Source organism: Mesorhizobium sp. P170090 (assembly GCF_057786115.1).
In genome coordinates this window covers 6,037,652-6,094,042 of the sequence record NZ_JBYNWH010000001.1, presented here as the reverse complement: position 1 = coordinate 6,094,042, position 56,391 = coordinate 6,037,652, and the positions used below count along the sequence as shown (strand labels likewise).

The 56,391-nt window shown below is 62.9% G+C and carries 54 protein-coding genes and 1 tRNA gene (1 of these 55 running past the window's edge); 31 read left to right on the top strand and 24 right to left on the bottom strand.

The annotated features are described in order from the left end of the window. The 4 genes in view from AC3EML_RS29395 to AC3EML_RS29380 are tightly spaced (at most 52 nt apart) and all read left to right on the top strand, a layout consistent with a single transcriptional unit that may run on beyond the window. Positions 1 to 147 carry the 3' end of a sarcosine oxidase subunit delta gene (locus AC3EML_RS29395; RefSeq protein WP_023683197.1) on the top strand. Its footprint begins 165 nt before the window's first position, so the window shows 147 of its 312 coding nt (coding positions 166–312); its start codon lies beyond the left edge, outside the window; it ends in the stop codon at positions 145 to 147. After that, entirely contained in the window at positions 144 to 3,137 is a 2,994-nt protein-coding gene (locus tag AC3EML_RS29390; protein ID WP_352521442.1) for a sarcosine oxidase subunit alpha, read from the top strand. Before AC3EML_RS29395 ends, AC3EML_RS29390 begins: the two co-directional genes overlap by 4 nt. After that, positions 3,130 to 3,714 (top strand): sarcosine oxidase subunit gamma, encoded by a 585-nt coding sequence (locus AC3EML_RS29385; RefSeq protein ID WP_352521441.1) that lies wholly within the window; start codon positions 3,130 to 3,132, stop codon positions 3,712 to 3,714. Before AC3EML_RS29390 ends, AC3EML_RS29385 begins: the two co-directional genes overlap by 8 nt. Positions 3,715 to 3,766: 52 nt before the next feature. Beyond that, positions 3,767 to 3,997, top strand: coding sequence for a hypothetical protein (locus tag AC3EML_RS29380; protein ID WP_023691851.1), 231 nt, complete (start codon positions 3,767 to 3,769; stop codon positions 3,995 to 3,997). Positions 3,998 to 4,136: 139 nt separating this feature from the next. On the opposite strand, the gene AC3EML_RS29375 is transcribed toward AC3EML_RS29380, so the two are convergent. Both AC3EML_RS29375 and AC3EML_RS29370 read right to left on the bottom strand, forming a co-directional pair. Further along, entirely contained in the window at positions 4,137 to 4,370 is a 234-nt protein-coding gene (locus tag AC3EML_RS29375) for a DUF680 domain-containing protein (RefSeq protein ID WP_023671148.1), read from the bottom strand. A gap of 186 nt (positions 4,371 to 4,556) precedes the next feature. After that, entirely contained in the window at positions 4,557 to 5,201 is a 645-nt protein-coding gene (locus tag AC3EML_RS29370) for a TetR/AcrR family transcriptional regulator (protein ID WP_352521440.1), read from the bottom strand. A gap of 328 nt (positions 5,202 to 5,529) precedes the next feature. Between AC3EML_RS29370 and AC3EML_RS29365 the strand changes: the two genes are divergently transcribed. After that, positions 5,530 to 6,150 carry a hypothetical protein gene (locus tag AC3EML_RS29365; protein ID WP_023710915.1) on the top strand — a complete coding sequence of 207 codons (621 nt, stop codon included), beginning with the start codon at positions 5,530 to 5,532 and terminating at the stop codon, positions 6,148 to 6,150. Positions 6,151 to 6,400: 250 nt separating this feature from the next. Here the strand turns inward: AC3EML_RS29365 and AC3EML_RS29360 are convergent, their stop codons facing one another. The 3 genes from AC3EML_RS29360 to AC3EML_RS29350 are packed head-to-tail and all read right to left on the bottom strand — an operon-like array spanning position 6,401 to position 8,759. Further along, positions 6,401 to 7,435: a phosphotransferase gene (locus AC3EML_RS29360; protein WP_352521439.1), complete on the bottom strand. Its 1,035-nt coding sequence runs from the start codon at positions 7,433 to 7,435 to the stop codon at positions 6,401 to 6,403. Beyond that, entirely contained in the window at positions 7,432 to 7,947 is a 516-nt protein-coding gene (locus tag AC3EML_RS29355; protein WP_280790513.1) for a MaoC family dehydratase, read from the bottom strand. The genes AC3EML_RS29360 and AC3EML_RS29355 overlap by 4 nt, the downstream gene beginning before the upstream one ends. Then, entirely contained in the window at positions 7,944 to 8,759 is an 816-nt protein-coding gene (locus tag AC3EML_RS29350) for an SDR family oxidoreductase (protein WP_352521438.1), read from the bottom strand. The genes AC3EML_RS29355 and AC3EML_RS29350 overlap by 4 nt, the downstream gene beginning before the upstream one ends. Before the next feature lie 127 nt (positions 8,760 to 8,886). Between AC3EML_RS29350 and AC3EML_RS29345 the strand changes: the two genes are divergently transcribed. The 4 genes from AC3EML_RS29345 to AC3EML_RS29330 are packed head-to-tail and all read left to right on the top strand — an operon-like array spanning position 8,887 to position 11,904. Then, complete coding sequence (locus AC3EML_RS29345) at positions 8,887 to 10,128, top strand: acyl-CoA dehydrogenase family protein (RefSeq protein ID WP_352521437.1); 1,242 nt, start codon at positions 8,887 to 8,889, stop codon at positions 10,126 to 10,128. Continuing rightward, positions 10,031 to 10,333: a zinc-binding dehydrogenase gene (locus AC3EML_RS29340; RefSeq protein WP_352521471.1), complete on the top strand. Its 303-nt coding sequence runs from the start codon at positions 10,031 to 10,033 to the stop codon at positions 10,331 to 10,333. Before AC3EML_RS29345 ends, AC3EML_RS29340 begins: the two co-directional genes overlap by 98 nt. Before the next feature lie 11 nt (positions 10,334 to 10,344). Then, on the top strand, positions 10,345 to 11,382 hold the full coding sequence (locus AC3EML_RS29335) for a zinc-binding dehydrogenase (protein ID WP_352521436.1): 1,038 nt from the start codon (positions 10,345 to 10,347) through the stop codon (positions 11,380 to 11,382). A gap of 24 nt (positions 11,383 to 11,406) precedes the next feature. Beyond that, a complete protein-coding gene (locus tag AC3EML_RS29330) occupies positions 11,407 to 11,904 on the top strand; it encodes a hypothetical protein (protein WP_023740933.1) in 498 nt (165 codons plus the stop codon). Positions 11,905 to 11,974: 70 nt separating this feature from the next. Here AC3EML_RS29330 and AC3EML_RS29325 read toward each other — a convergent pair whose 3' ends face one another. The 3 genes from AC3EML_RS29325 to AC3EML_RS29315 form a co-directional block, all read right to left on the bottom strand. Beyond that, positions 11,975 to 15,106 (bottom strand): efflux RND transporter permease subunit, encoded by a 3,132-nt coding sequence (locus AC3EML_RS29325; RefSeq protein ID WP_352521435.1) that lies wholly within the window; start codon positions 15,104 to 15,106, stop codon positions 11,975 to 11,977. Next, positions 15,103 to 16,266, bottom strand: coding sequence for an efflux RND transporter periplasmic adaptor subunit (locus AC3EML_RS29320; RefSeq protein ID WP_023686447.1), 1,164 nt, complete (start codon positions 16,264 to 16,266; stop codon positions 15,103 to 15,105). Before AC3EML_RS29320 ends, AC3EML_RS29325 begins: the two co-directional genes overlap by 4 nt. Before the next feature lie 171 nt (positions 16,267 to 16,437). Continuing rightward, on the bottom strand, positions 16,438 to 17,265 hold the full coding sequence (locus AC3EML_RS29315) for a MurR/RpiR family transcriptional regulator (RefSeq protein ID WP_023686446.1): 828 nt from the start codon (positions 17,263 to 17,265) through the stop codon (positions 16,438 to 16,440). Positions 17,266 to 17,412: 147 nt separating this feature from the next. On the opposite strand from AC3EML_RS29315, the gene AC3EML_RS29310 reads away from it, so the two are divergent. From AC3EML_RS29310 to AC3EML_RS29245, 14 genes are all read left to right on the top strand, one after another. After that, positions 17,413 to 18,231: an N-formylglutamate amidohydrolase gene (locus tag AC3EML_RS29310; protein ID WP_352521434.1), complete on the top strand. Its 819-nt coding sequence runs from the start codon at positions 17,413 to 17,415 to the stop codon at positions 18,229 to 18,231. 23 nt (positions 18,232 to 18,254) lie between these two features. Continuing rightward, positions 18,255 to 19,862 carry an amino acid permease gene (locus tag AC3EML_RS29305; protein WP_023825178.1) on the top strand — a complete coding sequence of 536 codons (1,608 nt, stop codon included), beginning with the start codon at positions 18,255 to 18,257 and terminating at the stop codon, positions 19,860 to 19,862. 91 nt (positions 19,863 to 19,953) lie between these two features. Next, complete coding sequence (locus tag AC3EML_RS29300; RefSeq protein WP_023671164.1) at positions 19,954 to 21,324, top strand: glutamine synthetase family protein; 1,371 nt, start codon at positions 19,954 to 19,956, stop codon at positions 21,322 to 21,324. An 89-nt stretch (positions 21,325 to 21,413) separates the two neighbouring features. After that, positions 21,414 to 21,869: a DUF7662 domain-containing protein gene (locus AC3EML_RS29295; RefSeq protein WP_023686443.1), complete on the top strand. Its 456-nt coding sequence runs from the start codon at positions 21,414 to 21,416 to the stop codon at positions 21,867 to 21,869. Then, complete coding sequence (locus AC3EML_RS29290; protein WP_488505372.1) at positions 21,866 to 22,285, top strand: type II toxin-antitoxin system VapC family toxin; 420 nt, start codon at positions 21,866 to 21,868, stop codon at positions 22,283 to 22,285. The genes AC3EML_RS29295 and AC3EML_RS29290 overlap by 4 nt, the downstream gene beginning before the upstream one ends. 13 nt (positions 22,286 to 22,298) lie before the next feature. Then, the gene (locus AC3EML_RS29285; RefSeq protein WP_352521432.1) at positions 22,299 to 23,684 is read left to right on the top strand and encodes an aldehyde dehydrogenase family protein; all 1,386 of its coding nucleotides are present in this window, start codon (positions 22,299 to 22,301) and stop codon (positions 23,682 to 23,684) included. Between the two features lie 18 nt (positions 23,685 to 23,702). After that, positions 23,703 to 24,875: an iron-containing alcohol dehydrogenase gene (locus AC3EML_RS29280; protein WP_023683212.1), complete on the top strand. Its 1,173-nt coding sequence runs from the start codon at positions 23,703 to 23,705 to the stop codon at positions 24,873 to 24,875. Between the two features lie 239 nt (positions 24,876 to 25,114). Continuing rightward, positions 25,115 to 26,221, top strand: coding sequence for an ABC transporter substrate-binding protein (locus tag AC3EML_RS29275; protein WP_023671169.1), 1,107 nt, complete (start codon positions 25,115 to 25,117; stop codon positions 26,219 to 26,221). A gap of 63 nt (positions 26,222 to 26,284) precedes the next feature. After that, positions 26,285 to 27,199: an ABC transporter permease gene (locus AC3EML_RS29270; RefSeq protein WP_023825180.1), complete on the top strand. Its 915-nt coding sequence runs from the start codon at positions 26,285 to 26,287 to the stop codon at positions 27,197 to 27,199. Then, positions 27,196 to 27,987, top strand: coding sequence for an ABC transporter permease (locus AC3EML_RS29265; RefSeq protein WP_023671171.1), 792 nt, complete (start codon positions 27,196 to 27,198; stop codon positions 27,985 to 27,987). Before AC3EML_RS29270 ends, AC3EML_RS29265 begins: the two co-directional genes overlap by 4 nt. A gap of 30 nt (positions 27,988 to 28,017) precedes the next feature. Next, on the top strand, positions 28,018 to 29,082 hold the full coding sequence (locus AC3EML_RS29260) for an ABC transporter ATP-binding protein (RefSeq protein ID WP_023686439.1): 1,065 nt from the start codon (positions 28,018 to 28,020) through the stop codon (positions 29,080 to 29,082). A 148-nt stretch (positions 29,083 to 29,230) separates the two neighbouring features. Next, on the top strand, positions 29,231 to 30,784 hold the full coding sequence (locus tag AC3EML_RS29255) for a cation:proton antiporter (RefSeq protein ID WP_352521431.1): 1,554 nt from the start codon (positions 29,231 to 29,233) through the stop codon (positions 30,782 to 30,784). Positions 30,785 to 30,872: 88 nt separating this feature from the next. Further along, entirely contained in the window at positions 30,873 to 31,781 is a 909-nt protein-coding gene (locus tag AC3EML_RS29250; protein ID WP_023725204.1) for an endonuclease/exonuclease/phosphatase family protein, read from the top strand. A gap of 7 nt (positions 31,782 to 31,788) precedes the next feature. Beyond that, entirely contained in the window at positions 31,789 to 32,634 is an 846-nt protein-coding gene (locus AC3EML_RS29245) for an EamA family transporter (RefSeq protein WP_023683217.1), read from the top strand. A gap of 12 nt (positions 32,635 to 32,646) precedes the next feature. Here the strand turns inward: AC3EML_RS29245 and AC3EML_RS29240 are convergent, their stop codons facing one another. From AC3EML_RS29240 to AC3EML_RS29175, 14 genes are all read right to left on the bottom strand, one after another. Beyond that, entirely contained in the window at positions 32,647 to 33,864 is a 1,218-nt protein-coding gene (locus tag AC3EML_RS29240) for an MFS transporter (protein WP_352521430.1), read from the bottom strand. 89 nt (positions 33,865 to 33,953) lie between these two features. Next, positions 33,954 to 34,271 (bottom strand): Dabb family protein, encoded by a 318-nt coding sequence (locus tag AC3EML_RS29235; protein WP_023683219.1) that lies wholly within the window; start codon positions 34,269 to 34,271, stop codon positions 33,954 to 33,956. A gap of 20 nt (positions 34,272 to 34,291) precedes the next feature. Continuing rightward, complete coding sequence (locus tag AC3EML_RS29230) at positions 34,292 to 35,920, bottom strand: GMC family oxidoreductase (RefSeq protein WP_023691834.1); 1,629 nt, start codon at positions 35,918 to 35,920, stop codon at positions 34,292 to 34,294. A 12-nt stretch (positions 35,921 to 35,932) separates the two neighbouring features. Then, positions 35,933 to 36,694 (bottom strand): 3-ketoacyl-ACP reductase, encoded by a 762-nt coding sequence (locus AC3EML_RS29225; RefSeq protein WP_352521429.1) that lies wholly within the window; start codon positions 36,692 to 36,694, stop codon positions 35,933 to 35,935. Continuing rightward, positions 36,691 to 38,193, bottom strand: coding sequence for a GMC oxidoreductase (locus tag AC3EML_RS29220; protein WP_352521428.1), 1,503 nt, complete (start codon positions 38,191 to 38,193; stop codon positions 36,691 to 36,693). The genes AC3EML_RS29225 and AC3EML_RS29220 overlap by 4 nt, the downstream gene beginning before the upstream one ends. A 5-nt stretch (positions 38,194 to 38,198) precedes the next feature. Beyond that, on the bottom strand, positions 38,199 to 39,314 hold the full coding sequence (locus AC3EML_RS29215; RefSeq protein ID WP_023671180.1) for an ABC transporter ATP-binding protein: 1,116 nt from the start codon (positions 39,312 to 39,314) through the stop codon (positions 38,199 to 38,201). A 20-nt stretch (positions 39,315 to 39,334) separates the two neighbouring features. Beyond that, positions 39,335 to 40,294: a carbohydrate ABC transporter permease gene (locus tag AC3EML_RS29210; RefSeq protein WP_023671181.1), complete on the bottom strand. Its 960-nt coding sequence runs from the start codon at positions 40,292 to 40,294 to the stop codon at positions 39,335 to 39,337. Continuing rightward, positions 40,291 to 41,241: a carbohydrate ABC transporter permease gene (locus tag AC3EML_RS29205; protein ID WP_023671182.1), complete on the bottom strand. Its 951-nt coding sequence runs from the start codon at positions 41,239 to 41,241 to the stop codon at positions 40,291 to 40,293. Before AC3EML_RS29205 ends, AC3EML_RS29210 begins: the two co-directional genes overlap by 4 nt. Before the next feature lie 255 nt (positions 41,242 to 41,496). Then, positions 41,497 to 42,750: an ABC transporter substrate-binding protein gene (locus AC3EML_RS29200; protein ID WP_027049809.1), complete on the bottom strand. Its 1,254-nt coding sequence runs from the start codon at positions 42,748 to 42,750 to the stop codon at positions 41,497 to 41,499. 58 nt (positions 42,751 to 42,808) lie between these two features. Beyond that, positions 42,809 to 44,320 (bottom strand): aldehyde dehydrogenase family protein, encoded by a 1,512-nt coding sequence (locus AC3EML_RS29195; RefSeq protein WP_352521470.1) that lies wholly within the window; start codon positions 44,318 to 44,320, stop codon positions 42,809 to 42,811. Positions 44,321 to 44,330: 10 nt separating this feature from the next. Then, positions 44,331 to 45,107, bottom strand: coding sequence for an enoyl-CoA hydratase/isomerase family protein (locus AC3EML_RS29190; RefSeq protein ID WP_352521427.1), 777 nt, complete (start codon positions 45,105 to 45,107; stop codon positions 44,331 to 44,333). Further along, the gene (locus AC3EML_RS29185; protein WP_352521426.1) at positions 45,100 to 46,701 is read right to left on the bottom strand and encodes an acyl CoA:acetate/3-ketoacid CoA transferase; all 1,602 of its coding nucleotides are present in this window, start codon (positions 46,699 to 46,701) and stop codon (positions 45,100 to 45,102) included. Before AC3EML_RS29185 ends, AC3EML_RS29190 begins: the two co-directional genes overlap by 8 nt. Beyond that, positions 46,698 to 47,714: a Gfo/Idh/MocA family protein gene (locus AC3EML_RS29180; protein WP_352521425.1), complete on the bottom strand. Its 1,017-nt coding sequence runs from the start codon at positions 47,712 to 47,714 to the stop codon at positions 46,698 to 46,700. Before AC3EML_RS29180 ends, AC3EML_RS29185 begins: the two co-directional genes overlap by 4 nt. Then, positions 47,711 to 48,769: a LacI family DNA-binding transcriptional regulator gene (locus tag AC3EML_RS29175; RefSeq protein ID WP_023683225.1), complete on the bottom strand. Its 1,059-nt coding sequence runs from the start codon at positions 48,767 to 48,769 to the stop codon at positions 47,711 to 47,713. The genes AC3EML_RS29180 and AC3EML_RS29175 overlap by 4 nt, the downstream gene beginning before the upstream one ends. A 229-nt stretch (positions 48,770 to 48,998) precedes the next feature. Here AC3EML_RS29175 and AC3EML_RS29170 point away from each other — a divergent pair, with 229 nt between their 5' ends. The 7 genes from AC3EML_RS29170 to AC3EML_RS29140 all read left to right on the top strand — a co-directional run bounded on the left by AC3EML_RS29170 (position 48,999) and on the right by AC3EML_RS29140 (position 54,352). After that, a complete protein-coding gene (locus AC3EML_RS29170; RefSeq protein ID WP_023832920.1) occupies positions 48,999 to 50,153 on the top strand; it encodes a dihydrodipicolinate synthase family protein in 1,155 nt (384 codons plus the stop codon). 104 nt (positions 50,154 to 50,257) lie between these two features. Next, complete coding sequence (gene gmd, locus AC3EML_RS29165) at positions 50,258 to 51,328, top strand: GDP-mannose 4,6-dehydratase (RefSeq protein ID WP_352521423.1); 1,071 nt, start codon at positions 50,258 to 50,260, stop codon at positions 51,326 to 51,328. 9 nt (positions 51,329 to 51,337) lie between these two features. Beyond that, complete coding sequence (gene fcl, locus AC3EML_RS29160) at positions 51,338 to 52,306, top strand: GDP-L-fucose synthase (RefSeq protein ID WP_352521422.1); 969 nt, start codon at positions 51,338 to 51,340, stop codon at positions 52,304 to 52,306. A gap of 81 nt (positions 52,307 to 52,387) precedes the next feature. Then, positions 52,388 to 52,594, top strand: a complete 207-nt coding sequence (locus AC3EML_RS29155) for a hypothetical protein (RefSeq protein ID WP_023710933.1) — start codon at positions 52,388 to 52,390, stop codon at positions 52,592 to 52,594. Positions 52,595 to 53,001: 407 nt separating this feature from the next. Continuing rightward, the gene (locus AC3EML_RS29150) at positions 53,002 to 53,466 is read left to right on the top strand and encodes an Hsp20 family protein (RefSeq protein WP_352521421.1); all 465 of its coding nucleotides are present in this window, start codon (positions 53,002 to 53,004) and stop codon (positions 53,464 to 53,466) included. Between the two features lie 180 nt (positions 53,467 to 53,646). Further along, positions 53,647 to 53,949, top strand: a complete 303-nt coding sequence (locus tag AC3EML_RS29145) for a DUF982 domain-containing protein (RefSeq protein WP_023733492.1) — start codon at positions 53,647 to 53,649, stop codon at positions 53,947 to 53,949. A 115-nt stretch (positions 53,950 to 54,064) separates the two neighbouring features. Further along, positions 54,065 to 54,352, top strand: a complete 288-nt coding sequence (locus tag AC3EML_RS29140; protein ID WP_245260022.1) for a DUF982 domain-containing protein — start codon at positions 54,065 to 54,067, stop codon at positions 54,350 to 54,352. Between the two features lie 206 nt (positions 54,353 to 54,558). Here the strand turns inward: AC3EML_RS29140 and AC3EML_RS29135 are convergent. Together AC3EML_RS29135 and cpdR are read right to left on the bottom strand one after the other, a co-directional pair. Further along, positions 54,559 to 54,633, bottom strand: a tRNA-Val gene (locus tag AC3EML_RS29135). Positions 54,634 to 54,749: 116 nt separating this feature from the next. Continuing rightward, positions 54,750 to 55,112 carry a cell cycle two-component system response regulator CpdR gene (gene cpdR / locus AC3EML_RS29130; RefSeq protein ID WP_023671195.1) on the bottom strand — a complete coding sequence of 121 codons (363 nt, stop codon included), beginning with the start codon at positions 55,110 to 55,112 and terminating at the stop codon, positions 54,750 to 54,752. Positions 55,113 to 55,276: 164 nt separating this feature from the next. Here cpdR and AC3EML_RS29125 point away from each other — a divergent pair, with 164 nt between their 5' ends. Further along, on the top strand, positions 55,277 to 56,218 hold the full coding sequence (locus AC3EML_RS29125) for an N-formylglutamate amidohydrolase (protein ID WP_023725192.1): 942 nt from the start codon (positions 55,277 to 55,279) through the stop codon (positions 56,216 to 56,218). Positions 56,219 to 56,391: the final 173 nt, after the last annotated feature.

Below are 56,391 nucleotides of genomic sequence, written 5' to 3'. Positions count from 1 at the left end.
GAGCGCTGGCGCCACATCCATGGCTGCGCGCGCTTCTTCAACGCGGTGCGCGACACCGTCACCGACAAGTTCGTCATGACTTACAAAGCCGGCGAGCCGAAACCGTCCAAGCTGCCCAAAAACTCCAACGAAATGGCTTCCAAATGAGCGGCGCGTTCCGCATTCCGAGCGCCGGCCGTCTCAGCCAGGCCAAGACCGCGCGGTTCTCTTTCGACGGCCAGTCTTACACCGGCATCGAAGGCGACACGCTGGCCTCGGCGCTGCTTGCCAATGGCGTGCATTTGGTGGGACGTTCGTTCAAGTATCACCGTCCGCGCGGCTTCCTGTCGGCCGGAGCGGAAGAGCCCAACGCGCTGGTCGAGGTCAAGCGCGACGCGGCACGCAAGGCGCCCAACATCCGCGCCACGGTGCAGGAGCTCTATGACGGGCTCGTCGCCAACTCGCAAAACCGCTGGCCGTCGCTCGCCTTCGACGTCCGCGCGGTCAACGACATTGCATCGCCGCTGTTTTCGGCCGGCTTTTACTACAAGACCTTCATGTGGCCGAAGGCAGCCTGGAAGAGCCTCTACGAGCCGAAGATCCGCGCCGCGGCCGGCCTCGGCGTTTCGCCTGACAAGCCAGATCCCGACCATTATTCGTCGCGCTATGCGCATTGCGACGTACTGGTGCTAGGCGGCGGTGCGGCCGGCATTGCGGCAGCGCTCGCCGCTGCCGAAACCGGCGCGCGTGTCATCCTCGCCGATGAACAGGCCAGCTTCGGCGGCAGCCTGCGCTTCGAGAGCGGGGCGAAGATCGACGGCCAGGACGGTTATGCCTGGGCGCAAGGCGCGGTGGCCAAGCTCACCGCCATGGACAATGTCCGCGTTTTGTCGCGGACGACGGCGTTCGGCTACTACGCGCAGAACTTCGTCGGCCTGGTCGAGCGGGTCAGCGACCATCTGCAGAACCCCGGCCGCGATCTGCCGCGCGAAAGGCTGTGGCAGGTACGCGCCAAGCGCGTGGTGCTGGCGACCGGCGCCATCGAACGCCATATGGTGTTTGCCGACAATGACCGGCCCGGCATCATGCTGGCCTCGGCGGCGCGGACTTATCTCAACCAGTACGGTGTCGCGGTCGGCAAAAATGTCGGCGTCTACACCGCAAATGACTCGGCCTACTCCGCCGCGATCGACCTGAAGAAGGCCGGCGTCAACGTGGCGGCGATCGTCGACCTGCGCGACCATCCGACCGGACCTGTGATCGACGAGGCGAGGGCGCTCGGGATCGAGGTCAATTTCGGCCGCGCGGTGATCCGCGCCGGCGGCAAGTTGCGCGTGACCTCGATGACGGTGCAGCCGAAGAATGGGGGCGGCGAGCGCACCATTCCGGTCGACGCCATCCTGATGTCGGCCGGCTGGACGCCGTCGGTGCATCTGTTCTCACAGTCGCGCGGCAAGGTCGCCTTCAATGACGAGACCAAGCGCTTCGTGCCGGGCATCTATGCGCAGGACTGCGTTTCGGTCGGCGCCTGCAACGGTACGGATGGGCTCTCGGCGTCGATCGACGAAGCCTATGCGGCCGGCGCCAAGGCGGCGAAGGATGCGGGCGGCAAAGTGGCCAAGGGCGTTAAGCCGAAGGTCGACGCGTCGGAAAGCTGGTCGCGCGGCATGCTGGGCGCGGCGCCCGGCGCCGGGCCGGACAAGACGGTCAAGGCCTTCGTCGATTTCCAGAACGACGTCACCGCCAAGGACATCCGCCAGGCGGTGCATGAAGGCATGCGCTCGATCGAGCACGTCAAGCGCTTCACCACCAACGGCATGGCGACCGACCAGGGCAAGACCTCCAACATGCACGGCCTGGCGATTGCCGCCGAGACGCTGGGCAAGCCGATCCCAGAGGTCGGGCTGACCACGTTCCGCGCACCCTATACGCCTGTCACTTTCGGCGCGATCGTCAGCCATTCGCGCGGTCCGCTGTTCGACCCGACACGCAAGACCGCGATCCATCCCTGGGCGGAAGCTCAAGGCGCGGTGTTCGAGGATGTCGGCCAGTGGAAGCGCGCCTGGTATTTCCCCAAACCCGGCGAGGACATGCACAAGGCGGTCGACCGCGAATGCGTCGCTGTGCGCAGCAATGCCGGCCTGTTCGATGCCTCGACGCTGGGCAAGATCGAAGTGGTCGGACCGGATGCGGCCAGGTTCATGGAACTGCTCTACACCAATCCATGGGAGAAGCTGGAACGCGGCCGCTGCCGCTATGGCATCATGCTGCGCGAGGACGGTTTCATCTATGATGACGGCGTCGTCGGCAGGCTGGCGCCGGACCGTTTTCATGTGACGACCACGACGGGTGGCGCGCCGCGCGTCATGAACCATATGGAGGACTATCTCCAGACCGAGTTCCCGCATCTGAATGTCTGGCTGACCTCGATCACCGAACAGTGGGCGGTCATCGCCGTGCAGGGGCCGAAGTCGCGAGACATCATTGCACCGCTGGTCGAAGGCATCGACATGTCGGACGAGGCGCTGCCGCATATGTCGGTGCGCGAAGGCAAGATCTGCGGCGTGCCGACCAGGCTGTTTCGCATGTCGTTCACCGGCCAGCGCGGTTTTGAAGTCAACGTGCCGGCTGATCACGGCCAGGCGGTCTGGGAAGCGCTGTGGGCCGAAGGCCAGAAGCATGGCGCTACTGCCTACGGCACCGAGGCCATGCACGTGCTGCGCGCCGAAAAGGGCTACATCATCGTCGGCCAGGACACGGATGGCACGGTGACGCCGAACGATGCCGGGCTCGACTGGGCGGTCGGCAAGAAGAAGACCGATTTCGTCGGCATCCGCGGCCTGACGCGGCCCGATCTGGTCGCCAAGGGCCGCAAGCAGCTGGTCGGCTTGAAGACCAAGGACCCGAAAGTGGTGCTTGAGGAAGGCGCGCAGATCGTCGCTGATCCGAAGCAGGCGATCCCGATGAAGATGATCGGTCACGTCACATCCAGCTACTGGTCGGAAAATTGCGGTCGCTCGATCGCGCTGGCGCTGGTTGCCGGCGGCCGCGACCGGATGGGCGACACGCTCTATGTGCCGATGCCGAACGGGGTGATCGAAGTGGAGGTTACCGGCACGGTGTTCTTCGACGAGACGGGAGGGCGCCTCAATGGCTAAGGCTGCTGCAAAGAAGACGGCCCCAGCTGCAGCGCCGTCCATCGAGCGCCGCCCGGCCCTGGCTGGACGCGTCGTTTCCGCAACGGATGTCAAGGTTGAGGTGCTGCCGCCGGCGGAGCGCATGTCGCTGCGCGCGCCGGAGGCTTCCGTCGCGGCGCTGTCGAAGGCGCTCGGCCTGACCTTGCCGAAGCAGCCGAAAACTTCGGCGGCCAAGGCTGGCCGCACGGCGCTGTGGCTCGGCCCTGACGAGTGGCTGGTCATCGACGAGGCCGGCAAGGATCCGCTGGACGATTGTGCTGGGGTTGCCGCATTGCATTCGGCGGTCGGCATCTCGCACCGCAACGTCGCCTTCGCCGTCACCGGCCCGGCGGCTGCCGCCGCGATCAATGCAGGCTGCCCGCAGGATTTGTCGCTCGAGGCTTTTCCGGTGGGCGCGGCGTCGCGCACCATTCTCGGCAAGTGCGAAATCCTGCTGTTGCGCACGGCAGCCGACGCTTTCCGGGTCGAGTGCTGGCGTTCCTTCTCGGACTATGTCTTTACTTTCCTGTCGGAAGCAGCCAGCGACGCGGCGGCGTAGGAACGTTTGACGGGTCAAGCCGTTCTGCTTCCCCCATCAGGGAGAACATACGATGCCGTCGAAAGCGCCGCCGAAGTCAGCTGGCAAGACGTCCGCCGTGCGCTCACTCGAACATGAGCAGCATCACGAGGTGACTGCCGAAGAAGAGGAACTCGAGGAAGGCCTCGAGGACACGTTTCCGGCCAGCGATCCGGTGTCGATCACCTCGACCGCCATCCCAGGCGCGCCGGCAAGACCCGGCAAGGCCAAGACGGTGCCGGGTCGCAAACCGCGCAAGAAATAACCCGTTCGGCTACGCCAGGTTTGAACTCAGGAAAAGCCGGCTTGCGCTGAGGAAATGGGGGCGCTGAGGAAAAACGGGCGGCCGGGATTATCCTGCCGCCCTTAAATTAATCGTTGTGCTGTGGTCGAGCCCGATCAACTTAGAACGTGCTCGGCACGATCCATGGGTTGATCTCGATGCCGAGACGCGGGCTCTTGGCCTTGACGTCGGACTTTTCGACCGAGCCGGTCACGGCGCAATCGAGCTTGGCATTGGTCGTGGTGTCGACGCAGGTGGCGGCGGGGGCCTGCTTGGTCGAGTGTGTGTTGTTGGCGGCGAAAGCCGAGCCGGAGAGAGCCAGCACGGTGGCGAGAGCGAGAAGGGTCTTGTTCATGTCTGTCTCCATCGGTTAAATTCTTTTCGTACATGTACGATACAACGTACACATACGCCCACCGAGATGGGTTTTCAAGTCGAAAAGCGTACGCGTACGAAAAATTTTTTTGAATGCCGAAAATTGCGGCGCACTGACACAGCCGAAGCTGTCAGGCCGGACGTTGAATTGGAGGGGCGGGGATGCTCAGCAGTCGACCGGGGTCTCGGTCAGCGGCGGCACATTCTGAGGGCTGAGCGTGGCGAGTGTGAAATCGCACATCCGCGTCACGAAAGCCTGCGGATCCCCGAAGGGGTAGAACGGGAACGTGATCAAAAGCGAGATGGTGCCGTGGCCGACTGCCCAAAGCATGGTGGCGATGGCGCGCGGATCGCCCTGCAGCTTGCCTGCAGCAACGCAGGCCTCGACCCTGGATATCAGCGCTTTCATCGCCGGGTTGGCCTCTTCCATGTCCTCATAGCTTCTGCCTTCCGGCAGCTTGGTCTTTTCGGTCATGAACACGGTGCGGTATTCGTTGGGGTTGCCGAGCCCGAAGGCGGCATATTCGGTCATCACCGCACGCAAGGCCTCGATCGGATCGTCGGAAGGATGCTCCTCGATGCGGCGGGCAAGTGTTTCGAAGGCATCCTCGGCCAGCGCAAACAGGATGTCTTGCTTGTCGGCGAAGTAGGAATAGACCGACATCGGAGCATAGCCGACCCGCTTGGCCAACTTGCGGATGGTCAGGCCTTCATAGCCCTCTTCCTTGACGAGCTTGTGGGCTGCGTCGAGCAGTTCGGAACGCAGTTCGGCCTTTTGTTTCTCGCGGCGTTTCTGAACGCTCAGTGGCAAGATCCGGTGCCTTTGGTTGGTTGTGCATGACTGAATATATACGCTGTACGGAAACGGGCAAGGGCGCTGTCAGGGACATCAAAAAGCGACCTCAAGCTTTCTCTCGAATAGTCGTGCCCGTCTGGTCCATTTCGCCGGCATCTATGTCACAGCATGTGTAACCTGGGCGCACGCAGGCAACATCGGACTGTTACAAACAAAGCCTATTTGGCGGCTCTGCAAGAAATTTCGGTTTTCGGGGGCCTCTATGGCTGCGATAGAGCTTTCGTCCGGGCTGCCGGGCGCACATCCACTTTCTCATGGCGCAAGGCTGGCGCTCAGGCGAGTCGTGATAGTCGCATGGCTGGCGATCGCAATCGGCTTCGCCATGGAAGCGCTTATTCTGACTGCCGGATTTGCGGCAGGTTCGCACCCGGCCCCGACCCAGGTTCTGATAGACTTGGCGCAAGGCGTGACCTGGTCATTCTTCGTCTGCGCCGGCGTCAGCCTCGGCACGGCGATCACCAAGGTGCGAGCCTCGCTTGGCGGCCTTATCGCCATGATCTCGGGGCCGCTGGCCATGGGCATCGCCAAAGGTACGCAAAAGGTGATGGTGAGCGCGCTTGATGTATCGGCAAAGCCCGTGATCCTGTCGCTCACCACGCTCGGTATGTTGCGGGCGATCGAGTATGGCTTGCTGGGCTGGATGCTGGCTTCGCTGGCATCCAAGGAAAAACCTCGCTCGCTGCATTTCATGCTGGCGGGTGCCTTGGCCGGCGCGGTGTTCGGCGGCGGGATCACGGCGCTGACGATCGAGACCGCCGCAGCCAAGGACATTGCGCTGGCATTGCCGCAGGCTGTCGCCACCGGCCTCATTGAGATCGTGTTTCCGATCGGATGCTCGCTGGTCGTCTACATCGCCCTGCAAGTCAGCCGGCACATGAAGTTCATTTCCAGCGATGCGCGCTAGAGCCGGATGATTTCAGGTCGAATTGACCTGAATCTGAATCCGGCTCTAAATCAAATAGATAGAGCATGATGTCGTCCGAAAACCGCTTCACACTTTTCGGCATCATGCTCTGTCTACAGACGGTGATCGGTTTGCGTCCTGTTTCCAGGCCGGTTGCCACCACCTCCGTATGGGCTTGCTCCCCGGTCGGGGAACGGAACTGATCCGATCTGTCATCAAATCGCGCCGACCACAATATCTCATTGTCGAGTCAGGTTCGGTCGATCAGCTTGGCGGCAAGGTGCGACAGCAGCTTCACCGCTTGACCATAGGTCTTGGCCTTTTCGGGGTTGGAGGCGTTGCCGTCCAGCGCCCGCTTGTAGACGCCCTGGCAGATGGCAGCCAAACGGAAGAAGGAGAAGGCGAGGAAGAAGCTCCAATTGTCGATGCCGGCCAGCCCGCGCCGACGGCAATACGCCGCGACATAGGCTTCCTCCAAGGGCAGGCCGAGGGCGGCGCGGTCGACGCCGCCAAGACCGCGAAAGCCCGAGGCGTGCGGCAGGCGCCATTGCATGCATTGATAGGCGATGTCGGCGAAGGGATCGCCGAGTGTCGACAGTTCCCAGTCGAGCACCGCCAGCACTTTCGGCTCACTGGCTGCGAAGATCATGTTGTCCAGCCGGTAGTCGCCATGCACGAGGGATATCCGGCCGTCATCGGCCGGCATATGCGTCTCCAGCCAGGCGATCAGCCGGTCCATGTCGGCGACCGTGCCGGTCTCCGAGGCGCGGTACTGGCTGGTCCAGCGTGCCAGCTGGCGTTCGAAGTAATTGCCGGGTTTGCCGAAATCGCCGAGCCCGACCGCCTCGACATCGACATCGTGCAGGGCCGCCAGCGTGGCGTTCATAGCATCGTAGAGGGCGGCGCGCTCATCGTTGCCAGCGGCCTCCGGCACTGCCGGATCCCAGAAGATGCGGCCGTCGAGAAAATCCATGACGTAGAACATGCGGCCGATCGGCGTCGCCTCCGCCGACAGATGCAGCATCGCCGGCACCGGCACGGCGGTGCCGGCCAGCGCCTTCATGACCGTGAATTCGCGGTCGACCTGATGCGCCGATTTCAGCAACTGGCCCGGCGGCTTGGCGCGCAGGACATAGCGGCCGCTGGCCGCGGTCAGCAGATAGGTCGGGTTCGACTGGCCGGATTTGAATTTTTCGATGGAATGAAGCCCGGCAAAACCCGGGATGTGCGCCTCGAGATAGGGCGCTAGTGCCGTCTGGTCCAGCGCGTTGGCGTCGCCGCTCATGCGGTCTCCGGCTCACGCTCGATCAGCGTCAGCGTCAGCCAGCGCGCCGTCAGCGCCGGCTTCTTCGAGCCTTCGATCTCGATGGTCACGTCATGCGCCGTCTGCACCCAGCCCGACGGCCTGACCTTGACGTCGGCCAGCACGAAGCGGGTGCGGATGCGCGCGCCGGTCTTCACCGGCGCCAGGAAGCGCAACGAATCGAAACCGTGGTTGACGCCCATCTTGCCCTTTTCCAGCGGCGGCATGGTCTCGAAGGTCATCGCCGAGAGCAGCGACAACGACAGGAAGCCATGCGCGATGGTGCCGCCGAACGGCGTCTCGTTTTTGGCCCGCTCGGGGTCGCAATGGATGAACTGGTGGTCGTCGGTGGCGTCGGCGAACTGGTCGATCATGGTCTGTGTGACCTCGCGCCATGGCGAGACGCCGACTTCCTTGCCGACGCTGGCCAGAAGCACATCGAGACTGATCGGTTCCACTGCGGTGTCCTCCCCTTGCCGCCGACCGCGGCTCATTCCTTGAACAATGTCAGCCCATGCTGCACCGACTGCCCGCCGTCGATCGGCAGGATGGCGCCGGTGACATAGGAACCGGCACGGCTGCACAAATAGAGCGTTGCGCCGCCGATGTCATCCGCCACGCCGATACGGCCGATGGGGACATGGCTGCCGACATGTCTGGCCTTTTCTTCGGTGCCGGTGGCAAAGGCGGTCATCCGGCTCTGGAAGGGGCCGGGGGCGAAGGCGTTGACGGTGATGCGCCGCGCCGCGAGCTCGATCGCCAGCGTGCGCGTCAGGTGGTGAACGGCGCCCTTGGACGCGGTATAGGAATAGGCGTCGTCGGCCAGCGGCTGCGTGCCCATCACCGAGCCCAGATTGATGACGCGGGCCGGATCGGCATCGCTGGCGGCGGCTTCCAGCAGCGGCAGCAATTCGCGGGTCAGGTGGAAGACGGCGGTGACGTTGACGGCGAACACCTTGGCCCAGCCGCTATAGGGAAAATCTTCCAGCGAGGCACCCCAGGATATGCCGGCATTGTTGACCAGAATATGCAGCTTCTCGGTGCGCGCCTTGACCTCGCCGACCAGCGCGGCAATGCCTGCTTCGCTGGAGACGTCACCGGCAAAGCCTTCGGCGCTGCCGGCGCCGCCGAGCCCGTTCAACTCAGCGGCGACCTTGATGCAATCCTCGCCCTTGCGTGAAGCGATCATCACGGTCGCGCCGGCTTGGACCAAAGCGGTCGCCACCATGCGGCCGATGCCGGTCGCCGCTCCGGTGACCAACGCGGTCTTGCCGGCGACTGAGAACAGTTCTTCCAGATAGCTCATCGCAATTCCTCCGCGCCTTTCTGCTCACGGTCCGGGACGAAAGGGCTCGCGTTGACAAGGCTACCCGAAGTACGGTCATCCTTGCCACGGGTAAAGTGCCCCAGATGCGTGAAAGGGTTGGAGACCGATGGCGGACATGAATCTCGGCGTGACCGAGCGGCTGAAGCCGATCCACGCCCGCGTCGCCACCATGGTGCGCGATGAGATCATGCCGCTCGATCATGAGTTTTTGAGCGAGGTCGGCAAGGGCGGCGACCGCTGGGTCTACACCGCGCGGCAGACCGAGATCCTCGAAGGGTTGAAGAAGACGGCCAAGGAGCGCGGCCTGTGGAATTTCTGGCTGACCGGGTCCGAGCGCGGCTACGGGCTCTCGACCGTTGAATATGCCTATCTCGCCGAGGAGATGGGCAAGGCGCATCTCGGCGCCGAGACCTTCAACTGCTCGGCGCCCGACACCGGCAATATGGAGGTGCTGGAGCGCTATGGCTCGGAGGATCACAAGCAGGCATGGCTGGCGCCGCTGCTCGAGGGGAAAATGCGCTCGGCCTATCTGATGACCGAGCCGGACGTCGCTTCCTCCGACGCCGCCAACATCGCCATGCGCTGCGAAAAGAAAGGCGGCGACTATGTACTCAACGGCGAGAAATGGTGGGCGTCGGGGGCCGGGGACCCGCGCTGCGCCATCTACATTGTCATGGTTCGGACCGGCGGCGAAGCCGAGCCGCAGCACCGCCGCCATTCGATGATCTTGGTGCCGTCCGGTACCAAGGGCGTGACCAAGCTGCGGCCGATGCAGGTTTATGGCGACGACGACGCGCCGCATGGCCACATGCATCTTCGCTTCGACAATGTGCGGGTGCCGGCCGGAAACCTGATCCTCGGCGAGGGCAGGGGGTTCGAGATCGCCCAGGGGCGGCTTGGCCCCGGGCGCATCCACCATTGCATGCGCGCCATCGGCCAGGCCGAAATGGCGCTGGAGATGCTGTGCCAGCGCTCGGTGCGCCGCGAGGCCTTCGGCCAGCCATTGGCCAAGCTCGGCGCCAATTTCGACATCATCGCCGAGTGCCGCATGGAGATCGAGATGGCGCGGCTGCTCTGCCTCAAGGCGGCGTGGATGATCGACCAGGGCGATGCGCGCGCAGCCGCGCCCTGGATCAGCCAGATTAAGGTCATCGCACCGCGCGTCGCGCTCAAGGTCACCGACGAGGCAGTGCAGATGTTCGGCGCGCAAGGCATCAGCCAGGACACGCCGCTGGCACGCTCATGGACGCATCTGCGAACCCTGCGCCTCGCCGACGGGCCGGACGCCGTGCACCGCCGGCAGGTGGCGCGCACGGAGCTCAGGAAATACACGCAGGAAAGGGTCTGAGTGGATGAAAACCCTCATCGCCCGCGATTTCGCGCCGCTCGACCAGCTCGTCCATGCCGACAATCTGAAGGAGCTGGTCGGCTGGCATCTCGCCGGCAAGGTTCGGCCGGCCATCGAAGGCACTTATCCGCTGGCCGATGCCGCCGCCGTGGTGACGCGCGTGCTTGGCCATGGCGCATCCGGCAAGCTCATCCTCAAACGTTAAGGAGCCCCGCCATGCCGATACCTTCAGACATGAGAGCACTGCTGCTGACCGGCGACGGCTACACCAGGACGCCCTCCGGCAGCGTGCTGGAGGCGATGGAGCCGTATCTCAAGCTTGGCAGCATCGGCGTGCCGACGCCCGGACCGAGCCAGGTTCTGATCAAGGTCAGCCTCGCCTCGATCAACCCGTCCGACGTCATGTTCATCAAGGGCCAGTACGGTCAGCCGCGCGCCAAGGGCCAGCCGGCCGGCTTCGAGGGTGTCGGCACGGTCGTTGCCAGCGGCGACGAGCCCTATGCGAAAAGCCTGATCGGCAAGCGCATCGCCTTCACCACAGGCGTCACCAATTGGGGCGCGTGGGCGGACTATGCAGTTGCCGAAGCTGCCGGCTGCATTCCGCTGCTCGACACGGTCCGCGACGAGGATGGCGCGGCGATGATCGTCAACCCGCTCACGGCGCTCGCCATGTTCGACATCGTCAAGGAGACGGGCGAAAAAGCCTTCATCATGACCGCCGGCGCCAGCCAGCTTTGCAAGCTGATCGCGGGTCTCGCCAAGGAGGCTGGGTTCCGGCCGATCGTCACCGTGCGCCGCGACGAGCAGATTCCGCTGTTGAAGGAGATCGGGGCTGCCCATGTGCTCAACGAGAAGGCGCCGGATTTCAAGGCAGCACTACGCGATGTGGTCAAGGCCGAGCAGCCGCGCATCTTCCTCGATGCCGTGACCGGGCCGCTGGCCTCGGCGATCTTCGACGCCATGCCGAAGCGCTCGCGCTGGATCATCTATGGGCGGCTCGATCCGGACACCACTGTCATCCGTGAGCCCGGCCAGATGATCTTCCAACACAAGCACATTGAAGGCTTCTGGCTGGTCGAATGGATGCGCCACTTCCGCGACAAGCGCGGCCCGGCGATCATGGAAGCACAGAAGCGCTTTTCGGATGGGCGCTGGTCAACCGACGTGACGGCGGTGCTACCGCTGGATGAGGCGATGGCGAAGGCCCCGGCGGAGCTGGCCAAGCCGAACGGGAAGGTGTTTATTAGGCCGTAGAGCAGAAGAGTTCGAGGTTCTCCCATGAAGCAACTGTGGTTCGTTGCAGTCGTCCTCACGGGGATGACAGGCTCGATTTCTGCCGAGGCTGCTGACAAGTTCCCGCCTTCCTGGCGCAAGTCGATGACCAATGACCCCAGCACCAACTTCTTCCTCAAGAAGTATTCGGCCGCCCTGGACAATCCTGCTGCGACCGCAGTCAGAAACATCGTGCTGGCGCGAGAAGTCGGCTCGGAGTGTCAGTCGTCCAAGCTCAATAAAGCCAAGCTCAAAGCATATCGCGACAGCACGCTCGGCGCGCTTTCGCCTGACGCCCTCAAGGCAGCGGCGTTTGAAACCCGCGTTGCGCTGCGCGGCTTTGACTACCAAGATCTCGCTCACCTCTGTGCCGGGATAGACTATCAATTCGGGCCGAAAGGAGCACTGATCGCGGGTGCGATATCACCGGGGAAAGGTGAGCCGAGGTACCGGTACGACCCGGCCAACCCGTACATCCAACTGCCAGAATTCACTGGCAAATAGTGGAGGCGCACGAACGGTTTTCAGTGCTTGACGACCGCCCCCTCCCTATATCTACAGCCACTGGAGCCAGCTACTCCGCCGGCTCGACATTGGCGTACGCCGCTTCCTCAAGCTCCCGCTTCAGCCTCGCTTCCTCATGCGACTTCGGCGTGACGAAGCGGCCGAGCAGGAGGTAGGCGACCGGGGTCAGGAAAAGCGTCGAGACGGTGGCGAGACCCAGCCCGCCGACGATGACCCAGCCGAGCGCGATGCGCGCTTCGGCACCGGCGCCGGCGGCCAGCACCAGCGGGACCCCGCCGAGGATGGTGCAGATCATCGTCATCATCACCGGCCGCAGGCGGATGATCGAGGCCTGCTCGATCGCCTCGCGCACGCCGAGGCCGCGGTCGCGCAGCTGGTTGGCGAATTCGACGATGAGGATGCCGTTCTTGGCCATGACGCCGACCAGAAGCACGAGGCCGATCTGGCTGTAGGCATTGAGGCTGGTGCCTGACAAAAGCAGCGCAAAGATTGCGCAGGCAAGGCCGAGCGGGACCGTCGCCATGATGATGACGGCGCTGACGAAGCTTTCGAACTGGGCGGCAAGCACCAGGAGGATGATGACCAGCGCGAAGCCGAAAATGGTGATCATGGCGCTGTTGGTCTCGCCGAGCGTCGCGGCTTCGGCCAGCGGCAGGACGCGGCTGCCCGGCGGCAGCAGCGGGGCGGCGATCTGCTCGGCAACGCCGAGCGCGTCACCCAGTGCGAAATTGCCGTTCAGGTTCGAGGTGATCGCCACCGAAGGCTGCTGCTGTTCGCGGGTCAGCGACGGCGGCACGGCGCGCTCGGTCAGCGTGGCGATGGTCGACATTGGCACGAAGCGGCCGTCGGCGGTCTTCAGGAAGATGTTTTCCAGATCGGTCGGATCATTGATCGGGTTGGTGGTCGAGACCAGCTTCACGCCATAGCTGCGGTCGGCGATGTAGACATCGACGACATCGTTGCCGTCGAGCATCGCCTGCAAGGTGTTGGCGAGCCCTGATATGTCGATGCCGAGATCGGAGGCGCGCTCGCGGTCTATGGCCACCGCCAGCTGCGGCTGCGTCGGGTCGATGGAAAGCCGCGGCGTCTGGAAGCGCGGATCGGCCTGCATCCGGGCGATGATCTTCACCGCCGCGTCGCCGAGCGCCTTGCGGTCGTTGCCGACCAGCGCGAATTGCAGGCCGTTGCCGGCGCCGCGAATGCCGAGGCTATTGGCCTGCACCGGGAAGATGCGCACGGATGGCACCTGCCGGGTCAGCTGGCTTATCTGCGCCATGATCTCCTGCTGGCTGCGCGTGCGCTCGTCCCACGGCGCCAGCGTCATCACCATGAAGCCGGAATTGTAGGCGCCGTTCTGGCCGGCGTTTTCGAAGGTCGAGACGATCTCGCCGGAATCGCGCAGCGGCTGGATCAGCCGCTCGATCTTCTGCATCTGCTGCGTGGTGTAATCGAGGCTGACGCCTTGCGGCGCGTTGATGCGCAACAGCACGACGGCGCGGTCCTCGCTCGGCGTCAGTTCCTGGCGGATGGTGCCGAACAGGCTGAAGGCGACGCCCGCAAACAGCACCGCAACCAGCAGCACGATCCACGGCGCGCCGAGGCAGGCATGCAAGGCGCGCTTGTAGGCCGCGTTCAGCGCGCCACCGACGCGCGCGCCAATGCCGTGACCGCCTTCATGGTGGAGCGATGCGCCGGTCAACATGCGCGAGGCCAGCATCGGGCACAGCGTCAGCGCCACCACGCAGGAGAGCAGCACCGACATGGCGAGGACGAAGCCGAATTCGCGAAACAGGCCGCCGGTCTGTCCCGGCAGGAAGGAGATCGGCACGAAAACGGCAACGAGCGTCAGCGTCGTGGCGATGACTGCGAAGAACACTTCTTGGGCGCCGAGCACGGCGGCGGCACGAGGCCCCATGCCTTCGTTGCGCCGTCGCACGATGTTTTCCAAAACGACGATGGCGTCGTCGACGACAAGGCCGGTCGCCAGCACCAGCGCCAGAAGCGTCAGAATGTTGATGGAGAAGCCTGCGAGATAGATGGCGGCGATGGTGCCGATCATGGCGACCGGCATTGACAGACCAGGGATCAGCGTCGCGCGCCAGTCGAGCAGGAAGATGTAGATGACGATCAGCACCATGGAGATCGACAGGCCGAGCGCGATCTCGACCTCGTGCACGGCGCCGTTGACGAAGACTGCGTCGTCGCTGGTGATCTTGATCGACATGCCCTTGGGCAGGTTTTCCTGCAGCTTGGCGACGGCTGCTTTCACTCCGGTGGAAATATCCAGCGTGTTCGATTCCGCCTGACGGATGATGCCAAGGCCAATGCCGGTCTTGCCGTCGGAGCGCAACGAGGTCTGGCCGATGTCGGGACCGAGCGTGACGGTGGCGACGTCGCGGATGCGCGTCGTGCCGCCGATGATGATGTTTTCGAATTCTTCCGGCGTCGTCACATCGGCCGTGGTGCGGACGATGAGATCCTGGTTGGTGGTGGTGATCGAACCGGCTGGTGAATCGAAAGCGACCGAGGCAAGCGCTGCCCTCAGATCGGCGACAGTGAAGCCGAGGCTGGCGAGCTTGTTCTGGTCGACATCGATGCGGAAGATCTTGTCGCGGTCGCCATAGACCTGAACGTCGGCGACGCCAGGCACGGCAGCCAGTTCGTCCTCGATCTGGTCCTGGACAATCACCGTCATGTCCTGCACCGACATGGTGTCGGAGGTGACGGCCAGTCGCATCACGGCATCGGAATTGGCATCGGCCTTGACGATGCGCGGCGGATCGGAGGTCTCCGGTATCATGTTGGCGACACGGCCGACCGCGTCGCGCACGTCGGAAGCGGCGACGTTCAAATCGACGCCGTCGTTGAACTCGATGGTGACGCGGCTCTGGCCGAAGGACGAGGTCGACGAGATCGACTTGACGCCGGATACGCGCGCGACCGCACCCTCGATGGTGTCGGTCAGTTCACGGTCGACGGTTTCGGCGGCGGCACCCTCGAAAGCCGTCGACACGGTGACCACGGCGCGGTCGACATCGGGCAGTTCGCGGATTTCGACGCCGTAGAAAGCGGCAAGGCCGGCCACTGCGATCAGCGTGTTCAGCACGAAGGCCATGACCGGCCTGCGGATGAAGAGAGCGGTGAAGCCGGTTTCGCTGGCGGTGCTGACAGGCGCGGTCATGAGCCTTCGGCCGCGTCCGCGGCGCGCTGATCCTGGCCGGCGATGCGGACCGCGCCGCCTTCGCTGACGCTCTGGGTGCCTTCGGTCACCACCATGTCGCCATCCTCGATCTCAGCGTCGATCAGCACCGTCTCGGTGTTGCGCTGGATGATGCGCACGGGAACGCGCCTGGCCTTGCCGTCCTCGACCTGCCAGACATAGGCGCCGTCGGAACCCCACAGGATCGCCAGGGGGCTGACGGCCGGGTAGGTGTCGCCGGGGAAGCGCATGGTGATGCCGAACGACATGCCGGCGCGCAGCGAATCCGCCGGATTGGCGATTGCAGCCTTGACCAGCAGAGTGCGGCTCTTTTCGTCGATGTGGTTGTCGATGGCCGACACGGTGCCGGTATAGGCCTTGCTCGGATTGGCGATCGGCGTCGCCGACAGTTGCGCGCCGACCTTGACGGCGGCGGCAAAGCGCTCGGGCACCAGGAAATCGACCAGGATGGAGGAGCGGTCGTCAAGCGTGGCGATCGCCGACTGGCTGGTGACGTAATTGCCGGCCGATATCGGCAGGATGCCGACCGTGCCGGCGATAGGGGCGACGATCGAACGACGCTGCAAGGCGAGTTCGGCATCCTGCAGCGCCAGTTTGGCGCCGGCCAGCACCACTTGGGCATCGGCGACGGCGACCGGGGTCGCGGCGTTGGAGGCCCTCAATGATTTCACCCGCTCGAGCTTGTCCTGGGCATCCTGCAAGGCGAGCTTGGCACGATCCTGCGAGATCACCTCGGTCTCGGAATCGAGAACAGCGATGATCTGCCCCTTGTCGACGCGGGTGCCGGACTGAACGAGGAATTCAACCAGCCGGCCGGAGCTGTACGGGTTGACCGTCACCGAGGCGTTGGCGCGGCCGGTGCCGATCGCCTGCAGGCGATCGTTGATGGTGGCGGTGGCCGCAGGCAAGGCGACGACATTTGCCGGGCGGCCGGCAGCGTTGCGACCGCCTGCCTGTTTTGTCGTGTCGACCGCACCGGTTGTGGCGGGCGCCGAAGCATAGGTCCAGTCGATACCCCAGCGTGCCAGAACCTCCGGCGCGCCCGGGAAGAATCGCGCCCAGGCGAGGACAGCCGCGACCAGGATCACAAGCGCAAAAACGATCTGTTTCCAGGCGACCATCGACACTCCGGTTGGCAAAACGTCTACCGGTTTCACCAAGCAAAAAAACGCGCAGCGACGCACCCGGTATGTGCGAAGCCGCCGCAATATCATGGCTTTATGGCAATTCTGCCACTTCCATGCACATTAAATCTGCGTAATTTTGCGCACCTGCGGCCGGGATTGAGCGTGTCAGCGCAGGCTTTCCAGGTCGCGGATGCGCTTGGCGCTGTCGGCCTCGAGCTGCCTGGTGACAGCGCCGATCAGCGTCTCGGCGACAACGAACAGAGCGGCGGAAGAGTCCCACGCCGAAGGCACGGCGGTGCGTCCTGCAATGACATGGCGGGCGAAGCGGGCGATCGGCGATAGCCACTGGTCGGTGAACAGCACGATCTGTACGCCGCGCTGATGCGCGGTCTCGGCAAAGCGTACCAGACTGTCCTGGTAGCGCCTGATGTCGAAGATCACCAGCACGTCGCGCTTGCCCATGTCGATCAGCCGGTCGCGCCAGATGCTCTCCTGACCGGCGAGGTGATAAACGTCGGGCTGGATGATGGCGAGGTGGGCGGCCATGTAGCGCGCCAACGGATCGGTGAAGCGGCCGCCGATCAGGAATGTCTTGCCGCGCCGTTCGGCGAGCCTTTCGGCGATGTCGGCAAGCTGCCTGTCGGACAGATGCCTGAAGGTCTCGCGCATATTGTCCAGCGTCGCCTCCAGCATTGGCGACACGGCACTGCTGCCCGGTGAGGCCGGATTGAGCGTGCGCGATGCCGGCGACTGCAATTGCGCCGCCAGTTCGTCCTGCAGCGCCGACTGGAATTCGGGATAGTTCTGGAACCCCAGCCTGGAGACAAAGCGCAGGATGGTCGGCGACGATACGCCGGCGGCGGTCGAGAACTCGGCGACCGTCTTCAGCCCGATCAGCGGATAGTTGGCAATCAGCGTTTGCGCGGCGCGGCGCTCGCCGGCCGGCATCGTGCCGATGCGGTCCGAAATCAGTTCGGCAATGCTGGAAATCATCGTTTTCCCCACCCCTGAGCCCGTCCAGACCGCTTCCCCGAAATCGCGTTTGACAAAGCCGGACAAACTGTATGAAATCATCCACAGGGACGCAATGACGCAAAATACGTAACATAAGATACAGCGCTCCCCAGGGGACGGCAGACTATGGAGAGAGCACGGCCCGCCAGCCTTGCATCGTCTGATACCGTAGGGGTGACGAACCCCGGCGGGTCCAGCCCTTTCGTGCTGACCTGCGACCACGCTTCCAACTTCCTGCCATCCGAATTCGGCACGCTTGGCCTGCCGGCCGAAGATCTCTCCCGCCACATCGCCTGGGACCCCGGCGCGCTGCCGGTGGCCCGCCGCATCGCGACCGCCCTCGATGCGACGCTCATCGAAACCCGCATCTCGCGCCTGATAATCGACTGCAACCGTCCGCTCGAGGCACCGGACCTGGTGCCGCCGGTAAGCGAGACGACGGCCATTCCGGGCAATGCCGGCCTGTCGGACAGTGAGCGCGCCGAGCGCATCGCTTTGTCGTGGCGGCCGTTCCACGACACGATCGCATCGATCATCGACGACCGGCAGGCGCGTGGGCAGGAGACCCGGCTGGTGTCGGTGCATTCCTTCACCCCGGTCTACAAGGGCAAGAACCGGCCCTGGCATATCGGCATCATCCACGATGACGACCGCCGGCTGGCGTCGCCGCTGATAGCGGCGCTGCAGCGGCTCTCCGGCGTCAGTGTCGGCATCAACGAGCCCTATTCGCCGGCCGACCGCGTCTATTTCACTTTGGAGCGCCATGCACGCTCGCGCGGCCTTGCCTGCGCAATGATCGAAATCCGCAACGACGAGATTTCCGGCGAGACCGGGCAGCGGAAATGGGCGGATCTGCTCACAGGCATTTTTTCTGACCTGGAACCCGAGGAGGCCAAGGGTTCCCGGCGACAAGCAATGGGAAAGTCAGTTCAATCGGCCAGCTAAGAACGTTAAAAAGGGGACTTCAAATGGCAGCACCGATACACACGGACACATCGGAGGACGTGAAGGTCCTTCACAGCATGGGCTACGCCCAGGAACTATCGCGGCGCATGGGAGCATTCCAAAGCTTTGCGATCTCGTTTTCGATCATCTGCATCCTGTCCGGCGGGTTTGGATCATTCCCGATCGCGCTTTCGACGGGCGGTCCATTCTCACTGACCATCGGCTGGATCATCGGCAGCGCGTATGCGCTTGTCGTTGCGGCCTGTCTTGGCCAGATCGCGTCAGCCTACCCGACGGCAGGCAGCCTGTATCACTGGTCGTCAATCCTGGGCGGCCGGTTCTGGGGTTGGGCAACGGCCTACGTCAATCTGCTGGGACTGCTGTTCGTCATCCCGGCCGTGAATGTGTTTCTCTATCTCATCACGCGTGACCTGTTCTTCGGTTCGGTACTCGGCTGGGACGTCTCCGGCTGGGGGATGGGGACGCAAATTCTATCGGTCGCCGTCATCACCGCGGCGCAAGCCCTGCTGAACCATTTCGGCATCAGGCTGACGACCATACTGACGGATTTCTCCGGCTACCTGATCCTCGGGGTCACCGTCATCCTTATCATCATGTTTCTGATGGCGGCGCCAAGCCTGGACATCGGCAAGGCGTTCACCTTCGTAAACAACACCGGGGCTTCTGGTGGTGGCGTTTCCCCGCAAACCGGTCCATTGATGGCGATCATCATCGGCCTTCTCTATCCGCTGTTCACCATTACCGGCTTTGACGCGTCCGCACACACGGCGGAAGAAACAGTCAATGCGCGCGACACGGTGCACAAGGGCATGCTGCATTCAGTCTTCTGGTCCGGCGTGTTCGGTTTTGTGCTGATCCTTGTCATGATCATGGCCATTCCGGATCTGAATGCCGCCGCCGCCTCCGGCTGGAGTTCCTTCAACAATCTCTTCATCGCAGCCATCATGACGTCGTTTATCGGCAAGTTGATGCTGATCGGTGTGATCATTTCCAACTTCCTCTGCGCATTAGCCGCCGTGACGTCCACATCACGGATGATCTATGCGTTTGCGCGTGATGGTGGCTTGCCATTCTCGGGCCTGCTGAGCTCGGTCAGCCCGACATATCGCACGCCGGTGGCGGCGATCTGGTTCTCCGCCATCATGGCGGTCGTGTTGACCGCCGTGACGACGCCACTCAATGCCTTTGCCGCGCTCTCGACCGGCTGCGCTATGTATCTCTACATTTCATATGCAATGCCGATTGTTGCGGGTTTCTTTGCCGAAGGAAAAACCTGGACCACCTTTGGCAGCTTCCGTCTGGGCGGTTTGTCAAAAGTCTTCGCGGTCATTGTCATGATCGGAACCGTCCTGGTCACGATCGGTGGTCATGCCTTCGTCGTGTCGATCCCCGGCACACCGGGCGACGCTGCCGCCAATCCGCCGGTTGCCGCCACAAGCTTCGTGCCGGGCCTGTGGTACTATTCGGTTGGCTTCGCCATCATCCTGGCAATTCTTTGGTTCGCCATTGAAAACCGGCGTTTCCAGGGTCCGCCAATCGGCGAGGCGGCAATCGCCAAGCGCAAGGCGATCATTGCAGCCGCTGAAAAGGCTGTCGGCGAATCTGCCTGAGCAACAATCAAAGCCGTGGCGAGTTCGATAGCCACGGCTTTTTCCCTTTCAAAGTGACAAGCCCAAAGCGGCTAGCTGGAGTGCCAAAGGAATGGCCGGAAATTTCTCGTTCGATCAGTTGAAGAAAGCGGTCTCCAATGGCGAGATCGACACGGTGCTGGCCTGCATCGTCGACATGCAGGGGCGGCTCGCGGGAAAGCGTTTCCTGGCGCAGTACTTTGTGGATTCTGCTCATGACGAGACGCATGGCTGCAACTATCTGCTCGCCGCCGACATCGATATGGAGCCGGTGCCGGGCTACAAGGCGGCAAGCTGGTCGAAGGGCTATGGCGACTTCGTCATGAAGCCGGACCTTGCCACGCTGCGGCGGATTCCGTGGCTGGAAAAGACCGCGCTGGTGATCTGCGACGTGCTCGACCACCACACCCATGACGACCTTCCGCATTCGCCGCGCGCGATGCTGAAAAAGCAGGTCAAGCGGCTCACCGAACGCGGCTATATCGGCTACTTCGCCTCCGAGCTCGAATTCTACCTGTTCAACGAGACCTACGATTCCGCCCGCAAGAAGCACTGGCAGGGGCTCGACACCGCGTCGCCCTATATCGGCGACTACCAGATCGGCATCACCACCAAGGAAGAAGGCGTCATGCGCCGGCTTCGCAACGAGATGGAAGCGGCGGGCATTCCGATCGAAAACTCCAAGGGCGAATGGGGCCCGGGCCAGGAAGAGATCAATGTGCGCTATGCCGAGGCGCTCGACATGGCGGACCGCCACGTCATCCTGAAGAACGGCGCCAAGGAGATTGCCGAGTCCGAAGGCAAGTCGATTTCCTTCATGTCGAAATACAATTACGGGCTCGCCGGTAATTCCAGCCACATCCACAATTCGCTGTGGAGCGCCGACGGCAAGACGCCATTGTTTTTCGACAAGAAGGCGGACTGGACTTTGTCCACGCTTGGCCAGCAATGGGCGGCTGGGCAGCTCAAATACGCCAGGGAGTTTACCTGGTTCCTGGCGCCCTACATCAACTCCTACAAGCGCTTCCAGGCCGGCACCTTCGCACCGACCAAGATCATGTGGAGCGAGGACAACCGCACCGCCGGCTTCCGCCTGTGCGGCGAGGGCACCAAGGGCATCCGCATGGAATGCCGCATCGGCGGCGCCGACCTGAACCCCTATCTCGCTTTCGCGGCGCTGATCGCCGCCGGCCTTGCCGGCATCGACGAGAAGCTCGAACTGCAGAAGCCGTTCGTCGGCGATGCCTACCAGGCCTCGCGCCTGCCGGAGATCCCGAAGACGCTGCGCGACGCCACCGAGACGCTGGCCAAGTCGAAGATGCTGAAGCAGGCGCTCGGCGACGATGTGCTCGAACATTATGTCCACACCGCAAAGTGGGAGCAATTCGAATACGACCGCCGCATTACGGATTGGGAACTGCACAGGGGGTTCGAGCGGTATTAAACTTTATACAGCTTTAATGTTGACACTGTGGTGAAGTTAGTACCATATGGTACCTGTAAACTGCAGTGCGCTACATTGAGGAGTTTGCAATGTCCAAATATGCGCCGCTCAAGGACTTTCTCATTGCCCAAAATGTCGATCGCGTTCCGATGTCATTCGCCGAAATCGAGAGAGTGCTCAATCTGCCGCTGCCCGCATCGAAGCAATACCCTGCATGGTGGAGCAACAATCCGAGCAACAATCCCATGACAAGGGAGTGGCTTGAGGCTGGGTTCGAGACCGAATCCGTCAATATAGGGAGTGGGAAACTGGTATTTCGCCGCGTTCGCAAAGTGCCCATTTCGACGCCGCCCAGTGGTAGCGTGCCTGCCGCGCCAAAGGAGGCGCGCGCGGATCGCCACCCCGGTTTTGGTTTCATGAAGGGCCTGATAACAATCGAAGCCGGATTTGATATCACCAAACCTTTCGATGACGAGCCATGGGACCGAGGCTATCTGGGCGGTGAGGCTGACGCGCGTGACGGCAAACTTGCGGTGCGTAAATGAGCGAAGGGCCAAACCTGCTTCTGGATACATGTGCGATGATCTTTGTCGCCAACGATAGTCTGATGGAACCGCACGCAAGCCGGGAGATTTCGGAAGCGGCCTATGACGGCCGTCTGTATCTTTCGCCGATGTCGGCATGGGAGATCGGAATTGGCGTAGCCAAGGGCCGGCTCAATCTGCCATTGGCGCCACTCGACTTCGTGGAGCAATTCATCGAGCGAATGTCGGCAAAGCTCAGCGCTATCTCACCAGCCATTCTGATTGCGTCATCCAACCTGCCCGGTCCGCCTCATGGTGATCCCATGGATCGGATACTGATGGCAAGTGCGAGAGCGTTGGACATGGTTCTGGTGACGCGTGACGAGCCCATCCTTCGCTATGGCCGCAATGGCCATCTGCGCACCCTAGCCTGCTAAACTGGAGTATCCTTTGGAAACCGTAAAACTCAAATCGCCCATCGATGGTTCGATTTACGCCGAGCGGCCGATCGCGACCGACCAGGCGATCAATGCCGCGGTCGAGCGCGCCAAGGCGGCGCGGGAGAAGTGGGCGCTGACGCCGATCGTCGAGCGCGGCAAATTTATGCGGGCGATGCTCGAAGTGCTGGTCGCGATGACCGACGAGATCGTGCCGGAGATCGCCTGGCAGATGGGGCGACCGGTGCGCTATGGCGGCGAGTTCGGCGGCGTCAGGGAACGCACCAATTACATGGTCGAGATCGCTGAAGCCGCGCTGAAATCCGTGCCGGCATCCAACCCGAAGGACGGCTTCCGACGCTATGTGAAGAAGGATCCGCTCGGCGTCGTCATGGTGATCGCGCCGTGGAACTATCCCTATCTGACCGCCGTCAACACCATCGTGCCGGCACTGATGGCCGGCAATACCGTTATCCTCAAACATGCGGCGCAGACGCTGCTGGTCGGCGAACGGTTCCAGCAGGCGTTCGACAAAATTGGGCTGCCCAAGGGCGTGTTCCAGAATGTCGTGCTGAACCATGCCCAGACCGAGAAGCTGCTCGGCTCGGGCAAGATCGACCATGTCAATTTTACCGGTTCGGTCGGCGGCGGCCGCGCCATCGAGAGGGCGGCGGCCGGCACCTTCATGACGCTCGGGCTCGAACTCGGCGGCAAGGACCCGGCCTATGTGCTGCCCGACGCCAAGCTCGACCATGCGGTGGCCAATCTGGTCGACGGCGCCTTCTACAATTCCGGCCAGTGCTGCTGCGGCATCGAGCGCGTCTATGTGCATGAGAAGGTCTACGACCAGTTCGTCGAAGGTTTCATCGCCGAGACGAAGAATTATGCCGTCGGCAATCCGCTGGAACAGGCGACGACAATGGGGCCGATGGCTCAGGCGCGCTTTGCCGACCTGATCCGCGAGCAGAAGGCCGAGGCGCTGCGCAAGGGTGCAATCGCACACATCAATATGAAGGTGGCTAACGACAAGGCCGGCTCGCCCTATCTGGCGCCGGAAGTGCTGACCGGCGTCGACCACCAGATGAGCGTCATGCGCGAGGAAAGTTTTGGCCCGATCGTCGGCATCATGAAGGTGCGTAACGACGAGGAGGCGATCGCGCTGATGAACGACAGCCCCTACGGGCTGACCGCTTCGATCTGGACCGGCGATATCGAGCATGCGGTGGCGATCGGCGACCGCGTCGAGACCGGCACCGTGTTCATGAACCGCTGCGACTACCTCGATCCGGCGCTGGTCTGGACCGGCGTCAAGGACACCGGCAAAGGCGTCGCCCTTTCGGCGCTCGGCTACGACAATCTGACCCGGCCGAAATCCTTCCATCTGCGCGAAGCCATCTGATTTTTTGAAAGACAAGACATGTCCAAGCTGATCTCCAAATGGAACTACCCGACCACCGTCCGCTTCGGCGCCGGGCGCATCAAGGAACTGCCTGAGGTGCTCGCTGCCACCGGCATTAAGCGGCCGCTATTCGTCACCGATCCGGGGTTGGCGAAACTGCCGGTCGTCGCTTCGACGCTGAAAATCCTCGACGACGCCAAGGTATCCTATGGCGTGTTCTCCGAGGTGAAGCCGAACCCGGTCGATTCTAACCTCACCGCCGGGATCGCCGTGTTCAAGAAGGGCAAGCATGACGGCGTCATCGCCTTCGGCGGCGGTTCAGCGCTCGATCTCGGCAAGCTGATCGCGTTCCAGGCTGGCCAGACGCGGCCGATCTGGGACTTTGAGGATGTCGGCGACTGGTGGACGCGCGCCAATTCGGATGCCATCGCGCCGATCATAGCCGTGCCGACCACTGCCGGCACAGGCTCGGAAGTCGGGCGTGCCGGCGTCATCACCAATGAGGCGACGCACACTAAGAAGGTGATCTTCCATCCGAAGCTTTTGCCGGCAATCGTCATTGCCGATCCGGAACTGTCGGTCGGCATGCCCGGCTTCATCACCGCCGGCACCGGCATGGATGCGCTGGCGCACTGCCTCGAAGCCTATTGCGCGCCGGGCTATCACCCGATGGCCGACGGCATTGCGGTGGAAGGTGTGCGCCTGGTGTTCGAGAACCTGCCCAAGGCCTACGCCAACGGCAAGGACCTTGTCGCGCGCGCCCACATGATGAGTGCGGCCGCCATGGGTGCTGCCGCCTTCCAGAAGGGTCTTGGCGCCATCCACTCGCTGTCGCATCCGATCGGCGCGCTCTACGACACCCATCACGGCATGACGAATGCGGTGTTCATGCCCTATGTCTTGGCCTTCAATCGCGACTCCATCGAGGAGCGGATTGCCCGGCTCGCTGCCTATTGCGGCATCAAGGGTGGCTTCGACGGCTTTGCCAAAGCGATCATCAAGCTGCGCAAGGAATTGAAGGTGCCGCATGCGCTGCCCGATCTGATCAAGGGGCTCGACATGGACAAGAAGCGCAAAGGGCTGATCGCCGACATGGCGGTGGTCGATCCGACCGCCGGCGGCAACCCGGTCAGGCTGACCAAAAAGGCGGCGCTGACGCTGCTCGAGAACACTATCGCCGGCACTGTCTGAGGCGGTTTCTGCGCCGGACGTGATCTAAAAACGAAGGGAAAGGAAGGGCAAGGGGGCAAAAAGCAAGGCAATAAACCATTAGCCGGGAAATTAAGTCGAGGCTAATTGCTACAGCCGGTTAAAAAGAGTTAACTTTTCGTACCGCCGGGGGCCAGTTTCAAAAAGCTTTCATCTGGCTGTCATATGAAACCGATACCGCATCGCAGGCGTCCAGGACGCCAGTTCAACGGAGAGAACACATGTTCAAGTTCACAGGGAAAGTGCTTTCCCTTTCGGCCGTCGCCCTCATGGCGACCTCTGCTATCTCGTCGGCCCAGTCCATGGATGAACTGGTTGCCGCTGCGAAGAAGGAAGGCCAGCTCACGACCATCGCGCTGCCGCATGACTGGTGCGGCTACGGCGCCGTCATCGACGGCTTCAAGGCAAAGTATCCTGAGATCACCATCAACGAACTCAACCCCGATGCCGGCTCCGGCGACGAGGTCGAGGCGATCAAGGCCAACAAGGACAACAAGGGCCCGCAGGCGCCCGACGTCATCGACGTTGGCCTGTCCTTCGGCCCGACCGCCAAGGCTGACGGCCTGATCCAGCCCTACAAAGTGTCGACCTGGGACTCGATCCCCGACAGCGCCAAGGATGCCGATGGTTACTGGACCGGCGACTACTATGGCGTACTATCCTTCCTGGTGAACAAGGACCTCGTCAAGGAAGCGCCGGCTGACTGGGCTGACCTGCTGAAGCCGGAATTCGCCAACACCGTGGCGCTTGCCGGAGACCCGCGCGCCTCGAACCAGGCCATCCAGGCCGTCTACGCGGCCGGCATTTCCGGTGGTGCGGCTGCCGGCGAAGCTGCTGGCACTGCTGGTCTCGACTTCTTCAAGAAGCTTAACGCCGCCGGCAATTTCGTGCCGGTCATCGGCAAACCGGCGACCCTGGCACAAGGCCAGACGCCGATCCTGGTGACCTGGGATTACAATGCACTTGCCGGTCGCGACACGCTGAAGGGCAATCCGCCCGTCGACGTCGTCGTGCCGAAGACCGGTGTGGTTGCCGGCGTCTATGTGCAGGCGATCAGTGCTTTCGCACCGCATCCGAACGCTGCCAAGCTCTGGCTGGAGTATCTCTACTCCGACGAAGGCCAGATCGGCTGGCTGAAGGGCTATTGCCACCCGATCCGCTTCAACGATCTTGCCAAGAACGGCAAGCTCCCGGCGGACGTGATGGCCAAGCTGCCGCCGGCCGAGGCTTACGCTGCCGCGGTGTTCCCGACGCTGGACGAGCAGGGCAAGGCAAAGGAAGCCGTCACCAAGAACTGGGATGCCGTCGTCGGCGCCAACGTCAAGTAAGGCTTGAAACCAACCGGGCGGCCTCGCGGCCGCCCGGTGTTCCTCGGAGACGGCAGCCGGCGCATGACAGATATCTCGCTTTCCGATCAAGCAGTTGCCGGGAAGACCGCGCCCCCCAGCGAGGCGCGTGCAATGCGACTGCCGACGCAATGGCTCGGCGTTGCGCCATTCTTCATCTTCGCCATCATGTTCCTGATCCTACCCACGCTCTATCTGATGCTGGGTGCATTCCAGAACGATGCCGGCGAATTCACGTTCGAAAACATAGCAGCACTGGCGCAGCCATCGATTGTCGCCGCCTACTGGATCTCGCTCAAGGTCAGCCTTTCCTCGTCGCTGATCGGCGCCTTCGCAGGTCTCGGCATCGCCATCGCCATCGTGCGCGGCGGCCTGCCGGAGTGGATACGTTCGGCGACGCTGACATTCTCCGGCGTGGCTTCCAATTTCGCCGGCGTACCGCTGGCCTTCGCCTTCATCGCCACGCTCGGACGCCTCGGTCTCGCCACGGTGCTGCTCAACACCGTGTTCGGCCTCAACATTTATGCGCACGGCTTCAACATCCTATCGTTCTGGGGCCTGACGCTGACCTATGTCTATTTCCAGATTCCCCTAATGGTGGTCATCATCACGCCGGCGATCGACGGCTTGAAGAAGGAGTGGGGCGAGGCTGCGGCGACGCTTGGCGCCACCCAGACGCAATACTGGCGCATGGTGGTCATCCCGGTGATCTGGCCGAGTTTCCTCGGCACGGTCATCCTGCTCTTCGCCAATGCCTTCGGCGCCATCGCCACCGCCTATGCGCTGACCGGCTCTTCACTCAACATCGTGCCGATCCTGCTCTATGCGCAGATACGCGGTGACGTGCTGCACAATGCCCATCTCGGCTATGCGATCGCCTTCGGCATGATCGTCATCACCGGGCTGGCCAATGTCTTCTACATCTGGTTCCGGACGCGCTCGGAGAGGTGGCTGAAATGAAGTCCGGAAAATTCTGGGCCTGGGTCGTCTTCGGGCTGGGCGCGGCCTATTTCTTCATTCCGCTGATCGCGACGGTGGAATTTTCCTTGCGCATGCGGCGCGGCGCTTATTCCTTCGACGCCTATCAGATCGTGCTTGGCGACCCTCGTTTTCAGGCGACCTTTGGCTACTCAGTGCTTGCCGCCATCTTCACCATCATTCTGGGCGTGTTGATCGTGGTCCCCGCCGCCTACTGGATTCGACTGCGCCTGCCGCAACTGCGGCCGATCGTAGAGTTCATCACGCTGCTGCCGCTGGTCATTCCCGCCATCGTCATCGTCTTCGGCTATATCAGGATGTACGGTTCGAATTCGCCGCTGCCGTTCCTGGCGACCGACATGGGCACAAATGCCTTGCTGGTCATCGGCTATGCAATGCTGGCGCTGCCCTACATGTATCGCGCGGTCGATACCGGACTGCGCACCATCGACGTCAGGACGCTGACCGAAGCGGCGCAGATCCTTGGCGCCGGTTGGGGCACGATCATTGGTCGTGTGATCCTGCCCAATGTGCTGATCGCCGTGCTCTCGGGCGCCTTCCTTACCTTCGCCATCGTCATTGGCGAATTCACCATGGCCAGCTTGCTCAACCGGCCCGCCTTCGGTCCCTATCTGCAAAACGTTGGCGCCAACCGCGCCTATGAGCCCGCAGCGCTTGCCATCATCGCCTTCGCCATCACCTGGGGCTGCATGTCGCTGATCCAGATCCTGTCCCGTTTCGCGCCGAGATCGGCGAACCGCCCGAACTGATCGACAAAGTACTGATCGAAAGAAAAAGCCATGGCCGAACCATTCCTCTCCATCCAGCATGTGCGAAAATCCTTCGGCGCCACCACCGTGGTCGAAGATTTCAATCTTGATGTCGAGCCGGGCGAGTTCGTTTCGTTCCTTGGGCCATCGGGTTGCGGCAAGACCACCGTGCTGCGCATGGTCGCCGGTTTCGAAGAGCCGTCGGCGGGCAAGATCGTCGTCGCAGGCAAGGACATCACGAGGCTAAAGCCCAACCAGCGCAATGTCGGCATGGTGTTCCAAGCCTATGCGCTGTTCCCCAACCTGACGGTGGCGCAAAACATCGGCTTTGGCCTGAAGGTCGCCGGCATGCCCAAGGCGGACATCGACAGACGCGTGGCCGAGATGCTCGATATCATCAAGCTGCCGCAGATGGCAGACCGCTATCCCTATCAGCTCTCGGGCGGCCAGCAGCAGCGTATCGCGCTGGCGCGTGCCATCGCGCCGAAGCCGAAGCTGCTTCTTCTCGACGAGCCGCTGTCGGCGCTCGATGCCAAAGTACGTGTGTCGTTGCGCGAGGAAATCCGCTCGATCCAGAAGAAGCTCGGCATCACCACCATCTTCGTCACCCATGACCAGGAAGAGGCGCTGTCGATCTCCGACCGCATCGCGGTGATGTATGGCGGCAAGGCCGAGCAGGTCGGCACGCCGTTCGAGATCTACAACCGGCCGGCGACCAAGTTCGTCGCCAATTTCGTCGGCACGCTGAACGTGCTCGAAGGCAAGGTCACTGACGCCGCGGCCGGCACGGTGCAAGTCAACACGCAGGAAGTCTCGCTCAAGGGCAAGCTCAACGGCTCGAAGTCGGGCGACACGCTGTCGCTGGCGCTGCGTCCTGAGGCGATCTCGCTCGGACGCCAGCCCGGTCGCGATTCAAGCCTGTCGGGCGAAATCTCTGAAGTGCACTTCCTCGGCTCGGTCATTCGCGTTCGCGTCGGCATCGGCGGCAACACGGTGTCGCTCGACACCTTCAACAGCCCGGCAACGCCACCGCCGGCTGTCGGCGAGAAGGCCGACATATCGTTCTCATCAAGCGATATGCTGGTGCTGCACTAGCAAAGCAGCATCCTGGGGCGACCGAGGCGGTCGATTCAAGCTGGCGCGATGAACGGCCGTATCATTGCCGGACCCGAGCGCTGGACAATCAACAGCATCTTGTCATCCAGCCACTGCCCACGATGCCGCTTCGCCGCTACGATAGGCCATGGCGCTATTCGAACTTACCCTCATCCTGCTCCTGGCAGCCGTCGCGCTGACGGCGCTGTCGCGGCGGCTGGAAATTCCCTATCCCTCCCTGCTGGCTCTGGCCGGCGTCGCGATTGCCTTCGTACCCGGTGCGCCGACAATCGAGATCGATCCGGAACTGGCGCTTGCCCTGTTCATCGCGCCGGTGCTTCTCGACGCCGCCTATGACACGTCGCTGCGCGACCTCAAGCGCTACCGGCTGTCGCTCGCGCTGCTGGCGCTGGGCGCGGTGGTCTTCACCACCGTGGTGGTTGCCTTCGTCGGCTGGAAGATGGCCGGCCTGCCGATCGCGGCGGCAATCGCGCTTGGCGCCATCGTCGCGCCGCCGGATGCGGTGGCCGCATCCGCCGTGCTCAGCCAGTTCAAGGTACCGCACCGCATCACCGCCATCCTGCAGGGCGAGAGCCTGCTCAACGATGCCACGGCGCTGCTGATCTACCGGTTGGCGGTTTCGGCCGCGCTTGGCACCATCATGCTCAGCAACGCCGTTCCGGTGATCCTGCTGGCAACGATCGGCAGTGTGATCGCGGGCTATCTGTTTGGCCGCGTCTCGCTGCTGGCGCTCGGCCGCATCGAGGATGCGGCGAGCAGCACGGTGGTGCAGTTTGCCGGAACCTTCGCCGTGTGGATCATCGCCGACAGGCTCGGCCTTTCCGCCATCATCACCATCGTCGTCTATGCCATGACCATTGCGCGCAGGGCGCCGCGCCAGTCGTCGGCGAGACGCCGAGTCAGTACCTATTCGGTCTGGGAGTCGGCGGTGTTCGTGCTCAACGTGCTGGCTTTCGTGCTGATGGGCCTGCAGGCACGCACGATCGTCGGCAGGCTGGCCGGCGACGGGCAAGGCGAAGCATTCCTTTTCGCCGCAACGGTGCTGGTCGTCGTTATCGTCGCGCGCCTTGTCTGGGTGGCGAGTTACGTCGCGATCATCCGGTGGCTTGCCCGCTTCGCCAGCCAAGAGGCAAGGCGGGAATTGCCGACATTCGGCGGCGCCGTCATTGTGGGCTGGTGCGGCATGCGTGGATTGGTGACGCTGGTGGTGGCCATTGCGCTGCCGGCCGATTTTCCCGGCCGCGACCCGATCGTGCTTGCCGCCTTCGCGGTGGTGCTGGGCACGCTGGTGCTGCAAGGCATGACGCTGAAGCCGCTGCTGCGCTGGATCAACTTCGACCCCGATAGAACCGTCGACAAGGAGGTGGCGCAGGCGCGCGTCGCCATCATGCAGGCAGCACTGGACGTGCTGAGCCGCAAGACATCTGCGGCGGCGGCTGTCGTGCGCGAGCAGTATGAGGCGCAGCGCCTGATTGCGGAAAACCCGGATGATGCTCAGGCCGCGACCGAATACGACCGGCTGCGCCTCTATGCCATCAACCGCCAGCGCGACACGCTCGAGGAGTTGCGCAGCAACGGCACGATCGGCGACGAAGCCTATCACCGGCTGGAGGAAGAGATCGACTGGGCCGAACTGGCGGCGTCGCCGGCGGGCCGGTTCCAGCCGCTGACCACATCATAGACGCTGGCCCAGTTCCGCCGTCGTGCCGGTACATTGCAACCCATCTGCCGAACCGCTACTGCCAAAGCCAAATTGAGCCGGATAAGCAATGAAGCTGGTCAGCTACAACATCCAGTACGGGTTTGGCGGCGATGGCCGTTACGATCTTTCGCGCTGCACCAAGCTGGTCGACGGCGCCGATATCATCGCGCTGCAGGAGGTCGAGCGGCATTGGCAGCGCACCAATGAGGACGACCAGCCGGAGCTGCTTTCCCGCCTGCTACCCGGTTACCACTGGGTCTATGGCCCGGCCTTCGACATGGATGCCAGCGAGCGCCGCGACGGCCGGCTCGTCAACCGCCGCCGGCAGTTTGGCACAATGCTTCTGTCGAAATTGCCGATCGCCTGGTCGCGGCTGCACGCGCTGCCGATGCGCCGCACGCTGCGGCCGCTCAACACGCGCAACGCCGCGCTCGAATGCATGATCCGCACGCCGGCCGGACCGGTAAGGGTCGTGTCGCTGCATCTCGCCCATATCGCGGCGGAGGAGCGTCTGGAGCAGATCGACTATCTCTTGGCCGAGCATCGCCGCGCGCCGTCCGAGGGCGGCCCGTGGAGCGGCGCGGACAATGAGCCTTCGCGCAACTGGACCAGTGGCGAGGCAGAGCCGGAAAACCCGACAGCTGCGATCTGGATGGGCGATTTCAACATGGAGCCGGGCAGCGCCGAATACAGCCGCATCGTCGGCAGCACGCCCTATCATCGCGGGGCAGCTTATCTCGACGGCTTTGTTGATGCCGCTGCCGTCGCTAGCGAGCCGGCTGCCGATTTCCACACCCATGTGAAAACGATCGACGGGAAAGTGGCAAAACGCCGGCTCGACCATTGCTTCGTCGGCGGTATGTTCGCGGACCGTGTGCGCTCGGTCAGTGCCGATATAGGCGAGATCGCTTCAGACCATTTTCCGGTCCGGATCGATATCGATCTCGAAACGCCTTTGAGCTCGGGAGATCGGTGAGCCCTCGATGACGCTTTTCGTCTTTTTCGCGGTGCTTGCCGCCGCCGCCATGCACGCGATCTGGAACGCGCTGGTCAAGGTGCATCTCGATCGCTTCCTGTCGATCACGCTGATGACGCTGGGCATGGGTTTTGCCGCACTGTTCGTGCTGCCCTTCGTCGAGTTTCCAAAGGCCGCGGTATGGCCCTTTATCATCGCCTCGGTGCTCTTTCACATGGGCTACCGGACCTTCCTGATCGGCGCCTACAAGGCCGGCGATTTCGCCCAGACCTATCCGCTGGCGCGCGGCACGGCGCCGCTTTTGACCGCCCTCGGCGGCGTTGTCGTGGTGCAGGAGATGCCGGCGCCGTTCGCCATCCTCGGCATCCTGCTGCTGTCGGCCGGCACGCTGGTGATGTCGTTTCGCGGCGGCGCGCATCTGGAGCGGATCAATGTGCGGGCGGTCGGCTTTGCGCTCGGCACTTCGATCTTCATATCCAGCTATACGCTCTCCGACGGCAGCGGCGCGCGGCTGGCCGCAACGGCAACGAGCTATGCCGCATGGCTGTTCATCTGCGATGCCACGTGGGCGCTGGTGCTGTGCCTCATCTTTCGCGGGCCCAAGGCGCTGCCCGTGCTGGCGCGTGACTGGAAGGCAGGCCTGTTCACCGGCGTGCTCAGCGGCGCGGCCTACTGGATCGTCATGTGGGCGATGACCAAGGCGCCGATCGCCTCGGTGGCGTCGTTGCGCGAGACGTCGATCCTGTTTGCCATGATGATCTCGGTTTTCGCGCTCGGCGAGAAGATGACAGGCTGGCGCGGCGCCGCCGCGCTCAGCATCGTCGCCGGTGTCGTGGCCCTCAGGCTGGGCTGAGATTCTGATACTTCAGCCGAGCACCGTCATCACCTGTCCGCGCCGTTCCGGACTGAAGCGGATGACGAGGATGATGCAGACGGCGACCACGCCGGCAAACAGCGCCAGCGCGTAGCCATAGCTGCCTCCAGACGCCTCGGCGATGCCGGCCTGGTAGGGACCGCCATAGGACGCCGCGAGATTGCCGGCCTGGTAGATGAAGCCGGGCAAGGTTGCCCGCACGGCGCCGGGCGACAGCTCGTTAAGATGCACCGGGATGACTCCCCAGGCGCCCTGCACCGCGACCTGCATGACGAAGGCGCCGATGGCCAGCATGAACGGTGTCGAGCTGAAGGCCCAGAGCGGAATCGAGGGCAAGGCAATCAGGCAGGCGAGCGTTATCGCGTTGACGCGGCCGATCTTCTCCGACAGTGCGCCGAACGCCAACCCGCCGACGATGGCGCCGATATTGGCGACGATGGTGATCCAGCTCACCGTGTGCGGGTCGAAGCCATGCTGCTTCTTGAGGAAGGTCGGGTAGAGGTCCTGCGTGCCGTGGCTGAAGAAATTGAAGAACATCATCAGCACGACCGCATAGACGGCGACGCCCCAGTGCTCCTGCAGCGTTTCAAGAAGGCCAGGTCTGACGGATTTCTGCGCCTCGACGAAGGCCGGCGATTCCGGCACATGCGAGCGGATGAAGAGCACGATCAGTGCCGGCAGGAAGGAGAGCAGGAACATGGCGCGCCAGCCGATCGTGTAACCACCGATCGTCTGCTGGTAGAGCACGCCGTAAACCACGGCCGCCAGAAGGTAGCCGGTGGGATAGCCGCATTGCAGGATGCCCGAGACCATGCCGCGGGCACTGGGCGGAATGGACTCCATGGCGAGCGAACTGCCCAACCCCCATTCGCCGCCCATGGCGATGCCGAACAGAGCGCGCAGCGCGAGGAAAATGCCGAGATTGGGCGAGAAGGCAGCCAGCGCGCCGATCACCGAATAGCTGACGATGTTGAGCATCAGAATGGGCTTGCGGCCATATTTGTCGGCCAGCCTGCCGAAGAAGAAGGCGCCGATGAAGCGTGTCGCCAGCGTCAGGAACAACGCTTTGGAGACTGCCGGGACGTCAGTGTTGAAATCGGTTGCGATATCGGTGAGCAGGAAGGTCAGAAGGAAGAAATCAAAAGCGTCGAGCGTCCAGCCGAGGAAGGAGGCAAGGACGGTTTTCTTCTGCTGCGCGGTGAGAGCCACGACGTTCCTCCTAAACGCCCCCGGGGAACGATATGTTCCTTGGGGCGCAAAAGAGAACAGGCGTCAGCCGGCTTTCGAAAGAAGCGCGGTCACTTTTTCGTAATGTCGAGATCGAACACCATCAGCCCGTCGGTGCCGCCTTCGAGCGCTGCGACCAATCGGGCGCCGGCGCGCTGATGCGCTTCATGCACGAGATAGGCGTCGCGGGCGGCGGCATCGCGGAAGTCGATGGTGAAGGCATGGCTGAAGCCGCGCGCGAACGGCTCCGGGCTGACATTGGTGCTGAAATGGACCGTGTCCATGCCGTCGACAACGGAGCGCAGTGCTTCGAGATCGGCGTGGATTGCCGTGCGCTCGGTGGCGGGCACATCGCTGCGGAAGCGTACGAAGACGCAGTGTCTGATCATTGGTTCGTTCTCCTAAGTGGCTATGCGGCCCGATTGCCGGAGAACACCGCCGGCGGAAGCGGCTCGCGGCCGAGGATGATGTCGGCGCCTTTTTCGCCGACCATGATGGTCGGCGCATTGGTGTTGGAGGAAGGCACGCGCGGCATCACCGAGGCATCGCAGACGCGCAGGCCCTCGATGCCGCGCAGACGCAGGTCCGGTGTGACCACCGCCATATCGTCATGGCCCATGCGGCAGGTACCCACGGGGTGATGGTCGGTCTTGGCGGTGCGGCAGGCATAGTCGATCAGCTCGTCATCGCTGGCGAGCGATGGTCCGGGCAGCACCTCGCGCAACACGTAAGGCGCAAGCGCCTTCTGCCGCATGATCTCGCGCGCAAGCCTGAGGCCCTTGATCGACATGGCGCGGTCATAAGGGTCCGACCAATAGTTGGGATCGATCAGCGGGTGGTCGGCCGGGTCGGCGCTGCTCAGCCGCACCGTGCCGCGCGAGCGCGGGCGCAGGAAGGCCGAGTTCAAGGTCACGCCGGGGTTCTTCAACCTCTCGACGCCGGCCTCGATGCCGGAGCCCAGTCCCAGATGGAACTGGATGTCGGGCGAGGCGGCGGTCGGATCGGCGTACCAGAAGCCGCCGGTCTCGAACAGGCTGGAGGCGACCGGCCCTTTCTTCAGCAGCAGATACTGCAAGCCGGCCCACGCGGTGCGGTGCAGCTTGGCGTAGTTGTCATAGGTGTGGTCGCCGGTGCATTCGGCGATGACGAACAAATCGAGATGGTCCTGCATGTTGGAGCCGACACCGGGCAGATCATGCACCGGCGTCACGCCGACCGATTTCAGGTGATCAGCCGGGCCGATGCCCGACTGCATCAACAGCTTCGGCGAACCGATGGCGCCGGACGAGACGATCACTTCGCGCTCGGCGCGCATGATGGTCTTCTCGCCGCCGGGTTTGTCGACGATCTCGACGCCGATGGCGCGGCCTTTCTCGACCACGATGCGGGTGACCAGCACATCGGTTCGGACTGTCAGGTTCTTGCGGGCGCGGATGGGCTTCAAATAGGCGACCGAAGCGGATGAGCGCCGGGCGTCCTTCTGGGTCAGCTGGTAGTAGCCGACGCCTTCCTGGCTAGCGCCGTTGAAATCCGGGTTGAAGGGGATGCCCATCTCTTGGCCGGCGCGGAAATAGGCCTCGCAAATCGGCAGCGGCGAAATCGGGTTCGACACGCCGAGCGGCCCCTGGTCGCCGTGAAAATCGTTGGCGAAGCGCTGGTTGTTCTCGGCGCGCTTGAAATAGGGCAGCACGTCGCGATAGCCCCAGCCCGCGAGGCCCTCTTCCTTCTCCCATGCGTCGTAGTCGCGAGCGTTGCCGCGCGTGTATATCTGGGCATTGATGGACGAGCCGCCGCCGACCACCTTCGCCTGCGTATACCAGAAGACGCGGTCCTGCATGTGCCTCTGCGGCACAGTCGACCAGCCCCAGGAAGCGATGCCCTTGGTCATCTTGGCAAAGCCCGCCGGCATGTGGATGTAGGGGTGCCAGTCCTTGCCGCCGGCCTCGAGCAGCAGCACGGAATTCGCTGGATCCTCGCTCAGCCGGTTGGCCAGAACGCAGCCGGCCGGGCCGGCACCTACGATGATGTAGTCGGTCATAACTCTACCCACCTACAGTCGAGGCACGGAGAGCGCGCCGTCGACATTGATAATCGAGCCTGTGGAAAAGCCGAGCTTGCCGGCGGCAAGCGTCGCCACCGCGGCGCCGATGTCCGATGCTTCGCCCCAGCGTTTTGCCGGCACCAGGCCGCTGTCGATAAGCGCGTCGTATTTGGCTGATACGCTCGCGGTCATGTCGGTGCGAATGATGCCCGGCCGCAGTTCGAACACGCCGATGTTTTCCGGTGCAAGCCGTAGCGCCAGGTTCTTCACCCACATCGAAAGGCCGGCTTTCGAGATGCAGTAGTCGGCGCGTTCCGGCGAGGCCATATCGGCGCTGACCGAGGTGATGGTGATGATCGAGCGCGGATGATTGCTGGGAGCCGCCAGCATCGCCTTGGCGACGGCCTGGCTAAGGAAGACTGTGCCGCGCAGATTGATGGCGAGCGCACGGTCGAAGTTTTCGGGCTTCAGCTCCAGCAGATCGCCGCGCACCATGGCGCCGACGCCGGCATTGTTGACGAGGCAGTCGATTCGGCTGAAGGCACGTATGGCGGCGTCGACGAGGGCCGTGTGATCCTCGAGGTTGGCGATATCACAACGGACATAGGCGAACTCCGCACCCCGTGCGGTGATGTTGGCGGCCAGTTCGTCCGGCGCTTGTTCGGCAAGGTCGGCGATCAAAATGTCGAAGCCGTCCCCGGCCAGCGCCTCGGCGCAGGCGAGCCCAATGCCGCGCGCACCGCCGGTGACGATTGCTGCGGGGCGGGTCATGCCGCGAGGTCCGTTCGGCGAATATGCTCGGCCACGCGCAGCGCCTGTGCCGCAATCGACAGCGCCGGATTCACGGCGGCCGAGTTCGGCAAAAAACTGGCGTCGACAACGAACAGGTTCGGGTGGTCGAAGGCGCGGCAGAAGGGGTCGAGCGGCGACGTCGCCGGGTCATCGCCCATTTTCACCGTGCCGCACTGGTGCGAGGGCGTGCGCTTGTCGAAGGGACGCGACAGCACGATGGGATAACCGCAGGCGCGGAAGTTCTCACGCATCACCTTGGTCAGCCCGTCCAGCGACTGCATGTTGGAGCGCTGCCATTGCATGACGATGTCCTTGCCGTCGACCATGATGCGGCTTTCCGGATCGGGTAGATCCTCGCACATCAGATACCAGTCGACGGCGTGACCGGCCATGTAATCGAGCGCGAATTTCGGCACGCGTTTGACGTTGGCCTTCAACATGTTGCCGTCGATCTTGCCGAGCAGCTGGACGTTGCCGAGCGGCTTGCCGCCTTTGCCGTCGGAGAGATAGTAGTCATTCAGCATCAGCGTCTTCTGGTAGACGCTGTCGTTCCTGCGGCGCGGATCGATCGCCAGCATGGCGCTCGAATTATGGTTCATGAAATTGCGGCCGACCTGGTCGGAGCGGTTGGCGAGGCCTTTGCCATCTGGTGAAGGCGAGCGCAGCAGGATGACGGCGGAATTGACCGCGCCGGCGGACAGGATGACCAGCTTCGGCGCGACTTTCTTCAGCTCGCCATTCTGACGGTAGTGAACGGCAGCGATGCTTTTGCCGTCGGACGACGCTTCGAGATATTCGACATGGCAGCCGGTTTCGAGTCGGATATTGCTGTCCTTGAGTGCAGCCGTCAGCGGTCCGGTCTGCGCATCAACCTTGCCCTGGGCGGTGTTGGGGAATGCGTCCCAGCCGGTCTTGCCCTCTTTCAGCCAGGTGTCGATGTCGACGCCGAGCGGCAGCGAAGCGGGGTGCAGGCCCAGTCCCTTCAGCTCGGCGCGGGCGCGCGCAATCGGCGCTTCGTCGGGCACCGGCTTGAAAGCATAGGGGATGGAGTGGAACGGTTCGGTCGGGTCCTCGCCGAGCGAGCCGCGGACGCGAAACAGCTGCTCGGCTTTCGAATACCAAGGCTCGAATTCATCGTAGGAAAACGGCCATGCCGGCGAGACGCCACCGAAGTGCTCCATGGCGGCGAAATCCTCTTTGCGGTAGCGGATCAGCACCGCGCCGTAGAATTTCGAATTGCCGCCGACACAGTAGTAATTGCCGGGGTTGAAGGCGCCGCCGCCGGGCTCGCGCCACATCTCCTTCGGACGGTAGTGGCCATCGACGAAGATCGAGCGCGTGTCGCGGGCATGCGGCGTTGCCGGCAAGGGCTCGCCGCGCTCCAGCATCAGGACCGAGGCGCCGCTGCCGGCCAGGCCGGAAGCGATCGTAGCGCCGCCGATGCCGGAGCCGATGATGACGATATCGGGGCTGACCATCTCGATCAGCGGATGCGGTGTTCGGTCGCCGGATCGAAGAACACGGCCTTGGTCAGGTTGAAGGCGAGCGGCGTGCTGGTGCCCGGCTGGATGTTGGCGTCGGCCCGCAACCGCGCCACCACGCCCTTGCCGCCGAGGTTGGTCACCGCGAACGTGTCGGACCCTGCCGGCTCGACCACTTCGATGTGCAGGTCGGCAGTGGCAATGTTGGAGGCGTTGCGTTCCGCACCTTCCGGATCGGTCAGCGCTTCCGGGCGCACGCCGAAGATGATCGGCTTGCCCTGGAATGCCGAAAGACCCGCCGGCGCGTTGGCCATCGGCAGCGTGATCGGCTCGCGCGCCTCGCGCTCCAACACGACGGACAGCGCATTGCCCGACGTGGCAATGGTCGCCGGGATCAGGTTCATCGCTGGCGAACCCATGAAGTCGGCGACGAACAAATTGGTCGGGTTGTTGTAGATCTCGGCCGGGGTGCCGAACTGCTGCACCTCGCCGTCGCGCATGACGGCGATCTTGGTCGCCAGCGTCATCGCCTCGATCTGGTCGTGGGTGACGTAGACGATGGTTGTGCCGGTGGTGGCATGCAGGCGCTTGATCTCGATGCGCATATCGACGCGCAATTTGGCGTCGAGGTTGGACAAAGGCTCGTCGAACAGGAACAGCTTGGGGTCGCGCACCAGCGCGCGGCCCATGGCGACGCGCTGGCGCTGGCCGCCGGAAAGCTGGCTCGGCTTGCGCTGCAGGAGGTGGCCGATCTGCAGGACCTTGGCCACCTTGTCGATCGCCTTTTGGCGTTCGTCGGCCGGCACGCCGCGCATCTCCATGCCGAAGGAGATGTTTCCGGCCACCGTCATGTTCGGATAGAGCGCATAGCTCTGGAACACCATGGCGATGTCGCGCTTGGATGGGTGCAGATCGTTGATGGCGCGGCCGTCGACGCGGATTTCGCCCTCGGTGATCTGCTCCAGGCCGGCAATCGTGTTGAGCAAGGTGGACTTGCCGCAGCCGGACGGGCCGACCAGCACCAGGAAGCCGCCCTTTTCGAGCTCGACATCGATCCCCTTCAGGATCTCGACATTCCCGAAGCGCTTCTTCAGCCCATCAATTTCCAGAAAAGCCATGGTCGTTCCTTCCGAATTGATCAGCCCTTGACCGCGCCAGCCATCAGCCCGCGCACGAAATAGCGGCCGGCGACGACATAGACGATCAGGGTGGGCAGAGCCGCGATCATCGCGGCCGCCATGTTGACGTTGTATTCGACGACGCCGGTCGAGGTGTTGACGACGTTGTTGAGCGCCACCGTCATCGGCATGGAGTCGCCTGTGCCGGCGTAAGCCGAAGCGAACAGGAAGTCGTTCCAGATGTTGGTGAACTGGTAGATGACGGTGACGACGAAGATCGGCATCGAGTTCGGCAGCATGATGCGGCGGAAGATCTGGAAGAAGGAGGCGCCGTCGACCTGTGCGGCCTTGATCAGCTCGTTCGGGAATGCCTCGTAATAGTTGCGGAAAAACAGTGTGGTGAAGCCGATGCCGTAGACGACATGGACGAAGACCAGGTTGACCGTCGGATTGCCGAGACCGAAACTCGTACCCGTCGCATTCTGCAGCTTCACGCCGAAACGTCCCAGGCTGCCGAGGATGGTCGCCATCGGCAGCAGCACCGACTGGAACGGAATGAAGCAGGCAAACAGCATCAGCCCGAACACCAGCGTGGCGCCGCGAAAACGCCATTTGGTCAAGACGTAGCCGTTGAGCGCGCCGAGCATGGTCGAGATCAGTACGGCTGGAACCACCATCTTGATCGAGTTCCAGAAATAGCCCTTGATGCCGGCGCAGGTGAGGCCGACGCAGGTCTCGCCCCAGGCCTTCAGCCACGGGTCGAAGGTCGGCGCCGTGGGCAACGCCAGCATGTTGCCGTTCTGGATCTCGTCCATGGTCTTGAACGAGGTCACCAGCATGACGAACAGCGGCATCAGATAAAACAGCGCAAACAGCGCCAGAAGCCCGTAGATGACGATGCGGTTTAGGGTCTTGGTGCTCATGCCGCCGGAGGCCTTTTGGGAAGCAGCGGGGCGGGCAGGGGTGGCGACAGCGCTCATCGCGGCTTCTCCCTGAGTTCCGAATAGAGATAAGGCACGATGATGGCAACGATGGTCATCAGCATGATCACGGCACTGGCCGAGCCGACAGCCATTTCGTTGCGCTTGAAGGTGTACTCATACATGAAGTTGGACGGCAGCCAGGCCGAGCCACCGGGGCCGCCGCTGGTCAGCGCCACCACCAGATCGTACGACTTGATGGCGAGGTGGGCGAGCACGATGAAGGCCGACAGGAAGATTGGCCGCAGCAGCGGAATGACGATGCGGCGATAGAGCTGGAAGGTGGTGGCACCGTCGATCTGCGCCGCCTTCATGATCTCGCCGTCGATGCCGCGCAGGCCGGCCAGGAACATCGCCATGATGAAGCCGGAGGCCTGCCAGACGCCGGCAATGACCACCGTGTAGATGACGAAATCCTTGTTCTTGATCCAGTCGAAATGGAAGCTCGTCCAGCCCCACTGATGCAAGGTCTGCTCAAGACCGAGGCCCGGGTCGAGGAACCATTTCCAGGCAACGCCGGTGACGATGAAGGACAGCGCCATCGGGTAGAGATAGATCGGCCGCAGCACGCCTTCGCCGCGGATCTTCTGGTCGAGCAGGATGGCCAGGAACAGGCCGAGCGCCAGGCAGATGGCGATGTAGAGAAAACCGAAAATGCCCATATTGACGATCGACGTGTACCAGCTCGATGGCGGGTCGGAGTCGAACGTCCAGCCCCATAGCCGTAGATACGCGCGTGGTCCGGTAATGACATAGGACGGGAAGGTCTTGGAATTGGTGAAGGACAGATAGACCGTCCACAGGATAAAGCCATAGACGAAGACGATGGTGATGGCGAAGCTCGGCGCCAGCACGATCTTCGGCAGCGCGTCCTGCAGTCGCGCGCGCACGGAGGGGCGAGACCGCTCGGGTGTCAGCTTGATCTGGGTTGTCGCTACACTGCTCATGAGGCTCCTCCCGTTAGGGTCGTCCGTGCTCTGCCGTCAGGAGGCAAGGCGGCCCCGTGCATACGGGTCTCTGGTCGGCATGGTGTTCAAGAGCGCTTTCACCGTTTCACGGAAACGGCGAACCTCTCTAACTCTTTCTTTTACGCAATTCCGGCCGGAAAACCGCTCACACTTTTCCTGGAATTGCGCCAGCTGGCCAATCCTTAGGTGACACCTTCCCCGCCGAAGCGGGGAAGGTGTGTTTCTGGCCAGCGCTTACTTGGCGTCGTCGATTGCCTTGACCAGTTCGGTCACGGCTTCGTCCGAGGTCTTGATCTGACCGTGGACGAACTTCGAAACGACGTCCTTGTAGGCATTGGCGACCGCCGGAGGCGCGCCATAGCCCTGGGCAAGCGAGCCGAACAGTGTGCCGCCTTCGTTGGCAGCCTTTAGGTCGGCGATGCCCTTCTTGCCGCACGCGTCGAAGTCGGTGTCCGGAACGTCGGTACGGGCGGGAACCGAACCCTTGACGACGTTGAAGGCCGACTGGAAGCTCTTCGACAGGGTGGCGGTGGCCAACGCGACCTGGGCGGCCTTGCGGTCGTCCGGAACGTTGAACATGCCGAACATGTCGGAGTTGTAGACCACCGAGCCTTCCGTGCCCGGGAAGCGATAGCACAGGAAGTCGGTGCCCGGCGTTTTCTTGGCGGCGTTGAACTCGCCCTTGGCCCAGTCACCCATCACCTGCACCAGGGCATCGCCCTTGATGACCATGGCGGTGGCAAGGTTCCAGTCGCGGCCCGAGAAGTTCGGGTCGACATAGGTGACGAGCTTGGCGAGGTTGTCGAACGACTTCTTCATCGTGTCCGACTTGAGGGACTCGTCGTCGAGGTCGTTGAAGGCCTTCTTGTAGAACTCAGGTCCGCCGGTCGACAGCACAACCGAGTCGAACATGGTGGCTTCCTGCCAGTTCTGGCCGCCAAGGGCGAGCGGAATGACGCCAGCCGCCTTGGCTTTGTCGAGCAGGGCGACGAAGTCGTCGAAGGTCTTTGGCTCGGTGCCGCCGATCTTGTCCATCACCGCCTTGTTGATCCACAGCCAGTTGACGGAGTGGACGTTGACTGGAGCAGCGACCCACTTGCCGTCATAGACGGAGAACTTCTGCAGGGCTGCCGGAACCGACTTGTCCCAGCCTTCCTTCTTCGCCGTCTCGGTCAGGTCGCCCATGACGCCGGCCGCCGCATAGTCGAGCACGGTGTAGCCGAGCATCTGCGACGCGGTCGGGTAATTGCCGGCCGCGACCATCGCCTTCAGCGCAGTCATGGCGGCGTCGCCGCCACCACCGGCCACCGGCACGTCCTTCCAGGCATAGCCTTCCTTGGCAAGGTCGCCCTTGAGGACGTTGAGAGCAGCCGCTTCGCCGCCCGACGTCCACCAATGCAGCATCTGCACTTCCTTGACGTCCTCGGCATGGGCCGAGAAAGCAAAGGCCGTCGCCAGAGCCGTTCCGATAAGCAGTTTGCGCAACATGTTCTACCTCCCTTGTTGCATTACATGACCGGTGGAAGCCCACCGGGTTCTTCCAAACTCAGCCGACCCACCAACCGGTGCGCTGGCCGCGATGAAACTGGATTGTCTTTTCCTCGGTATAATCCTCGACAGCGCGTTTGCCGAGTTCGCGTCCGATGCCGGACTGCTTGTAGCCCCCGAATGGCAACTCGGGAAAGCCTTCCATGAATGTGTTCACCCAAACGGTCCCCGAACGCACACCACGCGCCACCGACATACAAGTGTCGATGCTGGCGCTCCACACCCCTGCCGACAGACCATAGGGCGTGTTGTTGGCGATGTGCAACGCCTTTTCAATCGATCCAAAAGTCAGCACGGAGAGCACCGGGCCGAACACTTCCTCGCGCGCAATAGCCATGTCTTCGGTAACGCCGCGGATGATGGTCGGATCGAGGTAGTGGCCGGCATTGGACGCCAATTGGCCGCCACCGCTATAGACATTGCTGCCGTCTTTTGCTGCTGCCGCAACGTAATCTGCGACCTTGGTCAGATGGTCGGCGGAAATCATCGCGCCAACCTTGGTTCGGTCGTCGAGTGGGTCGCCGACCGTTACCTTGGCGGTCAGGGCCTTGACAGTGGCGAGGAAATCGTCGGCGATGGCTTCATGCACGATCAGCCGACTGCCGGCATTGCAGCATTCGCCGGCGTTGAAGAAGCCGCCGAACACTGCTGCGTCAGCGGCCGCCTCGAGATCGGCATCGGGGAAGACGATCTGGCCGTTCTTGCCGCCGAGCTCCATCGAGACTTTCTTCAGCGACTGCGCGGCGGAAGCCATGGTCATCTTGCCGACGCGGGTAGAGCCGGTGAACGACACCATCTCGACCAGCGGATGGCTGACCATCGGCCCCCCGACATCGGCGCCGAGGCCGGCCAGGATGTTGACGACGCCCGCGGGCAGGCCGGCCTGCATCAGGATGTCGCCGAGCACGAAGGTCGAGGCCGAGGTCATTTCGCTCGGCTTGACCACCGCGGTGCAGCCGGCGGCGAGCGCGAAGGGCAGTTTCTGGCTGACGATCAGGAACGGGAAATTCCACGGGGTGATGATCGAGACGACGCCGATCGGCTCGCGCAGGACCACGCCCAGCATGGCGTCGCCGAGATTGGCGTAGCTTTCGCCGTGCAGCGTGCGGGCGAGCGAGGCGGCATAGCGCCAGATGTCGATGGCGCCGCCGATCTCGCCGCGCGCCTGGGCGATCGGCTTGCCGGATTCCAGCGCATCGAGTCGGGCGATGTCTTCGAGCTGGGCCTCGATCAGGTCGGCCGTCTTGAGCAGGATGGCGGCGCGCTCGGCCGCCTTCGTGCGCGGCCACGGGCCGGTCTCGAATGCCTTGTGCGCGGCCTGCATGGCCGCCTCCACCTCGGCCTCGCCGGCCTGCGCATAGCGCGAAACGGTGAAGCCATGGCCGGGGCTGTTGCGCGCAATCGTGCGGCCGTCACGGGCATCGACATGCTTGCCGTCGATCAGGAGCTTGTAAGCCTTCGGCGCCTTGGACGCCTCGGCCGGCATGGAAATGTTGAGCGGTGCGTTCATCATGCTTTCTCTAGGATCTCGAAAAGGCCGGCTTCTGCTTGGCCTTGAAGGCGCTCACGCCGGCTTTGAGGTCGCCGGTCAGCGCAATGAAGCCGCTGGCGAGCGCCTCGGTGGCGGCGGCGCTTTCCTCGCCTTCGGCGACCGCAATCATCAGCTTGGCGGCTTCAGTTGCGAGCGGCCCCCGTTCGGCGATCTTTTCTCCCCACGCCTTCGCCTCGGCCAGCGCCTGGCCGGTCTCGACCACACGATCGACAATGCCGAGGGCGAGCGCGTCGGGGGCGGCAAAGACCTCGCCACCGAGCGCCATGCGGCGCACGATCTGGGCCCCAAAGCGGCGCACGGCGCGCTGCGTGCCGGACCAGCCCGGCACGACGCCGATCGAGGTTTCGGGGAAGCCGAGTTTGACCTGCGTTTCGGCGATGCGGAAGTCGCAGGCGACCGCCAGTTCCAGCCCGCCACCCAGCGCATGGCCGGAAAGCGCCGCGATGGTCGGTTGCCGCAGCCGCGCCAGTCGGTCGAAGACGCGGTGGCCATAACGCACCCAATGCACCTGAAAGTCTGCAGCGCTCATCTCGCCCCAGGCCTCGACATCGCCGCCGGCGCAAAAGCCTTTGCCTTCGCCACGGATCAGCACGACGCGCACGTCTTCAGCCATTTCGGCCTCGTCGAGCGTTGCCTCGAGCGCGCGCAGCATCGGAATGTCCAACGCATTGAACTTTTCCGCCCGGCGCAGCGTGACGATGCCGATGGCGCCGTCCTGTTCGAAGGTGACGAGGCGCTCAGCCATGCGCGCCTCCGAGCGAAGCGCCGCCATTGAGCGACAGGCCGATCGGCCGATCCTGGTACAGCGCCGCCGGTGTCACCTTGAGGTCGTTGGCGACGCCGAGCGGTGTTTCGGACTGAGCCAACACATCGCGCTCGAGGTCGACGCCCGGCGCAAGTTCCGTCACCATCAGGCCGTCCGGCGTCAGCTTCATCACGCAGCGCTCGGTGACGTAGGTGATGTCCTGCCCTTGCGCGACGGCGCGCTTGCCGGAGAAGGAGATGTGTTCGACCTCGTTGACCACCTTCTTGACCTTGCCTTCCGCGTCGATGCGGATGCCGCCATCGGCGAGCGACAGTTTTGCGCCGGCATTGAAGAAGCCGGAGAAGACGATCTTTTTCGCCCGTGCCGTGATGTCGACAAAGCCGCCGGCCCCGGCGGTGACATGTGGCCGGGCCGAGAGTTTCGACACGTTGACGGAGCCATGGCGGTCGATCTGCAAGAAGGAGAGCAGCGAGGCATCGAAGCCGCCGGCCTGGAAATAGATGAACTGGTGCGGCGAGGGCATGATCGCATCGGCATTGGAAGCGCAGCCGAACTTGAAGTCGAGCAGCGGCACGCCGCCGACGGCGCCCTGCTCGATCACCCAGGTGACCTTGCCGTGCTGGCCTTCCTCGAGAAGGATACGCGGCACGTTGGCCGAGATGCCGAAGCCGATGTTGACCGCCATGCCGTCGCGCAATTCCATGGCGACGCGGCGCGCGATTACTTTCTGGACGTTCATCTCAGCGTTGCGGAAGCTGGACAACGGCCGGAAGATCTCGCCCGAAATCGCCGGGTCGTAAGGCGTCAACGTCGTCTGCAATTGGTCCGGCGCCACCACGATGTGGTCGACCAGGACGCCGGGCACGCGCACGTCATGCGGCTTCAGCGTGCCGTTCTCGACGACGCGCTTGACCTGCGCAATGACGATGCCGCCATTGTTGCGGGCGGCGAGCGCCTGTTCGAGGCCGCCCAAATAGGCGCCTTCATGCTCGTAAGTGAGGTTGCCGCGCTCGTCGGCGGTGGTGGCGCGGATGATCGAAACGTTGGGCACGATCGAGCGGAAATAGAGCCATTCCTCGCCGTCGAACTGCTGCACCGAGACGATCGGCTCGCTTGCCGCCGCGTTCATGGCGCAGCCCTGGTGGCGCGGGTCGGCAAAAGTGTCGAGGCCGACCTTGGTCAGCACGCCCGGCCGCTTGGCGGCGGCCTCGCGGTGCATGTCGAACAGGATGCCGGACGGCACATTGTAGGCGGCGACCGTATTGTCGCCGATCATCTTCCATATCTGCGGCGGCTCGGACGAGGAGGGGCCCGAGGGATAGGAGCCGCAGAGCGTGCGCTTCAACAAGCCGGGCTTGGCCAGATGGTCGATGCCCTTGATGCCATACATGTCGCCGGCGGCGATCGGATGCAGCGTGGTGATGTCTTTCGGATGGCCTTCAGCGTCGAAGCGCTCGCCGATGGCAGCCAGCACGGCATCCGGGCAGCCGAGGCCGCTCGATGACGAGACGGAGACGGTCATGCCGTCCTTGATGAGGCTGGCGGCCCGCTGAGCGGAGACGAGCTTGCTCACTTGGCGCTCCCGAGTTTCGGCTCGATGGCAACCGCCTTGCCGGATTTCCCGGACAGCAACGCTGCTTCGGCGCAGGCTAGTGACCAGACGCCGTCCTCGCCGGTTGCGGAGGGCTGGCCCGCGCCGCTAATAGCGGCATGGAACTGGCGCAGCGACCTGGCGTAGAGGTCTTCTCGGTCGAAGCTCAGTTCTTCCTCGCCTTTGGCGGTGCGTAGCAGCACCGAGCCGACTGGCTTCTGCGTCATCACATTTTTTGCGATCAGCGAACCTTCGGAACCATGCACCTCAAAGCCGGTATCGGCGAACTTGGTTGTGAAGCCTTCATGCGACTGGGCAATCAAACCGGACCTGAAGCGCCAGATGCACATGGCACCGTCTTCCAGCCCGCTGCCGGCCATGCCGGCCGACTGGGTGAAGGCCGAAATCTCGATCGGGTCGTCGCCGAGCACGAAGCGCAGCGTGTCGGCATCGTGCACGGTGATGTCGAGCACCACGCCGCCGCCGGCTTCCGGTCTGGTGATGCGCCAGCCCTGCAGGTTCTCCGGCAAATAGACGGCATGGAAAACACGCGCGGCAATCGGCTTGCCGATGCGGCCGGCTGATATGGCGTCGCGCATGGCGTGGTGGGCGCCGGCATTGCGCAGATGATGGTTGGTGCCAAGCACCACGCCGGCTTCCTTGGCGGCGGCGACCATCGTGCGCGCATCAGTGCTGTTCAGCGCCAGCGGCTTTTCGCACAGAACATGCTTTCCCGCCTTTATCGCGGCCAGCGCCTGTTCGAGATGCAGTTCATTGGTGGTCGAGATGTAGACGACGTCGATGTCGGCGCCGAGCAAATCGTCAAGCGTCGAGACGGCGAGAGGAATGTTGTTTTCTGCGGCATAGGTCTTGGCGCGCTCCGGGTTGGAGCTCATCACCGCTGATATCTCGCCATCCTTTTGTGCGCGGATGGCGTTGATCATGAACTGTTTGGCGATCGTGCTGGCGCCGATCAGTCCCCATCTGACGCTCATGCCGCGTCTCCCATTCCTGCTGATGTGTTCTGGGCGCGGCGACCGGGACCGCAGCTGTCCCTGACGACCAGATTGACGGCGCCGATATGGTCCTCGGCATGCGTGGTGCGCGACTGGATCATCTTCAGCATGACGTGGGCGGCGCGTTCACCGAGGCCGGGTGTATCGACCGAGACGCTGGTCAGCGCCGGCATATAATGCTCGGCCTCGACCACGTCGTCGAAGCCGACGACGGCAAAGTCCGCGCCGGGCTCCAGCCCGCGCTTGCGCAGCGCCAGCATGACGCCGAAGGCGACGGCATCGTTGAAGCACAGTGCCGCCGTCGGCGGCTCGGCCATGGCAAGGGCGGTTTCCAGGCACGCGATGCCGCCCCTGCGGCTGGTCTCGCCTTCGACGACAAGCACGTCGCGCCTGGCAATGCCCAATGTTTCGCAAGCTTCACGAAAACCGCCCAGGCGCTCCTGATAGACGACCAGGTCGGAGGTGCCGCCGAAGAAGGCCAGCCGGCGATGGCCCTTGCCGATCAGATGGGCGGCGGCGAGATACGCGCCGCGATGGTTGTCAGGAGCGATCACCGGGATGCGGCTGTCCGGCAGGCGGCGCATGGCGAAGACGACCGGCACGCCCGCCATCTCGAGGCGACGGAAGGCGCCCGGCGTGGTGCCGCGTGCCGGTGACACGATCAGGCCTGCGACGCCCTGTTCCATCAGCGACTTCAGCACTTCTTCCTGGCGCACCGGGTTCTCCGCCGTGTTGGCGATGAAGGGCACGATGCCGGCCGACTGGAAGACGCGCTCCATGCCGACCGCCAGCTCGGCGAAAAAGGGGTTGGTGAGATCGTTGATGACCATGCCGATGACGTTGGAATGGGCTTTGCGCAGATTGGCGGCGCCGCGGTTGTAGACATATCCGACATCCTCGATCGCCTTGCGAACCTTGACCGCGGTTTCAGGCCGGATCAGCCCTGAGCCTTGCAGCACAAGCGACACCGTCGATTTGGACACACCAGCCTCGCGGGCGATGTCCAGGATCGTTGCCTTGGCCCGGCTGGCCATGTCGGTGGTTTCCTCCGCCTGAATGAGAAAATCTATTGGAACGTTCTAATCCCTCTGCCAAACGAGAGTCAATCGGGATTCTTGCGGAGATCGAAAAGGTGATGAATGTGGTTCCTAGCAAGGACTCTTAGCCTTCTTCAACGTTTGGCCCAGTTCAATCGCCGGAATCATAAAGTTCCTTGATTTATTGGAACGTTCCATTTATAGGGTGCCGAAAACGGAGGTTGCCATGGATATCACCCTGCCTACGCAGAATGGCGGCCGCGTCAGCTACAAGCTCGCGGGCAGTCCGGTCGAGCCCGTAATCGGTGCAGTTTTCCCGCGCATCGCCTATGCCGCGGCCCATGTCGTCGCCGACCCTTTCGCGATGACCGACCCCTGGTCGAAGCCTGCGGTCGACTGGGACAAGACGATGGCGTTTCGGCATCATTTGTGGCGGCTTGGCTTCCGCATCGCCGAGGCGATGGACACCTCGCAGCGCGGCATGGGTTTCGACTGGGCGAATGCGCAGGAATTGATCCGGCGCTCGATCGCCGAGGCGCACAGCGTCGAAGGCGCAGACCTCGCCTCGGGCGCCGGCACCGATCATCTGGCGCCGGCCAATTCGAGATCACTCGAAGATGTGATCGCCGCCTATGAGGAGCAGTTCGCTTTCATTGAAGGCGAGGGCGGCAAGGCGATCATGATGGCCAGCCGGGCGCTGGCAGCGGTCGCAAAGGGTCCGGACGACTATATCAGGGTCTACGATCGCATCCTCAGCCAGGCATCCGGCAAGGTCATCCTGCACTGGCTGGGCGACATGTTCGATCCTGCACTGAAAGGTTATTGGGGCAGCGGCAATTTCGAGGCCGCGCTCGACACCGTCGTCGCCATCATCGAGCGCCATGCCGGCAAGGTCGAGGGGATAAAGATTTCCCTGCTCGATGCCGGCAAGGAAGTTGCCTTGCGCAACCGGTTGCCGGAAGGCGTCGTCATGTTCACCGGCGACGATTTCAACTATCCCGAACTGATTGCCGGCGACGGGAAGCGGCACTCGCACGCCTTGCTCGGCATATTCGACGCCATCGCGCCGGTCGCCAGTGCGGCGCTCGCGAAACTGGCTGACGGCGACCGCGCCGGCTTTGACGCGCTGATGGCGCCGACAGTGCCGTTGTCGCGCAAGATCTTCGAGGCGCCGACGGAGTATTACAAGGCCGGCATCGTCTTCATTGCCTGGCTCAACGGCCATCAGGACCATTTCGCCATGGTCGGCGGCATGCAGTCGGCGCGCGGCATCCTGCACTATGCCGACATCTTCCGCCTTGCCGACCAGGCAGGGTTGCTCGCCGATCCCGAGCTTGCACTGGCCAGGATGAAGCATTTCTGCGCGGTTGCAGGTGCCTGAGAACGACACAATCGCTGGCTGAAACCTGTCCCCGGTATGGGGGATTTGCGTTCTCGCGCCAAATCTGTATTCGGTTGCCGGGATTGGATGCGGACGGAGCGGCAATGACGGAAAAAGTGGCGCTCATCACCGGTGTAACCGGGCAGGACGGGGCCTATCTCGCAGAATTGCTTCTGCAGAAGGGCTATATTGTCCATGGCGTCAAACGCCGCTCGTCCTCGTTCAACACCGAGCGCGTTGACGACATCTATGTCGATCCGCACGAGCGCGGTGCGCGTTTCTTCCTGCATTATGGCGATCTGACCGACGCAACCAACCTCATTCGCCTGGTGCAGGAGACACAGCCCAGCGAGATCTACAATCTCGGCGCCCAGAGCCATGTCCAGGTGAGTTTCGAGACCCCGGAATACACCGGCAATGCCGATGCGCTGGGAACACTCAGGCTGCTCGAGGCAATCCGCATTCTGCGCCTGGAGAAGTCGGTGCGCTTCTACCAGGCATCGACGTCGGAGCTTTATGGCAAGGCGCGCGAGGTCCCGCAAAGCGAGGAGACGCCCTTCCATCCGCGCTCGCCCTATGCAGCGGCCAAGCTTTACGCCTACTGGATCACGGTCAACTACCGCGAGGCTTACGGCATGTTCGCCGCCAACGGCATCCTGTTCAACCACGAAAGCCCGACACGCGGCGAGACCTTCGTCACCCGCAAGATCACGCGGGCCGTCGCCTCGATCCATCATGGCCTGCAGGACACGCTCTATCTCGGCAATCTCGACGCCAGGCGTGATTGGGGCCATGCGCGCGACTATGTGGAGGGCATGTGGCGCATTCTGCAGCACAGCGAAGCCGACGATTTCGTGCTGGCAACCGGCGAGGCGCATTCGGTACGTGAATTCGTCGAACTGGCGTTTGCCGAGACCGGCCGCAGCATTCGCTGGCAAGGCGAAGGTGTCGACGAGGTCGGTGTCGATGCCGGTTCGGGCGCTGTCGTGGTGCGCGTCGATCCGCGCTATTTCCGGCCGACCGAGGTCGACCTGCTGCTCGGTGACCCGGCCAAGGCCAAGGCAAGACTTGGCTGGTCGCACACGACCGGCTTCAGGGATCTGGTGACGGAAATGGTGCAGGCCGATCTGGCGCGCGCGGCCGGCGGCACGCGGCAGAACAGCCGCTCTGCGTGAGGCAGGTTCATGGACGCGACATTTGAGCTGAAGGGCAAGCGTGTCTTCGTCGCCGGGCATCGCGGCATGGTCGGTTCGGCCGTCGTGCGCCGGCTGGCGAGCGAGGACTGCGAGATACTCACCGTATCGCGCGACAGGCTCGACCTGCTCGACCAGGCAGGGGTGCGGCGCTGGATGGCCGAGCACAGGCCGGATGCGGTGGTGATGGCGGCCGCCAAAGTCGGCGGTATCCTGGCCAATGACCGGTTCCCTGTCGATTTCCTGCAGCAAAACCTGGTTATGCAGGGCAATGTCATTGACGGCGCCTTTCGCAGCGAGGTCGGCAAGCTTTTGTTTCTCGGCTCGTCCTGCATCTATCCAAAGCTCGCGCCGCAGCCGATCAGGGAAGACGCGCTGCTGACCGGTCCGCTCGAACCCACCAATGAATGGTATGCGATCGCCAAGATCGCCGGGCTCAAACTGTGCCAGGCCTATCGGCGCCAGCATGGCGTCGACTACATCTCGGCGATGCCGGCCAACCTTTACGGTCCTGGCGACAATTTCGATCTCCAGTCCAGCCATGTCGTGCCGGCCCTGATGCGAAAGGCGCATGCGCTGGCGCTGAGCGGCGGCAACAGCCTCGAGGTCTGGGGCTCGGGCACGCCACGGCGTGAATTCCTGCATGTCGACGACGCCGCCGATGCCTTGGTCTGGCTGTTGAAGAATTATGCCCGCGACAGCCACGTCAATGTCGGTTCGGGCGAGGATGTCACCATTGCCGAGCTTGCCCAGACCGTCGCATCGGTCGCCGGCGTCGAGGCTAATATCGCCTTCGATACGACCAAGCCAGATGGCACGCCGCGCAAGTTGATGGATGTTTCGCGGCTGTTTGCGACGGGATGGCGCCCGCGCTACGCGCTTCGCGATGGATTGGAACAGACATATGCGTGGTTTCTCAACCATATTGAGAAGGGTGATGTCCGCCTCGGCGCGGCCTGATTCCAATTTTCCTTGAACCATTTCGCTGCCGCCCGCGACCAAGCGGTGTGTAGCAAACACGGTCCATCAAGGAGAACGTCAATGTTTATCACTTCAAGAAACGCATTTCTCGCCGCCATCGCGGTTTCGGTGCTGGCAGGGTGTCAGACGGCACCGCCGAGGGAATGCGAGAAGACCAAGCCCGGTGTCACCTACAACGGCAAATGCTGCGGCATCGGCACACCGTGCCGTGAAGGCAACAACACCCCTCATGACAAGCCCGACAGGCCCGATCCGCGGCCACAGTGATCCGCGAGCCAGAAACGTCCCGGCACGTGCCGGGACGTTTCGCCCCCGATAGGGCGGATTTACGGATCGGAAGGCCGCTACCCGGTTCCTTGCTGGCCGGCATTTGAATACGAAACGGGACGGCGGGGGCAGTAGACGATGCGGTCGCGCAGATCGCGCGAAAACTTCCCGCCGGATCTGTACTTCAAGGGGCTGTTCGACTGTTCGAAGGGAAGGTCCCGTAGAAACTCAGATTTCGCTTTCCGTCGATGCGAAGGATGCTACTAAAAAAAATTCGAGATGCTCTTGAACTCATTTGGGGCGCCTCCTAATTCGATTTCCGCCAAGGCCATAAGGCTCGGCAAAAAATGGCGGCGCCGCACGGGGCGGCGTCCTTGTACCCATGTTGCTTCAAGGAGGATGTGGCTATGAGAACCTTTGATACCCTCTATCGGACCACCGTCGGTTTCGACCGGCTTTTCGACATGCTCGACAGCGGCACGCGTCCAGACTGGCCGCCCTATAACATCGAGAAGATCGACGAGAACGATTACCGTATCTCGATGGCCATCGCAGGCTTCAGCCAGGATGAGGTCGAGCTTACCCAGCATGGACCCGAACTGGTCGTGGTAGGCCAGAAAGCTGATGATCAGAGCGGACGCCAGCTGCTGCACCAGGGCATCGCTTACCGCAGTTTCAGGCAGACGTTCAAGCTTGCCGACCACATGAAGATCAAGGCAGCCAAACTGGAGAATGGCCTCCTCTCGATCGACATTGTCCGCGAGATTCCCGAAGAGCTGAAGCCGCGCCGCATCAGCATCGGCGTGGGCGACACGCCGACGGCCGCCACTCAGATCACGCAAGACACGGACCGCGCGCGTAAAGCCGCGTAATCCTGTCATCTGTCACTTTGAACTGCGGGTCCGCCTCCCGGTTTCGGCCGGGAGGCTGTGATTGCGGAGAAACGAAGATGATCACTGCAGGACGTACTGGCGCGCATCTGTCGCGCGCCCGCAGTTGGCCTGGACCGCGCAAACCATAAACTCAATGGTTGGTTCGATTTGGAGGATCATATGAACGATCGGATGTTTGACAGCGCCGTTTTCGTGAAAAGCGGCGACAACCTTGTTCAGGAAATCACGTGTCTCGAGGACGCTCTGGAGTTCCTCTATGAATGGCCGAAGGACAGGCGCGGCCCCATTCACCAAACCGCATTGCGGGCCTGCCAGCGAGCTTTCGATAGCGATTATCCGCTGTCCGCAGCCAGAGACGCGTTCAGCGGTTTTGCGAAAGCAGCCAGAATCCTTGAAGAAGCATCCACGACAATGCCGTGGATGATGGGCAGAGGTGGCGAAGGCGGAGGAGTGACTGCCTAAAGCGCGTCGCGCTGAAACCGATTCATGCGACACGCTTTAAGTCTTTGTTTTGATGCATGCCGTTGTCCCAGACCCGCGGCACACTTCTGGGTGACATGCATTAGGAAAGGAGGTCATGATGCTATCGAAACCTTTTGAAAAGCCGGTCCGGGTGTGGGTGGGATTGGGCTTTCCCCGCCAACTCAACACGGTCGCGGATGCCTATCAATTCGCAGCCGAATGGTGTGGCAACAGCCCGGAGCAGAGAGCTGCTATTCGCGCTTGCAAAGCCGCTCTGATTGGTGATGTGGAACCCGAGACAGCACGAGGCGTCTTCGTCGCGTTCGCTCGCAAGAAGGATATTCTTATGGAGGACGGCATCGAGCCTGCGCCTTCAAGGACGCTAAGCCCGCACCACGTCTAAAGCGCGTCGCGTTTGAACGGACTCAGGCGACGCGCTATAGGTCTTTGTTTTTATGCATGTCGTTGTCTCAAACCGGGACCACTTTTGAGCGCCATGCATTAGAATGTCCACAAACACGAGGCGGCTGCCACAAGCGGTGGCCGCCTTATCGGCTAAGTCGTCGAAGGGGTGCGCCAAAAACGGGCTTGGCTAAGTTATTGAAAGGATGGTGGGCGTGACAGGGATTGAACCTGTGACCCCTGCAATGTCAATGCAGTGCTCTCCCGCTGAGCTACACGCCCATCCGAAGCCGCGCATACACCATTTTTGGTCCAGCGCGTCAATAGCAGGAAGGGGAAAGAAAGGCTCGTTTTGTCGCGCCGCCGAAGAACCGGCGAGATCACACAGTGCGCGTGCTTCAGGCGGCCTGCAGCATTTTTTCGACCTCGTTGACGAGATCGCGCAGGTGGAAGGGCTTGGACAGCACCTTGGCGTCTTTCGGCGCCTTGGAATCGGGGTTGAGCGCGACGGCCGCGAAACCGGTGATGAACATCACCTTCAGGTCGGGATCGATCTCGGTGGCGCGGCGGGCGAGTTCGATGCCGTCCATCTCCGGCATGACGATATCGGTCAGCAGCAGGGAGAAAGGTTCTTCGCGCAGCCGCTCGTAGGCGCTGGCGCCATTGTCGAAATCGCTGACGTGGTAGCCGGCCCGCTCCAGTGCCTTGACCAGGAACCGGCGCATGTCGTCGTCGTCTTCCGCCAGCAGAATGCGTGCCATCTTGTCCCGTCCGAATCACCCCAGCCAAGCCTGCCGTCCGGCAAGCCCGTTAACCATCCTGTATATGAGGAGCTGACGGTAAACATCAAGTGAACGTTGGCGGGATTAATCCTGATTTGACGGGGTTCCTGACATGCCGAAATGCTGGACATGCGGCCGATGAGGTGGCAGTTTCCCATCATGATGCATTGCTGTTTCCGGGTTCGTTCAAATTGACGACGGCAGCCGAAGATTTTTCGGTCGTTCCACCCTTCGAAATCCGATCGGGCGCCGAGCAGCGCGTTCCCTTCGTCTTCAACTCACCGCATAGCGGCCGCTATTATCCAGACCGCTTCCTGGCCATGGCGCGGCTCGACCGGAACGCCATCCGCCGCTCCGAGGATTGCTATGTCGACGAGCTGTTCGGCAGCGCGGTGGTGCTGGGCGCGCCGATGCTGGCGGCGAATTTTCCGCGCGCCTACCTCGACGTCAATCGCGAACCCTGGGAACTCGACCCGCGCATGTTCGCCGAGCCGGTGCCGTCCTTCTGCAACATCCGCTCGGCGCGCGTCGCCGGCGGGCTCGGCACCGTGCCCAAGCTGGTGGGCGAGGGGCTCGACATCTATTCCGGCCGTCTGCCGCTGGCGGAGGCCGTCCAGCGCATAGAGGTGGTCTACAAACCCTATCACGAGACGCTGAAGCGGCTTTTGACCAGAACCCATGCCAGGTTCGGCTATGCCGTGCTGATCGACTGCCATTCGATGCCGGCGAGCATCAGGGTGGGCGACAGCGGCCTGCGGCCGGATTTCATCGTCGGCGACCGTTTCGGCATCTCGGCCACGGCGGCCCTGACCGAGACGGCGATCGGCCTGCTCATCGGCATGGGCTACACCGTCGCCCACAACAAACCCTATGCAGGCGGCTTCATCACCGAGCATTACGGCCGGCCGGCGCGCCATCTGCATGCGCTGCAGATCGAGGTCAATCGCGGCCTCTACATGAATGAGCGGACGTTCCAGAAATCGGCCGGCTTCGATGCGCTGGCCGACGATATGGCGCGCTTTTCGGCCGACCTGATGGCGATGCCCGACCACCACTTCATAGACCTGCCGCTGGCCGCCGAATGACACGGAGCGGCGGCTGTTCATGAGATCCCGCGCTGGCCATCCCGCAGCGTAAAAAAAGACCGCATCGTTTGCACGACACGGTCGAAGTCTAGGGAGGAAACGCCCAAGGAGGGCATGGACAGGAAAACCTGTCCGAGAACAAATTTATTGTGCGATGCACAAATGTCAATCGA

Excerpts from the sequence above, each read along its gene's own strand:
- AC3EML_RS29310 (WP_352521434.1), top strand. The coding sequence starts at position 17,413 with ATGGAGAGAGCACGGCCCGCCAGCCTTGCATCGTCTGATACCGTAGGG.
- AC3EML_RS29230 (WP_023691834.1), bottom strand. The coding sequence starts at position 35,920 with ATGACCGACTACATCATCGTAGGTGCCGGCCCGGCCGGCTGCGTTCTG.
- AC3EML_RS29385 (WP_352521441.1), top strand. The coding sequence starts at position 3,130 with ATGGCTAAGGCTGCTGCAAAGAAGACGGCCCCAGCTGCAGCGCCGTCC.
- AC3EML_RS29195 (WP_352521470.1), bottom strand. The coding sequence starts at position 44,320 with ATGAACGCACCGCTCAACATTTCCATGCCGGCCGAGGCGTCCAAGGCG.
- AC3EML_RS29290 (WP_488505372.1), top strand. The coding sequence starts at position 21,866 with ATGAGCGAAGGGCCAAACCTGCTTCTGGATACATGTGCGATGATCTTT.
- AC3EML_RS29140 (WP_245260022.1), top strand. The coding sequence starts at position 54,065 with ATGATGCTATCGAAACCTTTTGAAAAGCCGGTCCGGGTGTGGGTGGGA.
- AC3EML_RS29390 (WP_352521442.1), top strand. The coding sequence starts at position 144 with ATGAGCGGCGCGTTCCGCATTCCGAGCGCCGGCCGTCTCAGCCAGGCC.
- AC3EML_RS29225 (WP_352521429.1), bottom strand. The coding sequence starts at position 36,694 with ATGACCCGCCCCGCAGCAATCGTCACCGGCGGTGCGCGCGGCATTGGG.
- AC3EML_RS29305 (WP_023825178.1), top strand. The coding sequence starts at position 18,255 with ATGGCAGCACCGATACACACGGACACATCGGAGGACGTGAAGGTCCTT.
- AC3EML_RS29150 (WP_352521421.1), top strand. The coding sequence starts at position 53,002 with ATGAGAACCTTTGATACCCTCTATCGGACCACCGTCGGTTTCGACCGG.
- AC3EML_RS29250 (WP_023725204.1), top strand. The coding sequence starts at position 30,873 with ATGAAGCTGGTCAGCTACAACATCCAGTACGGGTTTGGCGGCGATGGC.
- AC3EML_RS29175 (WP_023683225.1), bottom strand. The coding sequence starts at position 48,769 with ATGGCCAGCCGGGCCAAGGCAACGATCCTGGACATCGCCCGCGAGGCT.
- AC3EML_RS29325 (WP_352521435.1), bottom strand. The coding sequence starts at position 15,106 with ATGACCGCGCCTGTCAGCACCGCCAGCGAAACCGGCTTCACCGCTCTC.
- AC3EML_RS29355 (WP_280790513.1), bottom strand. The coding sequence starts at position 7,947 with ATGAGCCGCGGTCGGCGGCAAGGGGAGGACACCGCAGTGGAACCGATC.
- AC3EML_RS29330 (WP_023740933.1), top strand. The coding sequence starts at position 11,407 with ATGAAGCAACTGTGGTTCGTTGCAGTCGTCCTCACGGGGATGACAGGC.
- AC3EML_RS29270 (WP_023825180.1), top strand. The coding sequence starts at position 26,285 with ATGACAGATATCTCGCTTTCCGATCAAGCAGTTGCCGGGAAGACCGCG.
- AC3EML_RS29255 (WP_352521431.1), top strand. The coding sequence starts at position 29,231 with ATGGCGCTATTCGAACTTACCCTCATCCTGCTCCTGGCAGCCGTCGCG.
- AC3EML_RS29235 (WP_023683219.1), bottom strand. The coding sequence starts at position 34,271 with ATGATCAGACACTGCGTCTTCGTACGCTTCCGCAGCGATGTGCCCGCC.
- AC3EML_RS29375 (WP_023671148.1), bottom strand. The coding sequence starts at position 4,370 with ATGAACAAGACCCTTCTCGCTCTCGCCACCGTGCTGGCTCTCTCCGGC.
- AC3EML_RS29220 (WP_352521428.1), bottom strand. The coding sequence starts at position 38,193 with ATGGTCAGCCCCGATATCGTCATCATCGGCTCCGGCATCGGCGGCGCT.
- AC3EML_RS29345 (WP_352521437.1), top strand. The coding sequence starts at position 8,887 with ATGGCGGACATGAATCTCGGCGTGACCGAGCGGCTGAAGCCGATCCAC.
- AC3EML_RS29280 (WP_023683212.1), top strand. The coding sequence starts at position 23,703 with ATGTCCAAGCTGATCTCCAAATGGAACTACCCGACCACCGTCCGCTTC.
- AC3EML_RS29260 (WP_023686439.1), top strand. The coding sequence starts at position 28,018 with ATGGCCGAACCATTCCTCTCCATCCAGCATGTGCGAAAATCCTTCGGC.
- AC3EML_RS29335 (WP_352521436.1), top strand. The coding sequence starts at position 10,345 with ATGCCGATACCTTCAGACATGAGAGCACTGCTGCTGACCGGCGACGGC.
- AC3EML_RS29320 (WP_023686447.1), bottom strand. The coding sequence starts at position 16,266 with ATGGTCGCCTGGAAACAGATCGTTTTTGCGCTTGTGATCCTGGTCGCG.
- AC3EML_RS29210 (WP_023671181.1), bottom strand. The coding sequence starts at position 40,294 with ATGAGCGCTGTCGCCACCCCTGCCCGCCCCGCTGCTTCCCAAAAGGCC.
- cpdR (WP_023671195.1), bottom strand. The coding sequence starts at position 55,112 with ATGGCACGCATTCTGCTGGCGGAAGACGACGACGACATGCGCCGGTTC.
- gmd (WP_352521423.1), top strand. The coding sequence starts at position 50,258 with ATGACGGAAAAAGTGGCGCTCATCACCGGTGTAACCGGGCAGGACGGG.
- AC3EML_RS29275 (WP_023671169.1), top strand. The coding sequence starts at position 25,115 with ATGTTCAAGTTCACAGGGAAAGTGCTTTCCCTTTCGGCCGTCGCCCTC.
- fcl (WP_352521422.1), top strand. The coding sequence starts at position 51,338 with ATGGACGCGACATTTGAGCTGAAGGGCAAGCGTGTCTTCGTCGCCGGG.
- AC3EML_RS29155 (WP_023710933.1), top strand. The coding sequence starts at position 52,388 with ATGTTTATCACTTCAAGAAACGCATTTCTCGCCGCCATCGCGGTTTCG.
- AC3EML_RS29205 (WP_023671182.1), bottom strand. The coding sequence starts at position 41,241 with ATGAGCAGTGTAGCGACAACCCAGATCAAGCTGACACCCGAGCGGTCT.
- AC3EML_RS29295 (WP_023686443.1), top strand. The coding sequence starts at position 21,414 with ATGTCCAAATATGCGCCGCTCAAGGACTTTCTCATTGCCCAAAATGTC.
- AC3EML_RS29180 (WP_352521425.1), bottom strand. The coding sequence starts at position 47,714 with ATGAGCGTCAGATGGGGACTGATCGGCGCCAGCACGATCGCCAAACAG.
- AC3EML_RS29200 (WP_027049809.1), bottom strand. The coding sequence starts at position 42,750 with ATGTTGCGCAAACTGCTTATCGGAACGGCTCTGGCGACGGCCTTTGCT.
- AC3EML_RS29350 (WP_352521438.1), bottom strand. The coding sequence starts at position 8,759 with ATGAGCTATCTGGAAGAACTGTTCTCAGTCGCCGGCAAGACCGCGTTG.
- AC3EML_RS29215 (WP_023671180.1), bottom strand. The coding sequence starts at position 39,314 with ATGGCTTTTCTGGAAATTGATGGGCTGAAGAAGCGCTTCGGGAATGTC.
- AC3EML_RS29190 (WP_352521427.1), bottom strand. The coding sequence starts at position 45,107 with ATGGCTGAGCGCCTCGTCACCTTCGAACAGGACGGCGCCATCGGCATC.
- AC3EML_RS29145 (WP_023733492.1), top strand. The coding sequence starts at position 53,647 with ATGAACGATCGGATGTTTGACAGCGCCGTTTTCGTGAAAAGCGGCGAC.
- AC3EML_RS29265 (WP_023671171.1), top strand. The coding sequence starts at position 27,196 with ATGAAGTCCGGAAAATTCTGGGCCTGGGTCGTCTTCGGGCTGGGCGCG.
- AC3EML_RS29300 (WP_023671164.1), top strand. The coding sequence starts at position 19,954 with ATGGCCGGAAATTTCTCGTTCGATCAGTTGAAGAAAGCGGTCTCCAAT.
- AC3EML_RS29315 (WP_023686446.1), bottom strand. The coding sequence starts at position 17,265 with ATGATTTCCAGCATTGCCGAACTGATTTCGGACCGCATCGGCACGATG.
- AC3EML_RS29245 (WP_023683217.1), top strand. The coding sequence starts at position 31,789 with ATGACGCTTTTCGTCTTTTTCGCGGTGCTTGCCGCCGCCGCCATGCAC.
- AC3EML_RS29360 (WP_352521439.1), bottom strand. The coding sequence starts at position 7,435 with ATGAGCGGCGACGCCAACGCGCTGGACCAGACGGCACTAGCGCCCTAT.
- AC3EML_RS29170 (WP_023832920.1), top strand. The coding sequence starts at position 48,999 with ATGGATATCACCCTGCCTACGCAGAATGGCGGCCGCGTCAGCTACAAG.
- AC3EML_RS29380 (WP_023691851.1), top strand. The coding sequence starts at position 3,767 with ATGCCGTCGAAAGCGCCGCCGAAGTCAGCTGGCAAGACGTCCGCCGTG.